The sequence below is a fragment of the Bacillus bruguierae genome (assembly GCF_037104725.1).
Lineage (GTDB): Bacteria > Bacillota > Bacilli > Bacillales > Bacillaceae_G > Bacillus_A > Bacillus_A bruguierae.
The window spans coordinates 672,193-729,863 of sequence record NZ_JBAWSX010000001.1 but is presented as its reverse complement, the minus strand read 5'-3'; the positions used below and the strand labels follow the sequence as shown (position 1 = coordinate 729,863).

Sequence of the window (57,671 nt, the reverse complement as noted above, 5' to 3'; positions counted from 1 at the left end):
ATCTACATGTGTATTTAAATTATGATTGTAACGATGTACACCAGCTTCTGCAAGGCGCTGCGCTTGATCTTCATTTAAAAATCCTAAACAGCAACAAATCTTCAAATCAGTCGTTTCGCGGATTTCTTTTACAGCTCCAATAACATGCTCTACTTCTTTATTAGTTGGGCGACGACCAGAAGCAACGATACAATATGTACCTGCCTTACGCCTGATTGCTTCATGCGCACCTTCTACAATCTTCTCTTGTGTTAACCAAGCATATTTATCAATCGGAGCTTCTGATACGATTGATTGGGAACAATACCCACAATCTTCTGGACATAAGCCTGACTTCGTATTAATAATCATATTTAGTTTTACTTTTTTCCCGAAATAATGATGACGAATCACATACGCCGCATTCATAATTTCTAAAATTTCTTCATCATTTGCTTGCAAAATACTTAGTGCCTCTTCTTTCGTTACCTCTCTGCCCTCTAATACTTCAAATGCGATTTGCTTCCAATCTGTTTTCGTTTGTACATGTTTCATTTCTTCTCTTCCCCTCTTTTTTCATATAAGAAAATAAAGCATGATATGTTGCTGCAATTCGTTCACCTTCTGTAAAATCTTGTTCATATATGCGAAGCATACTGCGAAAGATAGAAGGACTTTGACAATAAGATCCTTCATTACTATTCGTTGCTCCAACTTTACGAATAGATTGTAAAAATTCACGAACTGTAGCAAATGTTTCTATGTAACATGTTTCAGCCACATGTATATCCCCTGTTATTCTTTTACATAATTCTTGTAGTTGTAATCTTGTAAAAAAAGTTTGTCCAACAGTTGTTGTATCTTCTATTGCATACGCTGTTTTCGCACGCTGAAATGATGTATGAAGCTCATGAAACGTTTCATTTCCAAATGTCGAAAACAATAGCACACCATCTTCACGTAAATTTTTATATAGATTCACTAATGTAGCTGATAAATCATTTAACCATTGAAATGTTGCATTAGAGATAATTACATCATATTGTTCATGAAGTATAATTCGTTCAATGTCCTCACATTGAAATGTAACAGACTCTACATCACACCTTGTTTTTGCTTTCGTAATCATGCTTTCTGCAAAATCAACAGCTGTAATCGCTGCCTTGGGAAAAGATGCCGCTAGTTGCTCTGTTACATAACCTGTGCCGCAGCCAAGCTCTAAAATATGAATTTGTGCCGCTTCATCGTAATGTTCTTTCATATGAGTAAGCAGCCGATCTGCCATCTTTTTTTGAATATTTGCATATTGATCATAGGATACAGCAGCTTGATTAAATCGTTTTTGTAACAACGTCTTGTTAATCATTTCGCTCTATCCCCTTTACAAACTGTATCATTTCTTGTGCACATCGCTTTGCTTGTGTGAAACAAAGTGCATGTCCAGCTTCTTCTATAATTATGAGTGATGCGTTTATTTTTTCTTGTATATACTCCGCTGCAGACAGAGGACAAATAGCATCATCTTTTCCATGAAGAAGCAATACTGGCACATCTATTTGCAATAGATGCTCTCTAACATCTGTTTCCATTAAATATTGAAGCCCACATTGCAAAGAATGAATTGAATCACCTTGAAATTGTTCCGCTATGTTCAAAAATGCAACGTCCTGTGCATCTTCCTGTTCCGCCTTGGAAAACATACTCCTATAAAATCGTTTCAACGTATCATCTTTTTGTTTCAAAAGATTTCGATTCATTCGGTCGACAAAGACGTGTTTCCATCCATATATGTAATCAGAATCTGTTGTAAATTTCGCTGTTCCTCCTAGTAACACAATCCCTTTCGTTCGCAATGAACGATGCGCTTGAAGAGCGGCCAGTGCCCCAAGTGACCAACCAACTAAAATTACTTCTTTCCCTTGCGCTCCCTCTATAATTCGACGTTGAAACTCCTGTTTGTCTTCAATATGGCGCCAATGAACAACATGTACAGGAAAATCATGCAAATGCGGAAGGAATGCTTCCCAAACCTGTTCTTCCATGCCCCATCCGGGTATAAGAATAAGAGTAGGCTGCGTCATGAAATCACTCCTTCTTCTTTTCCAATTTGTACAATCCGCTGCGTTGCCCACTGCAAATCATTATTCGTATGCTGCGCTGTTACGGCAAACCGGATGCGGGAACTATGCTGCGGTACAGTAGGCGGCCGAATCGCAATTGCCGCTATCCCTGCTTCTTGCAATTTCATACTAAAACGGAGCGCTGCTTCATTAGAACCTACGATAACAGGAACAATATGGGTCGTGCTGTCTCCAATATGAAATCCAGCTTCTTGCAGAGCTGTTCGAAAATATCGGCCATTTTCTATTAATCTATAACGATCTGTTTCATCTTTTCTCACAATGTCAATTGCTTTCCCAATTGCGCCAAGCGTTCCTGGAGGTAACGCGGTTGTAAAAATAAAACTGCGCATCGTATTGATCAAATACTCGATACAAACAGCGCTTCCAGTAATATACGCACCATAACAGCCCATTGCTTTACTAAATGTGCCCATGTGAATATCGATTGACTTAGCCAGTTGGGGACACTCATGAGCAAGACCCGCGCCATTTCTCCCATATATTCCGCCTGCATGTGCCTCATCAACCATAAGAAGCGCTCCGTACTTTTCTTTCAGCATCACTAAATCTTCTAAGTGAGCCTTATCTCCATCCATGCTAAAAATAGTATCCGTAACAATTAGTTTTCGTTTTTCTATCTTTGCAGATTTCAACAATTTCTCTAAATGTTCTAAATCATTATGACGATAGCGCTTATGCTCGGCACCGCTTAATACGATGCCATCTACAATACTGGCATGATTCAGCTTATCGCTAAACACAATATCATGCCGATTTACAAGTGCAGAAATTGCTCCGACATTTGCTGTGTAACCGCTATTGACAATTAGCGCTTTTTCAGTTTCTTTCCAAGCGCATATACGCTGTTCAATTTCTTCGTGTAACGGATAGTTCCCAACAACAAGACGAGACGCCACCCCTCCGGTCCCATATTTTTTTGTCGCTTCTATTGCAGCTTCTTTTAACTGTTCATCACCAGCTAATCCTAAGTAATTGTTTGAAGCTAAATTTAATAACTTCTTTCCATTTCGAACGAGCCACGCTTGTTCGGCGTGCTCCGTTTCCATCAATTTTCGATGCTGCGACGTTTCTATCAGACTCGATAACTTAGACTGAAAATACGTTTCCCACACTAGATTCATTGCGTAAAAACTCCTCTAACCTTGAGATAGCAATACTCTCTTCTGCCGCTTGTAATAGTTCATTTCTTGTAAAGTCTTCACGCAGCGCTGGCAGCAATCCAATAACCGGTACGCCGCTTAATTCTTCTATCATTTCTTTATTTTCTAGTACTCTTTCTTTTTCATGTTCTCGGCATCCAGATAAAATGATACCTGCGACTGATAGATCGTGTGCTTTTGCATAAGAAACTGTTAAAATCGTATGATTCACTGTCCCAAGTGTTGGCCTTGCTACAATAAGCAACGGTAATTGCAATTGTTTCGCAAAATCAACAACGAGGGCATCGTCTGTGTAAGGGACTACAAGTCCGCCAGCGCCTTCTACAAGAAAAGAGTCGAATTGTTTCGACAATTTTTCATAATGACTTATAATATCTGATAATAATACTTTCCTTCCCGCCCGCTTCATTGCTAGACGAGGCGCGAGCGGTTCTTGAACTGAGTATGGACAAATCTCTTCGCAAGATATTGTTACACCTGCAGCTCCTTTCAACCGAGCAGCATCTCCTTCTGGATGGGAGGAAAGATGACCACTTTGCAATGGTTTATACACACCGATATTATATCCACGCTCGCGAAGCACACCTGCTAATGCACCTGTTACAACCGTTTTTCCTACTTCCGTATCGGTTGCTGTTACAAAGAAACCACTCATCATTCTCCCTCCGTTACCTCTTGAATGGCTTGCTGTAAAATCGCAATCATATCATCAAGTTCTTCTATCGTAGAAGCAAGCGGCGGCATAAAGACAATGACATTCCCAAGCGGACGAAGAATCATTCCTAAATCACGTGCTCTTTTGCAAACCTTCACACCGACTCGTTCCTGCCAAGAATATGCCTCCTTCGTTTCTTTATTTTGCACAAGCTCAATGCCAATCATAAAGCCTCGCTGACGAATATCTCCCACATGCTTAAACTCACGCAAAACTTCTAAGCGTTTTGCGATATATTCTGCTTTATGACTAACAGCTTCTATAAGATTAGTAGTTTCAAATAATTTTAAATTTGCAAGTGCTACTGCACATCCTAGTGGATTTCCTGTATAACTATGACCATGGAAAAACGTTTTTTGTTCCTCATAATCACCTAAAAAAGCACGATAAATTTCTTCTGTGGTTACGGTAATTGCAACCGGTAAATACCCTCCTGTTAATCCTTTTCCAGCAGTTAAAATATCTGGTGTGATTCCCTCATGCTCGCATGCAAACATTTTTCCTGTTCTGCCAAATCCAGTTGCTACTTCATCTGTAATAAGAAGAACATCGTATGCTGTGCAAAGCTCTCTTAATCCTTTTAAATAACCATCTGGCATTGTAATAATCCCGCTCGCTCCTTGGACAATTGGTTCGACAATAACAGCTGCTACTTCTTCGTGATTGCTTTGCAATAAATCTTCCATTTCTTCTAAATGCTTTTTCACAATCATTTGCCCATCTTCCCCATAAGGAGAACGATATGTATACGGATATGGTACTTTTAACGTATCAAATAAAAGCGTACTATACGCTTGGTGAAACATATCAATGGCCCCGACAGATACAGCTCCTATTGTGTCACCATGATACGCTTCTTTCATCGTAATAAATTTTTTCTTTTTAGACTTTCCTTTATGCTGCCAATATTGAAAGGCCATTTTAATTGCAATTTCAACTGATGTTGCACCGGAATCAGAGTAAAAAACTTTCTTCAGTCCATTGGGTACAATTTCAATAATTTTTTCGGCTAATAAAATACTTGGTACATTCGCAATACCTAGCAATGTAGAATGCGCAATTTTATTTAATTGCTCACGAATCGCATCATCTAGCTCTTGAACATGGTGACCATGAACATTGAGCCAAATAGAAGACACACCGTCCCAATAGCCTTTCCCATTCACATCATATAATTTTCTTCCTTCTCCTCGTTCAATAATGACAGGATCATCCTCCAAATAATCTTTCATTTGAGTAAATGGATGCCACACATAATTTTTATTTTTTTGAGCTAGTTCCTCATATGTAAAAGTTTGATCCATGCTCCTTACAGTCATAACTACCACCTCTAATGTTAACTCAATTTAAATTAAAGTTAACATTACAAAACAAATACTGTCAATTCTTTTTCATGGAATCATATTCTCAAAAAAAAGAACGACCTATCCTATGATAAGTCGCCTTATTTACCGTGCTGAATTTTCCCAATCTCTTGAATTAATTGTTCATCCGTTTTACCTTCTATTTCAATTCCGAGCTCTTTTGCATGCTCCCGAAGAAGCTCTTGGCGCTTTTCATAACGCACTGCACCTATTTCTTTTTGGATTTGTTCTTTTGTTTTTCCTTCTGTAGAAACCCCGAATTTATCTGCTGTTTTTTGCATGTTTTCTTCTTCATTTTGCCTTACTGTTTCTTTTGGCTTTTCAACACTTTTCTTTATTGAATTAGGAGATGACGCAAATGCTGTATAAATTCCAGCACCACCAATGACTGTGAACAACATTGAAATAATTATGATTTTTATTTTCATATTTTGTCCTCCTTACATTCATTATAACGAACAAAAATATAATTTGTACTCTTTTTCTCTATCATGCAAATTCAAAAATAACTATTGACATCCTCCTATTTTATATGATAAAAATTTACTAACACGATATGATTCGGCGATGATAGGATTTAGTAGTATTTCGCTTTATGATTTCAGAGAGCTGGTGGTTGGTGCGAATCAGTACAGAACGAAGTATGAATTACTCCCTTGAGCTTCTTTTACGAAACAGTTGGAGTAGTGAAAGACGGTTACAGACCGTTATTTCTGCAAAGTGGTGAAATTTTTTTATTTCACAATTTAGGGTGGTACCGCGATGTTTTCGTCCCTGCATATATTGCAGGGACGTTTTTTATTTTCATCAATCGGTGTATACCTTTAATTGTCATACGTACATTTCACAAGCTAGGGTGGTACCGCGATTATTTTCGTCCCTGCATATATTGCAGGGGCGTTTTTTATTTTCAAAAAAGGAGAGAAGTAATATGCAAGTTTGGGCGGCCGGGGGAATTATTCGATATTGGCGTATTTTTTCAAACCATAGTAAAACATAACATCTAAGGAGAATGTATTATCATGATTACAAAACGAGCATCTATTATACTAACAGCTCTTATTTTTTTCTGTATCGGTTTTAGCGTCATTCGATTACAAGTTATGCCTCATATTCCTATTTTATTTGGGATTGTCATATTACTAGCATTTGGATTCATAAAGAAAATACCATGGTCTGTGATGGAGAATGGGATGAGAAATGGTATTTCAGCAGGATTACCATCTATTTTTATCTTTTTACTTGTCGGTGCATTAATTAGCGTTTGGATCGCTGCTGGTACGATTCCTACATTAATGGTATACGGTTTTCAAATGGTTTCACCTAAAATTTTCTTACCAACAGTCTTTATCGTCTGTTCTATTATCGGTACTAGTATTGGTAGTGCCTTCACAACAGCTGCAACAGTTGGAATTGCTTTCATGGGAATGGGAAGTGCTCTTGGTTACGATGCTGCTTTAGTTGCTGGTGCTGTTATTTCTGGATCTTTCTTTGGAGACAAAATGTCACCTCTTTCTGATACAACAAATTTAGCACCCGCTGTCTCTAAAGTAGATATGTTTGATCATATTCGAAATATGTTATGGACAACTGTACCCGCGTTTATTATTTCACTTGTTATTTTCTATATTCTTGGGAAAGGTACTTCTGGACAACTTCAGTTTGCTTCTTTCACAGAAACATTACAAGAACATGCAACAATTTCTATTATTACTTTACTACCGGTCCTTGTTTTATTTGTATTAGCAGTTAAAAAAGTTCCAGCAGTTCCTACATTACTTGCTGGTATTATCTCAGGTATTATCATTCTATTTATTTTTACTCCAAATACATCTCTTACAAACTTAATTAACATTATGCAAAACGGATATGTATCGCATACAGGTGTAAAAGATATTGATAGTTTATTAACACGCGGCGGGTTACAAAGTATGTTAATGTCTGTTGCTCTTATTTTCCTTTCACTCGGTATGGGAGGATTACTACAAGAAATGGGGATTATCAAACAGCTTATGGCCGCAATCTCAAGCTTCGTCACGACGAGCGGACGTTTAATCTTCTCGACAGCAGCTACTGCAATCGGCGTTAACTTTTTGCTCGGTGAACAATACTTATCAATCATCTTACCAGGTCAAGCATTCGCCGAAAAATACGATGAGCTCGGCTTAAAGCGCCGCAATCTATCACGTGTATTAGAAGATGCCGGCACGGTGATTAATCCGCTCGTACCATGGGGGGTTAGTGGTGTGTTTCTCGCAAGTGTCCTAAACGTACCAACAATGAGTTACCTGCCATATACCGTTTTCTGTTTACTTTGTCCAATCATTACTTTATTTGTTGGATTCACAGGCTTTGGCCTTTCATGGGAGAAAGAACATAAAGAAAAGTCCGCTGCCTAGCAGTGGACTTTTTCTTTATTATTTATTTAATTTCTTTCTTCTAAATAACGCTATCGCACCTGCACCAATAAACGCAAGACCTGCAGCCAATGTCGTAAACACATTTGCTCCTGTATTTGGCAAATCGTTGTCTGATTTTGTTTGCTCTTTACCTGAATCTGTTGCTACCGGCTTCTCTTCGCTGTTTTTATTATCTTCTGTTGTTTTCGGCTGATCTCCGCCATTGTTATTATCTGTTGGCGTTTTCGGTTGATCCGTTCCATTATCGCCGCCATTTGGCTTGTCTCCACCATTTGGTTCATCTTTTTTTGTTAAATCAATTGCATATTTGGCAAATTCGTTTTCTGATGGACCAACATAAGAAATATTTCCGTCTTTCGTTATATATTTTTGGGCATTTGGAGAAGAATCAAACGTAACATTTAGTTTATCGCCAGTGATTGGTTTAAATGTCCAGTTTTTATCTGCTTCCGGGTTAATCGTTTTCTTTTCTTTCATATATTCCACAATAATTTGACGAGTTTCATCAGGAGATTGTAAAAGTACTTCTCCTTTGCTTACGCCTGGGAATGTTTTACTGCTACCACGGTAGTTATTCGTTGCTACAACAAACTCTTGACTATCCGTTACCGGCTTTCCGTCATACGTTAAGTTTACAATACGATTTGCAGTTTCATTTACAACTTTTCCATCTTTGTCATATTTAGCAGGCTGCGTTACATCAATTTCATATTTCACGCCATCTAATACATCAAAATTGTACGTTGGATAGTCAATATTCACTAATTTTTGCTCATCTTTGTTCTTTGGATCAATTTGATTAAATTGACCAGCCGACATTTCTAACCAATCTTTCAACTGAGCGCCATTTACTTTCACTGCATGTAATGTGTTTGGATATACGTATAAGTCCGCAACGTTTTTAATTGCAAGCGTCCCCACTGGAATATCTGTATAATATGTAGCGCCGTTACGTCCACCTGCTTTAAACGGTGCACCTGCTGATAAAATTGGCAGCCCTTCAAATTCCGTACCCTTCATCTTCTTCTCTGTATACCACTTCTGTGCATTCGTTACAATTTGAACAGATGGATCGTCTTGTACAAGCGCAAAGTAACTATTAATTGGCGCTGTCGTTTCGCCAACTGGTGTATTTACATATTTAATTGTTCCTTCATGATCAGCCTTTATCTCGTCTACTAATTTTTGGTCTGATTCTACTAAAGCATTGCCTTTACTATCTGCAATTGGACGAACAGCAGGGTTCGATTTATCTTTTTGTACTTCCCATTTTCCGTTCACTTGCTTTAATTCCATATCAATCATTCCTAAATTATTTCCGAAAACACCTGGCATGACAACGGGAACACCATTATTATACTTTTTCGTTACTACTTTATGAGAGTGCCCCATTAGCACCGCGTCAACATCAGGAACTTCTGTTGCTAAATAATACGATGCATTCTCCATCCCAGGAATGTAGCCGCTTTCATCAACACCCGAATGAGCTAACGCAACGATGATATCTGCGCCTTCCGCTTTCATTTTCGGCACCATTTCTTTCGCTGTTTCTACAATATCCTTCGCTATTACTTTTCCTTCTAAATTCGCTTTATCCCATCCCATAATTTGCGGTGGTACAAAGCCCATGACTCCAATTTTTATTTTCTGCGTTTGTCCAGCTTCATCTTTTACTTCTTTTTCTAAAATATGATAGGGATTCTTGAAATAATTTTTACCAGTTTTTGCATCATATACATTCGAGTTAATTACAGGAAACTGTGCTTTACTAATCACTTGATTTAAGTAATCTAATCCATAGTTAAATTCATGATTTCCAAGAGAGATGACGTCATACTTCATTAAATTCATCATACGATATAACGGATGCACATAGCTTGGATCTAAATTATCTTCTTTTTTTATTTTATTTGCTACATAATCACCAAGCGGCGTTCCTTGCAAAGCATCTCCATCATCAAATAAAACAGAGTTTTTTGCCTCTTTACGTGCTTCATTAACAAGAGTCGCTGTTTGAACTAATCCTACTTTATTATCTGTTTTTGTTTGATAGTAATCATAGTTCATTAAGTTCACGTGAATATCAGATGTTTCTAATATTCTTAGTTTTACAGTACTGTCCTCTCCTTCTGCATATGCAGGTGTAGGCCATACTTGCGGAGCAATAACACCTATTGCAAGTGCAGCACCAGCCAACGTTTTTGTTGATTTTTTCACAAAAAATTCCCCCTATAACATAATCCCTAGTAACAAAATAAACGATGGAATCTGTGTCCCTACTTCTTAATCATCCAGGTTACAAAGAAGTTAGTTGTCCTACTTCCTTTGCGAGTTGGATAAATTTACCCCATCTAAAATTCATCATAACGAACAGTCGTTTATATCGTCAACAAATTTTGACGTGCTTCTACAAATTTTTTGTAAAAACAATGTAAATTTTTCATAAAAACGTAATGTATATTCCATTGCTTCTCATCATGAATATGATACAATAACCATTTATAAGGAGGATAAAACGATGAAAAAACTTCTTTTGTCTACACTTTGTCTCCTCCTTCTTATCATTACATTTTTGTATTATGAAAAGGATCATGAGACAAATATTCAAAAAGAATCTCCAGCAGTAACCGTTTCGCACTGGATTGATACACAAACAGATGCGACGCTTCATCATCTTGTCCTAGGTGATTCTCTTGCAAAAGGTTACGGTTCTACACAAGGTGGATATGTGCAATTTGCTTCTCATACATTAGAAAAACAATTACAAAAACAAATTATAGTCGATAACCTTGCAATAAACGGCTTAACAACAGACCGGTTACTGCAAATGATGCAAACTGAAGAAATGAAGCAAAAAATAAAAGAAGCTCATATGATTACAATTAGTATTGGCGGGAATAACGTTTTACACATAAACCGAAATGTCGGTGTTATAGAAGGAATGAAATTATTAAATGAAGAAAAAGATCATTTTGAACAAGATTTACAAAACATTGTAAAAACGATTCGTGCCTCTAATCCGAATGCACTCATCATTTTATCTGAGCTCCATAACCCATTAAAACTAGAGGATTCTATTGCTTCTTACGCAAATGTTTTCTTAGATAATTGGAACAAAATCATATATTCGATTTCAAAAGAAAATCAACCTTCACTCGTCTTACCGATTCGTAAATTATTACCAAATGATCAAAAAGATTTACTGTATGATCAAGTTCATCCAAATGATAAAGGATATGAAAAAATCGCAGAATCATTTGCACAACAAGTGTTGTCATATAAAGTGAAACTTCCATAAGTAGGCGGAGTTCCTACTTATGGTTAGTTGAACCAATCGGGCCCTTACAGGCGGTTTTTTACCTTAGATTCACAAAAAAATCATTCTATTTTTATAACGTTATGTTTTTTTGTTACAATAAGAACAGAAGGGGGGCCTATTATATGGATTCACGTGAGTGGGAACGCATCATTGATCATCTCCTTTCGCTAGTGCCTCTTTTTTATCGCAAGTTTATGCTTCCTGGAGAGTTCTCTTCTCAGCGACATATGCCGCCATCACATACACAGGTGTTATTGTTATTGCATGAGCGAGATACATTAGCAGTTTCAGAAATCGGCAAACGGTTAGCTATTTCAAGACCGAATATGACACCATTGCTAAATAAACTCATTCAAGAAGAACTTGTAGAGCGCCATTATAGCGAAAAAGATCGGCGTGTTATTTTAATGTCTCTTACAGCTGAAGGAAAATCATTAGTTAATCAATACAAACAATTCCTTTTAGGAAAGCTAAAAGAAAATTTACAAACGTTATCTGCAAGCGACCGGGAACAATTGACCCATTCATTGCAAACAATCCAAAATTTAATTATGAAAGCAAATATATAAAGCTGCTTCTAACTCGAAGCAGCTTTATGTTTCGTAATAATTTCCGTAATATACATTTGAATACGGCCAAGTAGTTAAATACGGTTTACTTTCTTGCGATGGTTGCACAGTCTGCCTTATATACGGGACATGATAATACAAAACACGCGGATAGTATCTTGGATCATAATAAGAAAAAAACATCAGCTTTCCTCCTTTTTAGAAGCATATTCAAAAAGGAAATTTGATGTGCATTCATTACAGTTGTGCAATGGGTCTTTTTATTTGTTTCTTTCTTTTCGTCAATCGTAATTTGCGGTTTTTCTCGTATAAATAGTGCATAACAAAGTAAGCAATTATGCCGAGTCCAATCCCTAAAATCGTCATACCTATTATTACATATACTTCACTTTGTAACAGGCTTCTTAAGATTGTTAACCCATTACTTGAAAAAAAGTCTCTTATTGTATAATGGTGAAGTGGGATTTTTTTTACCTCAAAAGGATAAATGAGTTTTCCTAATGCATGCGCAAAAGGAATTAACAGAACAGGTAAAAATGTTAATTTCCCAATAATATTACCGATAACAGCTGCAGGAAACGAACCTTTCAGTAATCGAACAAGTGGATAAAAAATAAGATATACGAGCGAAGCCGTATGAATAACTAGCATCTCCATTCCAAAACCAACAGCAAATCCTCGTGATACATTTTTCGCGCCTTCTGGTGCCCGTAATAATTTATAATAATTTAACTTCATTCCTCGCCAAATACGTTGAAAGAATGAATATGTTTTCTTATTTACTCGCATCTACATCATCTCTCTTATATTTTTCTGTTCTTACTATTATAAAGTATGTAAAGAGAAAATGCGAAATCTAGATAAGACATTTGGAACAAAAAACAACCTCCTATTATGAAGAAGGTTGTTTTTCTTGTAATAAGCTGGATAATAATGCCTTTTGTACATGCAGGCGATTTCCCGCCTGCTGAAACACAATTGATTGTGGGCCATCAATGATTTCTGAGGTTACTTCTTCTTCGCGATGAGCTGGTAAGCAGTGTAAGAAACGATACGTTGATTTTGCTTCTTGAACCAGTTTCTCGTTTACTTGATATGGCTGAAACAATTTATATTTCTCTTTATTATCTTCTTGCCCCATACTCATCCAAACATCTGTATAAATAAAATCCGCTTCTTTGACAGCCTCTTTTGCATTATATGTAATGTCAATTTTAGCTCCTGTTTTCTGTGCAATTTCGATTGCACGTTTCACAATTTCTTCATTCACTTCATACCCTTGAGGCGTTGCAACTGTAATGTTCATCCCTACTTTCGCACTCGCAATGAGCAGTGAATGACAAACATTATTTCCATCACCAACGTAAGTAAGCTTAATATTTTGAAATGTATTTACTTCTTCATAAATCGTCATTAAATCTGCCAGCGCTTGACACGGATGATGGTCATCTGTTAATCCATTAATAATAGGAATTTTTGCTTCTTTTGCTAATTCTTCTACTTCCTTATGTGAAAATGTTCGTATCATAATTCCATCTATATATTGTGATAGCACTTTTGCAGTATCCGCAATACTTTCCCCTCTTCCAAGTTGAAGTTCCTTACCGTTTAAAAACATACCATGTCCTCCAAGCTGAATCATTCCAGCTTCAAAGGATACACGTGTACGAGTAGAATGTTTGTCAAAGATTAATCCTAAGATTTTACCATTTAAAAGTGGTAATGTTTTTTCTTTTTTTACGTACATCGCAAACTCAATAATTGCAATGATTTCTTCTTGTGTTAATTCTTCTAATGTTAAAATATCCTTTGTTTGCAGTTTTGGTACAGACACTGTTTGCATACAAATTCCTCCTCTATTTTAGTAGTGCTTGTTTGCATACACGACTCATCATATGCACCGCTTCATCTATTTCTGCTTTCGTTACAATAAGCGGCGGTAATATACGCAGTATATTGGGTCCAGCTTGTAAAACGAGAAGGCCTTCTTTCTCTAACGCTCCTACCAGTGCACTAACTTCTCCTTTGCAAACAACTCCAATCATGAGCCCTTTCCCGCGAATATCAATGATCCACTCCATATCCCGAAACGCTTCTTGTAATTTCCGTAAAAAATACGCTCCTTTTTCTTGTACTTCTTGCAAAAAAGAAGGCTGTGAAACAATTTGTAATACTTCTTTTGCAGCTGCCATTGCAATAAAATTCCCGCCAAACGTCGAGCCATGTGTTCCTGGAGAGAAAACGGATCCTAGCTCTTTTTTACCAAGCATCGCTCCAACCGGAATACCATTTCCAAGCGCTTTTGCGACTGTAACAATATCAGGTGAAATTCCCATTTGTTCATATGCAAATAACGTCCCTGTTCTCCCCATTCCGGTCTGCACTTCATCGACGATGAAAAGTGCACCGTATCTATGACATAATTTCTCAATCTCACGTAAAAATGGAACATCTGCTGGAAGAACACCGCCTTCTCCCTGTACAATTTCCACCATAACGGCTGCAATTTCTTCATTCATCGCTTCTTGAAACGCAGTAATATTATTAAAAGGAAGGTGTAGAAAACTTGGAAGAAGTGGTCCAAATCCATCATGAATTTTAGATTGTCCTGTTGCACTCATTGTTGCAAAAGTTCGTCCATGAAATGATTGTCTGCACGTAATCACAACTGATTTCTCTGTATACTTACGTGCTAACTTCAACGCTGCCTCATTCGCTTCCGCTCCGCTATTACAAAAAAATGCATAGCATAACTCTCGTCCCTTTGTTAATAACTTAGCAACTTCTTCTTGTACTGTATGAGGAAATAAATTTGAAATGTGCCATATTGTTTGTAATTGCTCTTCAACAGCATTTACTACCGCTGGATGACAATGCCCTAAATTGCATACCGCAATTCCAGAAGTAAAATCTAAATATTGCTTTCCTTGTTTATCTGTAACCTTTGTGCCGCTTCCGTTCACAATTTCAATATTCCGTCTACTGTATGTTGGAAAAACATGCTGCTCCACCACCTCTCCCCCCTTTTGTTACTGTTGTGCCAATCCACTCTCCTTTATTTGTCAAAAAACATTGTGTACCGTTCACAATTACAACATCCTTTACACCTAGTTCCAATGATGTCAATGCAGCTTTCACTTTCGGAATCATTCCACCGGTAATCGTTTCCTTATCTATAAGCTCGAGAAGCTGCTGTTCATCTACTTTCTCAAGAAGCTGATCCTTGTACATAACGCCATCTACATTTGTAATAAAAATTAATTTTTCCGCATTGATTGCTGTCGCAATTGCCGCTGCTGCTGCATCTGCATTCACGTTATATAACTGTCCATCCATTACTCCAACAGGTGCAACAACAGGAATAAACTGATTTGCTAACAAACATTGTAATAGCGCCTTTCGAACAAATTTCACTTCACCGACAAAACCAAATTCTGCTTCTAGCGGAGCAACTTGCAATAACATTCCATCACAGCCAGATAATCCAATCGCTTCAAGTTTTTGTTCATTTAATTTTGAAACAAATGTCTTATTCGCACTGCCGCATAATACCATTTGTACAATTTTCATTACCTCTGCTGTTGTCACACGTAATCCATCTTTCTTTTCAATCGGAATACTTAATTTGTTTAGCATCCCATCAATTTCAGGCCCACCACCATGAACAACAATCACATCATACATTTGCGCAATTTGTTTCATACATTGAAAAAATGTTTCACCTAAACGAGCCAACATACTGCCGCCGCATTTTATTACAATACGTTCTCTCATCTCTTCTCTCCTTATGTGCGATAACAAGCGTTAATTTTTATATATTCATAACTTAAATCGCATCCCCATGCTCTTCCGCTTGCCTTACCTATATGAAGGTATACATCGATAACAAGCTCTTCTTGTTGCAGCATTTGTTTCATCTCCTCTTCTGAAAAACATTGAGGTTCACTATTCTTTAACACTGCAATTGACTGAATAGAAATATCAACCGCATGTGGTTCAATCACAATGCCGCTTTGTCCAATTGCACTAATAATCCGCCCCCAGTTTGCATCCTCACCGTATACAGCAGCTTTCACAAGATTGGAGCCGACAATTTGCTTCGCAATCCTATTTGCTTCTTCTACAGTTCGCAAGCCATGCACATTTACTTCAATTAACTTTGTTGCCCCTTCTCCATCTTTCGCAATTTGCTTTGCTAAATCTTCACATACCTTTCCAAATGCGAGTAAAAACTTCTCCCATTCTGGATGTTCTTCGCATATTTCGGTTGTATTGGATAACCCACTTGCCATAACAAGTACCATGTCATTTGTAGACGTATCTCCATCGACTGTAATTTGATTAAATGTATGATTTATAACTTGAGATAAAGCTCTTTGTAATGTTTCACTTTCTATATTCACATCAGTCGTAATAAACCCGAGCATCGTTGCCATATTTGGATGAATCATTCCTGATCCTTTTGCAGCTCCGGCAATCACAACCTCTTTCCCTTCAATTGAAAACTTGTAACATGATTGTTTCGCAACTAAATCTGTCGTCAAAATTGCTTCATAAAATGATGTCGCAATCTCTACTTCTGTTGATGGTTGTAACGAAGAAATACCACTTCGTACTTTCTCCATTGGTAGAGGCTCTCCGATGACGCCTGTAGACGCTACCGCAACGTAATTCTCATCTATATGAAACTGCTTAGCTGCTAATGCACGCATTTCATATGCATCCTGCAGTCCTTTTACACCTGTACAAGAATTCGCATTTGCACTATTCACAACAATAGCCTGTAATTTTTGCTTAGCAGCAATACCTTCTTTCGTCACGATAATAGGAGCTGCTTGGAATTGATTTTGCGTATAAACAGCCCCGCAACTCGCCGGTATTTCACATACGATGGCTCCCATATCTTTTTTCTCTTTTCTTAATCCCGCATGAATTCCAATTGCTGCAAATCCTTTTGGTGTTACAATTGAACCGTTTTCTATCTTCGTACATAATACTGTTTCAATCATGCTTTATCCCCCTTACGGATACAACGGCATAAAGTGTAAATTCTCCGTCTCTTCTACCCCTGCTAATATATTTGCATTTTGCATTGCCTGCCCCGCCGCCCCCTTCATTACATTATCAATGACTGCAACAATCGTAATTCGTCCGGTTCGTTTATCATAAGCCGTTCCGATGTCACAAAAGTTAGATCCCCTTACTTCTTTCGGACTTGGAAAAACTCCCTTTTCTCGTATTCTTACAAACGGTGAATGACAATAGCTTTCCTCATAAACCTGCTGAAGCACATCATCTGTTATCTCTTGCTTCGCCTTTGCATAGAGCGTAACCATAATCCCTCTCGTAATCGGAATCAGATGTGTACTAAACGTAATTGGTTTCATGTTCTCATCCCATTCCCCCAACATTTGCTCAATTTCTGGGATATGCTGATGTTCATTTACTTTATAAATGTATAAATTATCGTGAATTTCTGGGAAGTGTGTCATATTTGTCGGCGTCTTTCCTGCTCCAGAAACTCCTGATTTCGCATCAATAATAAGGGAATCCACTTCAATAATTTCGTTTTTTACTAATGGAGCTGCCGCAAGCAAAGTAGCAGTTGCATAACATCCTGGATTCGCAATTAAGTTTGCTGTTGCGATTTCGCTTTTTTTCCACTCCGTTAATCCGTACACCGCTTGTTGCAATACTTCTTCTTTTGCAGCTGTTTTTTTATACCACTCTTCATATATAAAAGGCTTTTGAATTCGAAAATCTCCTGATAAATCAATAACTCTTACACCAGCCTCTAGTAAACTCGGGGTCAAATTCGCTGACACTCCAGCAGGCGTTGCTAAAAATACAATATCTGTTTCTTTCGCAATCTCTTCAACATCTACCTCTGCTAATGTATGAGAAACAAAAGTAGATAAATGAGGATATGGTGTTGTCATGAATTCTCCAATTTGCGAAAAAGAATGTACCGATGTCACTGTAAAGCTTGGATGATGTGTTAATAACCGCAAAAGCTCAAGTCCTCCATATCCGGTTGCTCCAATAATCGCCGTTTTCATAATTCCTCCTCATTACCTTTTTGATTTAAATATGATTATAATGTTGTATATTTATAGAGTCAATTAAATATTTATAAATTTATGAACAATAAAAATCAGCGTTAAAAAGTCATTTTACTAATAAAACTTTTACAACGAGTGAATTTTTATACACAAATAAAGATATAGAGATTTTCTTTTGAAATTCAAGTACAATAAAGTGAAACTTCCATCAGTGGAGAGTTTTTTCATCTCCCACTGATGGAAAGCCCGTCCAATCGGGCACATGCCAGCAGTTATCCCCCACCTATCTTCTTTAGAAAAGCGGAAGCGGCTCGCTCAGAAGCGCAGGACGCCCACGCCCCTGACAAAGAGGCGCTTTTTGCCTCGTCGGAGGGGGCGAAACGACCGGAGGTTCTAGCCGCTAGAGCTGGACAATGAAGAAAAGTGGAAGTGGCTCGTCCAGAATGTGAGGGGGATGGAGCTTCTGATGTAGAGGTGTATTTTACCTCGTAGGAAGAAGCGAAGCCACCGAACATTCTAGCCACTGGAACTGGACAATACTCTCTCTGAATCTTGAGGTAGGGGTCTTACTGCCCACAAATAGCGGGATAAAAACAATACATATATACATGTAGGTGGGAAAAATCATGAATGAAAAATTAATAAAAAAAATGGTTACTAAAAGTTTTCAACAATATCAATGTACGCCAACTTCACAAGAAGACTATGAAACGCTCATAGTACGTATTCAAAATATTATTTCTAACAATACGGAAATTGATTTATATGAGGCTGTAGAAGATGCCGTGTATGAGTATATTACGTTATCGTAAAAAAACGAGAAACTTATAACATGTTAAAGGATTATGAAGCATGAAAAGGAGGTTATAAAAAATGAAAAGAATTTTTATTCTTCTCGGATTACTTACGTTCTTTTTAGCAGCTTGCCAAAATAATACCATGAACTTCACAGACATTTATCCTCATATTCATGTAACAAAAATAGAAATAACGAAAGGAAATGGAGAAAATACGATTATTACAAATCAAACACATATCGACGAATGGATCAATCACATGCAGTCTATTACATTCGCACTTGAAAAAAACCAAGAAAAAAAAGTCGGATATTTATATTCCGTAAAGATGTATAACAAAGACGAAGAAGTAGGCAGTTTCACGACTTCTAAAATTAACGAATATTATTACAAAGAAAATACTGAATTAGTATCAGCCATAGAAGATTTAATCAATAAAAAATAGGAGATTCTCAAATAGAGAATCTCCTATTTTTTACTTAATGATTTTCCAGCAACACGTTCGAATAAACCAGGAAACAAGGAAAAGACAATTGGTCCTAAACTCATCCATTTCGGTAAATTCACTTCACGTTTTTTTGTTTCAATCGCTTTTACAATTTGCTGTGCTACATAGTTTGGTTTTAATATGTAACGTTCGACACTTTTTACGTATGTACCAGATTCATCAGCTATCGTATGAAAGTCTGTATCAATTGGACCTGGATTAATTGCTGTTACAGTAACGTTTGTATTTGCAAGTTCCATGCGCAAGCTATTTGTAAACCCTAACACCGCATGTTTCGTTGCTGCATATGCACTTGATTTCGGCGTTGCAATTTTCCCTGCTAGTGAAGCGATATTCACAATATGTCCGCTATTTCGTTCAATCATATAAGGTAAAACTGCTTTCGTACACGCTACTAAACCGAATACATTTACATCAAACATATCCTTTACTTCTTGCACAGATGCATCGACAAACGTTTTAAACACACCAAAACCAGCATTATTGACTAATATATCAATACTCCCTATATCTTGAAGCACTTGTGTAAAAACAAGTTCCACTTCTTCTTCATTACTTATATCCAAAACATAATAATGACAAGAAATATGATATGTTGTTTCGATTTTTTGTTTGAGCGCTCGTAATTTTTCTTCTGTACGAGCGATTAGTACAGGAATTGCACCGCGCTCCGCTGCTTGCATTGCTAACTCTTCCCCAATTCCACTTGAAGCTCCTGTTATGACGATTACTTTATCTTGTAAGCGCCTATTCATGGCTGTCACCTACTTTGCATAGTAAATCCATTGCTCTGATGACTTATCAATCATCACCTGTTGATTATATGCTAAAAAGTCTAATTGTCCAACTGTTTCAGAGATTGTAAGCGGCAACTGCTTTTCATATAGCACAGGAAATAGTTTAACGCACACTTCAAATGCTGTCATCGGTTGTTTCTTTAATAAATTTAACACTTTAAATGCACGCGCCTCTTGTTTTTGTAGACGCTCATTTACCAATCTTTTCACATCAATAATATCATCCCCATGCCCAGGTAAAACACGTGAAATATTCATACGAGCTAAGCGTTTTAATGTTTCATTGTACTGCAGCATCGGCTTTGCTCGCTCTGTTTCTCCTTCATATGGCGGTTCTAAAATCGGATTAGAGGAAATATGTCCAATCAAGGCATCACCACCAATTAGCAATCCATCCCTTTCACGATATAAAGAAATATGGGTAGAAGCATGCCCTGGTGTTTCAATCACTGTAAATTCCGGCACCGAAGCAATGCGATCCCCTTCTCTTACAGTATGTGTAAGAGAACGTTTACAGGAGTATATCATTGTTTTCGTTAGCGATGCACTTTGTTTTAAAAATGTTTCTGGAACTCCAAATTGTCTAGATGATTCTAAAAAGAATTGCTGATATCGCTTTAGAAATTGCGGATCTTGCGTAATCCACGGTTCATTCCATGGATGGCCCACAATATTTGTTTGATTAGAGAATATATCCAATAATCCGCAATGATCTGCATGGTGGTGCGTCAGTACAACTGTTTCAATATCTTCTACCTTATATCCTAGTGCATTTAGTTGCTTCTCTAATGCTAATCTCGCTTCTTCTGTATTCGTTCCTGTATCAATTAATGTAAGTGTTTCTCCCTCTACTAAAAAAACGTTAACTATTTCTACCGCAAATGGAACAGGAATTTCCATTCTATGAATAACTGTCATACCTTTATGCCTCCCCTATTTCACCGTTTCAAAAAAATGAATCTTCCTTCAGTTTACATCTAACATAAAAATTTGTCATTATTTTCAGATAAAAAGAAGGGATTTTCTACGAAGAGCCGAATGTATGTAAATTTAACAAGTTATTCTTATATACATAAAGGGGGACACATCATGTCATTACAAAGAATTGCTTTTGTCGGTGCAGGCTCAATTGCCGAAGCGATGATTGCTGGATTATTACAAGCCCAAGTTGTAAAAGGAGAACAGATTACTGTTAGTAATCACTCTAATAAAAGAAGACTACAAGAGTTGCATCACCGTTACGGTGTACATGGTACACATAATAAAAAAGAGCTGATCGCTAACGCTGATATTATATTTTTAGCAATGAAACCAAAAGATGTTGCGGAAGCTCTTACTCCATTACGAGATTACATTACGAAGAATAAATTAATTATTTCATTGCTAGCAGGCGTATCCACGGCCTCTATTGTCAATTTACTGAAAAAAAATGTTCCTATTATTAGGGCAATGCCAAATACATCATCAGCAATTTTAAAATCAGCTACTGCCATTTCTCCTTCTGTTCATGCAAAAGAAGAGCATATATTGCTTGCAAAAACGCTTTTTGAAACAATTGGTCTTGTGTCTGTTGTAGAAGAAAAGCATATGCATGCTGTCACCGCTTTATCAGGAAGTGGCCCAGCTTATATTTATTACGTTATAGAAGCAATGGAAAATGCAGCAAAGCAAATTGGCTTAGAGGAAACTGTAGCAAAATCACTTATTCTCCAAACAATGATTGGTGCCGCAGAGATGTTAAAAACAAATGAAAAGCACCCTTCTATATTAAGAAAAGAAATTACATCGCCAGGAGGAACGACAGAAGCTGGCATTGAAGTGTTGAAAAGCTTTCAATTTCAAGAAGCACTTATTCAATGTATTACAGAAGCAACAAAACGTTCTCACGAGCTTGGTGAAACATTAGAGAAGTTTGTAAATGAATAATAAAAAACCCTTGCTGAGTAAGCAAGGGTTTTTTATTATTCACTTTTCTTCCCAAAAATTTCTTCCTGTAAACGACGTCCTGTCGGCGTTGCTGCAAGACCGCCTTCTGCTGTTTCACGAAGCGCACTTGGCATCGTTTGTCCGATGCGATACATTGCTTCAATTACTTCATCACACGGAATGATACTCGTTACACCAGCTAATGATAAATCAGCTGCAATCATGGCATTTGATGCACCAGCTGCGTTACGTTTTACACACGGTACTTCTACAAGTCCTGCAACAGGATCACATACTAATCCAAGCATATTTTTAAGTGCAATACTCATTGCTGTTGCTGCCTGTTCCGGTGTACCTCCAGCCATTTCAACAGCAGCTGCAGCCGCCATTCCACTTGCTGAACCAACTTCCGCCTGACACCCACCAGCTGCCCCGGCAATGCAAGCGTTGTTCGCTACAACCATACCAAATGCACCAGCTGTAAATAGAAATTCAATCATCTCTTCACGCGTTGGGTTTAATTTTTCTTTTAATGCAAATAGCACACCTGGTACCGTTCCCGCTGAACCAGCTGTTGGCGTTGCACAAATAATCCCCATTGCAGCATTTACTTCATTCGTTGCAACAGCTTTACTTACTGCATCTAAAATTGTATCCCCAGACAAACCTTTTCCACTTTTCATATACGCCTGTACTTTCACTGCATCTCCACCAGTAAGTCCAGTCGGAGATTTCACACCTTGAATTCCGCGTTCAACTGCTTTTTCCATTACAACTAAATTTTTTTCCATACCAGCGATTACTACTTCACGAGAAAGGTTTCTTGTTTCCATTTCACATTGAATCATAATCTCTGCAATTTTTACATTTTGCTCTTCTGCTTGTGCAACTAGTTCCGCTACATTCCGAAACATGTTGTGTCCCCCCTGCTATTAATCCATAATTGTTACTTGACAAACATTTTTCTGCGCTTTAATTTCATCAATGATTTCATCTGCTAACAACTCATCTGTTTCAATAACCATTAGCGCTTTTCTTCCTTTTTCCTTACGTGAAACACTCATCATACTAATATTAATTTCATGCTTTGCAAGAATAGATGTAACAGAAGCAATTGTTCCGAAACGATCATTATTTACAATTAGAAGTGCTGGACTTGTACCTGTTAATTGCAAGTCAAATCCATTGAGCTCTACAACTTCAATTTTCCCGCCGCCGATTGAACAAGCAACAACTTCAATTTCATCTTCACCTTTATACAAACGAATTTTCGCTGTATTTGGATGGATTGCTTGTGCTTCCTCTTCAATAAATGTGACGTCAATTCCGCGTTCCTGTGCAATTTCAAGTGCTTGAGGAATCCGAGGATCATCCGTTTCAAATCCTAATATTCCCCCCACAAGTGCTACATCAGTACCATGACCTCGATATGTTTTTGCGAACGAACCGTATAACGAAATGATAATTTTCTCAGGTTCATAGCGAAACAACTGACTAGCAACTTGCCCCATTCTTGCTGCACCTGCTGTATGCGAACTAGATGGTCCAATCATAACTGGGCCAATAATATCAAAAACTGAACGATACTTCATAACAGTACCCCCTAAATCTTCATTATGAAAAAGTTACTTACTAATAATCTATTAAGTTGCTGCTTTCTTTGCTTTTTTATATAAATACAAATTAAAAAATCGACATAAAAGTCCTCTTTCTTTTTAGACGGGCAAGAGCATCTTGGCCATGCATAGAAACGGTCAGGGCTTTTTTCTGCCACATGCAAGATTGAAAACAAAAGGAGAAAGCAAGTAGCGGTCATGTTGTATTCTACATAGCAGCAACTTATATGCTGGAAATTTAAAATGGATATGTATATTTGTACTAATAAATTTATAGAATCCATTTAATAAACTGATACACACCATCAGCTATCATAATATATAAGAGCTCTCTTGTCACTTTTTGATTTACTACATTTTTTTACAAAAACAAATAAAATATAAACTTATACTGCACAGATATAATGAACACGCTTTCATTATATCTCTTTTTTGGCAGAATTGAAGTTTTTTAATATTTCAAATTAAGGACGTACTTTTTCACATATGCTACTGTTAAAGTTTTTCTCCGTTTTGCGAGAATAACAAAAAACAATGACAGATGTAGTGGATACCTCTGTCATTGTTTTTTCATTATCTTGATATGAGAAAATGTTTCAAATCCGCTGCAATTTCCGTATTTGGAAATACTCGCTTCGCTTCTTCAAGAAGTATTTTACATGCTTCCCCTTGATAGCGAGAACTAATATGAGTTAAAATCATTTGTTTTACATTTGCTTGCAGCGCAATATTTGCCGCTTGTTCTGTTGTAGAATGATAATAATCGTGAGCCTGCTGTGAATCTTCTGCGCCGAACGTTGCTTCATGTACAAGTACATCAGCATCTTGTGCTAATTGAATACTCGCTTCGCAATAACGTGTATCTCCTAAAATTGTAATAATTCGGCCTTTTTGTGGTGGTCCGATGAAATTCTGCCCGCAAAGTACACGTCCATCCTCAAGTTCTACTGTTTCTCCATCTTTTAAACGCTTAAAGATTGGCCCTGGTTTAATTCCTTCTTCTAATAATTTATCTACAAGAAGATGCCCTGGAATATCTTTTTCGACAATGCGATAGCCAAAACATTCAATACCGTGTGATAATCGCTTCGTTTCCACAAGAAATTGTTTATCTTCATATACAATACCTTCTTCGGTAATTTCGATAATCTCTAGTGGATATTTCACATGTGTTGTACTTACTGCCAATGCGACTTCAACAAACTGTTTAATTCCTTTTGGACCATATACAGTTAACGGCGTTGTCCCTCCTTGAAAAGAACGGCTTCCTAACAAACCTGGCAGTCCAAAAATATGATCCCCATGTAAATGAGTAATAAATATTTTCTCAATGCGACGCGGGCGCACTGATGTATGTAAAATTTGATGCTGCGTTGCCTCACCGCAGTCAAATAGCCACGTTTCACCTCTCTCTTCCAATAATTGCAAAGCTATTGCTGATACGTTTCTTCCTTTTGCAGGAACGCCAGCTCCTGTTCCTAAAAACACAAATTCCACGTTGCATCCTCCAAGCATTTCATAATCTCTATCATTATCTTACGGAATATATACAAAAATGGCAAATCAACTTTGTACGAATCGCTCATATAGACAACTATATAAAACGAACGTTAACAACAAAAAAATCACATTCATTCGTGTTTTGTAGTAAAATAATATCATCATTTATAGAAGGTGGCTAAAACAATGAAAGAAGCATTTCGTTTACAAACTGACTTTTCTTCTTCTTTTGATCGTTGGGTAAGTTTATTTATTTCTGAAACACCAGCAGAATTACAATGGTCTACGTTAAAAGAGTTAATTCATGAATATATAGCATTGCATACAGTTCAAACCGTACCAGAATACATCCCTTCTTCCATCACATATTATGCACAACGAATTTCTACTCCAACCAATACAGACATTGTAATTTACGAAATCCCTTCTATATAAAACATAAAAAGGTATCGGCTTCCGATACCTTTTTATGTTGGGATAAACAAAACGCTTTGTTTAAACAAAAAGTGAAGTACCTAAACAGGCACCATTTTTGAATTATAATGCATACAAATCACAGATCTATCATTTTGAAAAATCCTTAAAAGTTAACCTAACATAAACGTTATAATTATATATCCCGTTAATATATTAAAAAATATAGAAGGTAAGGAGCATATGAGTGATACATACAAAATGCCTATCAATTGTCATGTATTGTTGCAAATTGCTTAATCATTTCATTTAAATCCTTCGCTGCTTTTGTAGGAATTTGATGCTTTACATTATCAATGAAATTTAATTTATTACATGGCAATTTTTCATACAATAGCTTCGCATAACCGTAAAATGGTTTATCTTCCTTACCATAAACTAACAAAACAGGAAGCTTAATCTTTCTAAGTTGATTTGTACAATTATAATACAGACTATAACGGTAATATTGTTCGATATTTTTCGCATTTCCTTTTCGCGCTTCTGTAAACATCTTTATGAATAATTTCTGTGTATTCGAATTGCTCCATGCAATGGACAACGCTAAAACATGAATAGCTCGTGCTTTTGCAAGTGTCATACCTAAAGAAATTTTATTCTTTAGATAGTTATCCTTTACCTCTGACATCCCTCCGATTAGAATACCCCCTAAGGCCCTTTCGGCATAATTCAACAAAAATTCCAATGCAATCGAACTTCCAGTTGAATACCCGCATATGAATGCTCTCTTGATGTTCAAATGATCCAATAAACACCTAATATCTTCAACAATCAATGGATAAGTTAGCGATTGTTTTGAATACTGACTTCTTCCGTGACCTCTAATATCAAAAGTAATAACTTGAAACTTTTGAGCTAACTCTTCTACTTGGTACTCAAAATTTACAGAAGTGAGAACAGGAGGATGAATAAAAACAATAGGAATCCCGTTTCCCTTTACAGTATAGTATAGACTGCTACCGTCCACACCCAACATTGGCATATATGTAATCACCTCATTGCCTTTTGTTTTTTAGACATTAGCTAAAAGTATAATGCCGTTTTTAACGTTATCCTTTCATTAGCAATTCTTTTATAATTTGTGAAAGCTCTTACGGGATGAAAATTTTACTGTCGATTAATGTGTGATGAATATATTTTGCATATTTCAATAAAAAATATTTAAAAAAGAAGAAGAAAATATATTAACATAAGTTTCCATCATAAATCCCCATAAATATCGCAATATAAATTATGCGGAATGGGGCTAATTATCTATTCCTAAATTTTTCTACAAGGAGTCGAACATGAATATTCTAAATTGGTTTATATCATTATTCACTTTTGGAAGAGGAACACAGCGAGTGTTTCAATTATTTAGAAATAGACGAAATAATAGAAATTGGATTTGGATTTCTTTACTAAGTATAGGAACAATTTTTGGTTTAGCAGCAAGCCGAAACACCAATATGATGCGACCGTTTCAGCGGTTCTTTCGAGGCCTGCAAAATAGAACAGTTATGCCGATGAATTTAAATTTAACAAATATGGAAATTGCTAATGAAATAACTCCCGATAAGCCAAAAAACTACTAGTATAACTGATATTAACCAAACACGGTTAATAAATTTATTACGTTTCTTAAGAAGAACAATTATACTAAAAACCTCGCAGGAGATACCACCTGCGAGGTTTTGCCTTATATAAATACATTTTAATTTTTCGACAGATAAGTCACGGTTATGCAAAATACAACATGACCTTCACTTGCTTCCTCCATTTGTTTTAAACCTCGCATGTGGCAGAAAAAGGACCTGACCGCTTCTACGCACGGCCAGATGCTCTTGTCCTCCCCTAAAAGGAAAGGGGGCTTTCATGTGAATTTATTCTCTAATTTTTGTTGAAATGTTCTCTCTTGCTGCCGAAACAATTGACTACCGTGCTGAATAACCTTCGCTCCATATTTATTATTTAATTGCTCTATCACTGTCAAAAGCGGTTCTGCCTTCGCATCTTCTTCAAATGAAAATAAATCAAGCTGCTTAATCGCTTCTGTTTTCCATTCTAATTCACAAGCAGTAATTCCAAGTAATCGAACAGGATCACCATCCCAATGTTTTTTCCATAGCCGTATTGTCGCCTGAAAAATATCCGACCATTCCCAAATTGCATTTTCTAACATTTTACTGCGGGTAATCGTTCGGCGATTATAGGATTTAATCGTGATTTGAATATTATATGTAACAAGAGTACGTTTTTGTAATCTTCGGCTGACAGATTGAGACAAGCGCTCTAACGTACTTAACAACTCCTTCTCTTCATCTACATCTTTTGGCAGCGTTATAGAATTTCCGATCGTTTTATATTGCCCCATTTGACTTGGATCAACATCTCTATTATCGATACCGTTTGCACGTTTTTGTAAATCCAATCCATGATTTCCAATGACAGAACGAATAATAGGGGCTTTTCCAGTAGCTAAATCTCCAATCGTATGTATATGTACATCTTTTAATTTTTCTGCTGTTTTCTTTCCGATTCCATGCATTTTTTCAACTGGAAGCGGCCAAAGCTTCTTTTGTATATCACGTTTACGCAATACTGTAATACCTAGCGGCTTTTTCATATCAGAGGCTGTTTTGGCTAGAAATAAGTTCGGAGCAATCCCAATGCTGCACGGAAGCTGTAATTCCGTTAGTAATGTTTGTTGAATCATTTGAGCAATTTCTAACGGCGCCCCAAGCCCGTAGCAATCTGTAATATCTAAATACCCTTCATCAATTGAGACCGGTTGAATTTTTTCTGTAAACCGTGCCAAAATTTGAAATAACGCAAAAGAAGCCTCCCGATATAACTCAAAGTTTGGATGTTTTATAATGAGTTCCGGGCATAGCCGCTTTGCTTCCCAAACAGGCATCGTTGCACGAACTCCCTTCGCTCTTGCCTCATAACTACACGTTACAATAATGCCTTTTCGTTCTTTCGCATTACCAGCTATCGCTAATGGTTTTCCTTGTAACGATACATCGCGAGCAATTTCAACAGATGCATAAAAACAATTCATATCAACATGCAAAATGACACGACCATTTTTCGGATACATTTCACGCATCTTTCTCACCACCAAAGGAACGTTTGTTCTCATTTTATCAAAAGACTTGTAAAAAAATCAATATTTGAAAGGATGGAATCGTTACTATGCGGACATTCACTTTGCGATGCTATGCTGTATATTCCAGAAGATAAAGTGATATTCATGGGTGACTTGTTATTTGTTGATTGCCATCCTACATTTTTCGAAGAATCAAATCCACAAAAATGGATTCATATTTTAAAAGAGGTTGAAAGGATGGATATTGATATAGCTATACCAGGTCATGGCTCGGTAGGTACAAAGATTAATTTCTTACAAGTAATCGATTATATACATAACTTAACTACAATTGCACAAAAAAACAACGAGATTGAAACGATTCCATTACCTAACGACTACAAAAATTGGCCTTCCCCGCAAATCTATCATCAAAATGTAAAAACACTAAAAGAACTATTGCATTGTTAAGCTATACGAATCCATTTTAATTTTTCGACGTAAAAGTCGCTGCTATGGAGAAAAAATTGACCTGTACCCGTTTTCTCTCTTTATTTTAGCTCTTTCCCGTGACAGGAAAAGGCCCTGACCGCTACTATGCATGTTCAGATGCTCTTGCTCAGCTAAAAAGAAAAGGGTTTTTATATATCGTTTTTTCAATTTATGTTTATATAGTTGAAAAACATTTACGTAAAGTAATAAGAAAACGCATGGGTCATTTACCCATGCGTTTCAACTTGACCAATTTTTTGATTACTTCGCTACTTCCTCAATAATCGCAACAACCATCTCTGCTGTTTTCACTAATTCTTCAACAGGAATTTTTTCGTTTGTTGTATGAATTTCTTCATAACCAACTGCTAAGTTTACTGTTGGAATACCGTGACCCGCAATTACGTTTGCATCGCTACCGCCACCGCTTTGGTGAAGAGATGGTGTACGACCGATTTTTTCAGCAGCACGTTTCGCAACTTCTACAACGTGATCGCCATCAGCAAATTTAAATCCTGGGTACATTACTTTTACTTCTACTTCTGCTTCTCCGCCCATTTCTTTAGCTGTTGATTCAAATGCTTCTTTCATTTTACGAACTTGCTCTTGCATTTTTTCGTCTACTAAAGAACGTGCTTCAGCAAAGATTTCTACATAGTCACAAACGATATTTGTTTGTGTACCACCTTCAAAACGACCGATATTCGCAGTTGTTTCAGAATCAATGCGGCCAAGTGGCATTTTTGCAATGGATTTTGCTGCAATTGTAATTGCAGATACACCTTTTTCTGGTGCTACACCAGCGTGAGCTGTTTTACCGCGAATAATTGCATTTACTTTCGCTTGCGTTGGTGCTGCAACAACGATTTCCCCAACTTTTCCATCGCTGTCTAATGCATAACCATATTTTGCTGTAATGCGTTCACGATCTAATGCTTTTGCACCAACAAGACCAGATTCTTCACCAACTGTAATGATGAATTCTATTTTTCCGTGCGCAATGTTTTTCTCTTTTAACACTCGAATTGCTTCAAACATAGATGCAAGCCCAGCTTTATCATCAGCACCTAAAATTGTTGTACCGTCAGATACGATATAACCATCTTGAATAGAAGGCTTAATTCCTTTACCAGGAACAACTGTATCCATATGAGAAGTAAAGTAGATTGTATCTACTCCTTCTTTTGTTGCTGGTAATGTACAAACTAAGTTACCAGCACCGTGACCAGTCTCACCCATTGTATCATCTTCAAATACTTCAACGCCTAAAGAAGAGAATTTTTCTTTTAACACTTTGCAAATCTCAGCTTCGTATTTTGTTTCAGAGTCTACTTGCACAAGTTCCATAAATTCATTCACTAAACGTTCTTGATTAATCATGAGAATGCGCCTCCTGTTATGTATGTAACAATGACTATTATAACAGAATTCTGGAAAAGTTTCGAAGGAGAAATAGTGAAACTTTAATCAGTGGAAGCTTTCTTTATCTGCCACATGCAAAAATTAAAACAAAAGGAGAAAGCGAATGCAGCTCATGTTTTATTGTTACATAGCAACAAATTAAAATGGATTTATGCAGAAAATGTCTCTTAATAGACCCTTGTACCAAATTTCGTTTGTATATACAATAGGATTGAGGAGATTCGCAAGGAGGATCGATCATGATGAGTAAAAAAATGCAAAAAATTATGGTTTATGTCATGTTAATTTCCATGCTTGTCACAACATTACTTACTGGCATAAGTATGTTTTGGTAAAAAAAAGGGGGGATATTCTCCCCTTTTTATGTTGCCATAATAATAAGTCCTGTAATACTAAACGCAATTCCCATTCCAAGCGAAAGAACAAAGTTTGCATATTGCTGCTCATAAAAAGCACTTAATGCAAAAGTAAAATTAAGAAGGGAAATAGAAAAAACAGATAATGAAAATGGACATATATTAAAAGTTGCCAATATGAAAGTAATAATTGCAAGAGCACCAATTAAGAACTGAATGTATGGTAGTCTATTATTCGTATACATAACAGCAACTCCTTTTCACATAACCTTTATTTATACTGTATCCACGAGCAGTACTAGTTCTCCTGATGGAAGTTTAACTTTATGTTATCATCATTAACGCATGTTATATGTAAACATGTCAAGACAAGATATAATATGACAAAAAGCCAACATATACTGTTGGCTTTCTTCGTAAGCAATTGCACCCTTTTCTTTCGCAAGTTGCTCAAATGATTTTTTTGATTTCACAATCCATACTTTTGTTCCAATGGGAATACGATCGTACAAATACTCTACATCTTTTTTGTGCATTCGAATGCACCCTTGCGAAACGTATTTGCCAATGGAGCTTGGCTGATTTGTTCCGTGTATCCCATATTTACTACCATCTGTACCTCGGGCATTAAAACCTATCCATCTTGAACCGAGCGGATTTTCCGGTGAACCACCGGGAATATTCTTCGCAATATAATACGGATTTTTCGCCTTCATCACAACATCAAATGTACCTTCCGGCGTTAAATCATTCGTTTTACCTGTTGCAACTGGAAATGTATTTTGTATCTTTCCATCTTGAATATATGCAAGTCGGTTCGTTTGTTTATTAACGATAATAAGCGGATCGCCAACACGCGGATTATCACCGAGCGGCCAAAGAGGCGATAGGGAAATAAATAATATGAATGAAAGAAGATATGGCATACCTCATTCCGTCCTTCTTATATTAATTCTTTAATGTTATATTTCCCTATAAATCGACTTTTAATGAGTAAAAATTGCTCTATTTCATAGACGAGCTGAACGAGCTTAGCACGTGTTTCAAATTCTTCTCGTGTTTCTGGAAGCGGCATTTCTCGAAAGATTTCTCGCATCTCTTGAAGCTGTCTTAATGATATAACCCCTGTACTTTTGGGGCGAATTGCATTCCCGACATTTTCAATTACATCCGCCACCATACCCGCTTGTTCATATGACCAAGATAACGAAGCAACTAGCGGCATAACTCTTTCTAAAATTTCATACTGTTGCTGGCGCATTTGAAAATAACGATAGTAATAATCATCTTCACGCATAAACCTATTTTCCAGCTTTATAAAGGATACTTCTTTTGCCCTCTCAAGTAATGTTTCCGTTTCAATTAGCTCTTTTCCATTCCACACACTATCACGGTTTCTTAAATAGGCAGCCATTTCAAATAGAATCGTCTTAAAATTAGATTCTACTTTTTGTTGATACTCTTTTAACTCACTTTCAACGCTCGGCATGTACAAATTAATTAGCAAAGCAACACTAATTCCAACCGTTAAAATCGCAATCTCATTTCCAACAATGGGCCATGTAATTTTTTGCAGTGAATATAAATGAAAAACAATAACAGAGCTTGTAACAATCCCCTCTTGAATCTTAAGCATAACCGCACTAGGAATAAACAGAAGTAATAAAACCCCAATTGCTAACGGTGTATATCCTATTGATTCAAAAATAAAAAATGCAAATACCATAGAAAGTAAACAAGCTAAAAAGCGATGAATAGATACTTCTAATGATTTTCTTTTTGTATTTTGTACACATAAAATGACAAGAATGCCGGCTGAGCTATAAAACTCCAAATGAAGTAATTGAGCAATCCACACAGCCAAGGCAGTTCCAGCTGCTGTTTTCACTGTTCGATATCCAATTTTAAACATGTTAACGCTCCTATTATGTACGATCTACTTTCAACTTAAGTATAAAGAAAAGGATGATACAATGTCATCCTTTTTCCCTTATTATTCACGTAACGTTTACATGTTACAACATTTTTTGCAAAAACTCTTGAGCACGTTTGCTTTCCGGCACTGTAAAAAATTGCTCTGGCTTCGCGTCTTCTACAAGTTTTCCACCATCTAAAAAGAGAACACGATCTGCTACTTCCTTTGCAAACCCCATTTCGTGCGTAACGATTGCCATCGTCATTCCTGTCGTTGCAAGAGATTTCATAACTTCTAATACTTCTTTCACCATCTCCGGATCCAGCGCTGAAGTCGGCTCATCAAATAGCATAACATCCGGTTCCATTGCTAATGCCCTTGCAATTGCAACACGCTGTTTTTGTCCACCAGAAAGACGATTTGGATAGGCATCCTTTTTCTCAAGTAATCCCACTTTTTCTAATAATTCTTCAGCCTTTTTCACCGCCTCTTCCTTTGCAGTACCTTTTACCGTAAGAGGAGCATACGTAATATTTTCTAACACTGTCATATGAGGGAATAAATGAAAATGTTGAAATACCATTCCAACATGCTGACGAACTTCCATAATCTTTGTGTTCGGATTTGTTACCTCCTGATCACCAATCCAAATTTGCCCGCTCGATGGTGCTTCTAATAGGTTCATGCAACGTAAAAATGTTGATTTCCCTGAACCAGATGGTCCAATAATTGCTACGACTTCGCCTTGTCCAATTGTTGTTGTAATACCTTTTAATACTTCGTTATTTCCAAATGATTTGTGAAGGTCTTTAATTTTAATCACTTTTCTTCATTCTCCCTTCAACTGCTTTCCCAACGAATGTAAGAATCATAACAAGAATGTAATAAATCATCCCGACAAATAAAAGCGGTTCAAAATAAGACAATGTCTCGCCGCCAACAATATACGCACGGCGCATTAAATCTGTTGCACCTATAACAGTAACGACCGCGGACTCTTTCGTTAATGTAACAAATTCGTTTACTAATGCAGGTAATATATTTTTTAATGCTTGCGGTAAAATAATATTTCGCATCATTTTTCCATATGGAATACCAAGTGCCATTGCCGCTTCTGTTTGTCCTTTATCAACTGCTTGAATTCCAGCACGAATCACTTCTGACATGTATGCGCCTGAATTTAAGCTAAATGCTAACACAGCTGCTAAAAATGCTGAAATATCATATCCTGTAATTTGCGGAAGACCGTAATAAATAAGCATTAATTGTAGTACAAGCGGTGTACCGCGGAAAAGAGATGTATAAAAATCAGCAATTATACTTAAAACTTTTATTCTAGCAATTTTACAAAGCGCTAATAACGTCCCTAGCGCAAAGCCAAGCAAAGAAGCGACAGCTACAATCTTTAATGTTACTTCTAAACCTTTTAATATATATGGTATTGAAGGCGTTATTTGCGAAAAATCCAAGTTCATCCTAAGTCAGTCCTCCCTAGAAGATGGAAAGGCGGCTTATTTCTCGCCGCCAAACCATTTCTTCACTAATTTATCCATTTCTCCATTTTCTTTCATTTTCTTAATTACTTTATTAAACTCCGCTGTCTTATCACTATTTTTCGGAAGCGCAATTGCTGAACCAGCTTCATCTGCAGCTTCTGGAATTTCCACACTCCTTAACTCTTTATTTTTTTCTAAATATCCTTTTGCTACTGTATCTTCTAAAATAATTGCATCAAAACGCCCTGCTTGAATTTCTTGAATTAGTTCTGGTACACGATCACGTCCTTCAGATTGGAACGATACTTGTTTTTGTAAATCTTTCGCCTTTTCTTCTTGGATAGATCCTGTTTGTACTCCTACTTTTTTTCCTTGTAGATCTTGCAATGTTGTAATATTTGAACCTTCTTTAGAAATGATTACATTTTTAGCGACAAAATAAATATCTGTAAAATCTGCATTTTTCTTACGCTCTGCTGTCGGTGTCATTCCAGCCATGATAAAGTCAACTTTCCCAGCCTCTAATGAGGCTAACAATCCACCAAAATCCATATCTTTAATTTTAACTTTGTAACCTAATTCTTTACTAATATAGTTCATAACATCGATATCAAAACCGATAATGTCTTCACTCTTCTTTGCATCTACATATTCATACGGTTTGTAATCTGCAGACGTTCCCATAACTAACACTTTCTTTTTATTATCACTTCCTGCATTTCCACCCTTACTACAAGCAGTGAATATACTCATGATTAAAATAAGTGCAACTGAAATTGATAAAAACTTCTTCATTACTTTCCCTCCTAGTTAATGTATATTTATATGTTTTATAGAATTTTTATTCGATGAATGTATTGTAACAACAAATTTATTTTTATGCAATAAATAAAATAAAAATAAATTAATTTTCTTTTTATAGCGTAAATAAACCGGCATATACTGTATAATTCAATGCATAAACAACTTGAATTATGTATAAAAAAGAACCGTTAAGATCACATTCTTAACGGTTCTAAAAACGTATATTACATTTCATCACAATGTTCTTCAAAGTACGATTGTAATTTAGCAATAACTTGCATTGGCTCATGGCCTTCAATCTCATGACGCTCAACCATCGTTACAATCTTTCCATCTTTCAATAGTGCAAACGATGGCGAAGATGGTGGATATCCTTCAAAATATTCACGAGCACGTGCTGTTGCCTCTTTATCTTGACCTGCAAACACAGTAACAAGATGATCTGGACGTTTATCATAATGAATAGAATGAGCTGCTGCTGGACGAGCAATTCCCCCTGCACAGCCGCATACAGAGTTTACCATTACAAGTGTTGTACCTTTCTTTTGCAATGCTTCATCTACAGCTTCTGGCGTTGTTAATTCTGCATAACCAGCTGCTACGATTTCTTCTCGCGCTTGACGAACAACGTCATTCATAAAAAAGTTGAAGTTAATCAAAGCTTTCCCTCCTCACATATCTCTATCTGTATCTTACCAATAACCATTTCGAAAATACAAGTAAACTTACTTTCTTTGTAGCCATGATTCACTAAAAAACGTCTTCAAGACCTTGCTCGAAGACGTTTTTCTTAATGACCACGATGCTTCTGTTTCGCTTTTTGCACTTTTAAGGCACGTTTTTTCCGCTTTTCTATTTCTCGTATTTCTTTCGATTGCACTTGCTTCTCTCTTTTATGCACTTCATACGATAATTGAATAGCTTCTTGTGCTTTCGTAAATTTTGAAGTTTTTAATTCCCTTGCTGCTTGCCGAATCATGCGTTTTACATTTTTCGGACGCTTTTGCTGTTTCATCTCTACTCCGCATTTAGCAAAGCGATTAAAATACGGTAACAACGTATCATTTACAAACAAAAGCACTTCTTCATCAGACGGTTCAGTACCAAAAATATGCCGTACTGCATACAACTTCCCATTTTCTTCTCGTTCAATCATTCCTACAAAATACTGACCGTCATGATATACTGTCAATTTCACTGACAGCCCCTCCTTTACAAACTTATTCAGAAATGCTGGACATCCCGGAGGGGAAGGTTACTGACATAAAAAAATTATGCGTCTGGACTACCAACCAGAACTGTGTTTTTGTATCTCTATCACCATTATATTACAATTTTCACTTATTTTGTATCATTTCTGTATATACTTCAATCATTCTTTTATGTGATCCTACAATATACTCTGGCAATTCTGTAACCGGAAAAAACTTTAATTGTATTGCCTCCTCTTTATTTACAGTAGGTTCTCCTTCATAGTCATGCGTATAATATGCAGTCGTTACTGCTTGAAACTCGTCACCGTTTGCTAGTTTCACAAAATGTTTTGCACCTGAGAACACATTAATGAGCTGCAAATTCTTCACATGAATACCGGTCTCTTCATACACTTCACGGTATGCAGTTTCTTCTGGTGATTCTCGCAGCTCCATTAATCCACCAGGAAGTCCCCATTTTCCATGCGGTTCTTGTCTTTGTTGTAATAACACTTCCTCATTTTTATTCAATACAAGAACAACTGAACCGACTAAAATTAACGGACGATGACCAACTACTTTTCGTAATTCCTCCACATATCCCATTTTCACAAACCTTTCTTTTTATTTCCTTGTCCACACCATTGTATCATATGTATAAAATGGAAAAATGATCATTATTTTACTTTTTAAGCAAAATATTTATTTGCCCCTTTTCATCTACTGTTGCTAATTGAATGGATTGAATCGGTACTTTCTGCTTTAACTCGTTTTTTACCCACTCTTCTGTTTTTTCTAATAAAGAGAGAACATCCTTTTGGATATTCCCGTTCTTTATTAAGATAAATGTAATAGGTGATTGTTCTGCGTATATTTTCATATCTTTTCGAGAAACTTTTTCATATGCTGCGTACTGAAATACAGAAACGACTCCACTCGCTTCCCATAAGGCTAGTTTGACTGTTTGAATATCTGTAATCCCTTGCAATCTTAGCTCCGAAAATACATACTCTACTGTAATCCGCGCTTTCTTTAAATTATTAAACTGAACGGAACCATTATGTATAAGAATAATGGGTGCAGGCTCTAAAAATCGTCTCCACCGATCCCACTTTAATGTCAAAATAGAACTTACTATATGAAGTACGACAAGAATAAACGATGTAATCATAGAACCAAAAAGACCTATTTTTTCATCAGACAATGCATTCGATAGATTTCCCTCTAATAATAGCACGAGAATAAGATCTAAAAAACGAAGCTGAGCAATAGAGCGTTGTCCCATCGCTTTTGCCACAATAATTAAAAACAGATATGCCAATATAGCACGGAGCATCCACTCGAAACTCGAAAGATGCTTTGCTCCTTCAAATATGTGCATATGCATAATAGATGGCACCCCTTACTAAAAGTCATCCTTTTAGTTTGCGTTTATCTATATTGTCTATGTAAAAAAACATTATAAAGTTTCAACTGCGCCTCAGTATATATAAGTAGAAAAAACGACATATAAACTTCTTTTTTTAGAGGGGCAAGCGCATCTAGCTATGCATAGACGCGGTCAGGGCCTTTTTCTGTCACGTCCAAAGTAGAAAATAAAGGGAGAATACGATTGCAGGGTATATTGTATTCTGTATGCAGCGACTTATATGGCGAAAAATTAAAGTAAATTTGTATACGCAAAAAAAGCCCGCCAATTGGCGAGCTTTTTTTATTAATATACAGAAGTATTATCTGCAGATGTATTTTCAAGAATTTCTTTTACGCGTCCTAAGAACTTACCGCAAATGAATCCGTCTAATACGCGGTGGTCAAGAGATAGGCATAGGTTAACCATATCACGTGCACCGAACATACCGTTATCCATAATTACTGGACGTTTCACAATAGATTCTACTTGTAAAATTGCTGCTTGTGGATAGTTAATAATACCCATAGATTGAACCGAACCAAATGATCCTGTGTTATTAATCGTAAATGTTCCACCTTGCATTTCGTCAGCTTTTAATGATTTCGTACGTACTTTCGTTGCAAGCTCAGTAATTTCACGAGCGATACCTTTAATTGTTTTTTCATCAGCATGTTTAATAACTGGAACGAATAATTCATCGTCAGTTGCAACTGCGATAGAAAGGTTAATATCTTTCTTCTGAACAATTTTATCGCCAGCCCACATAGAATTAATTTGTGGGTATTCTTTTAAAGCCTGTGCAACAGCTTTTACGAAGAATGCAAAGAATGTTAAATTAAAGCCTTCACGCTTTTTAAATTCACCTTTAATTGAATTGCGGTATGAAACAAGATCTGTTACATCCACTTCAATCATCATCCAAGCATGTGGTGCTTCATGTTTACTGCGCAGCATGTTTGCAGCAATTGCTTTACGTACGCCAGTCACTGGGATTTCAATATCTCCAGGCATTGTTGGTACAGATACCGGTTTTGCCGCTTCTGCTTTAGGAGCTGTTGGTGTTGGCGCAACTGTTGGTGCAGCTGGAGCTTCTTGTGCAATTGGTGCAGCTTCTTTCTTCGCACCTGCTTGTGGAATATTTCCAGATTCAACTAATTTCAAAATATCTTTGCGTGTAATACGACCATTTGCTCCCGTGCCTACTACTGCATCTAGGTCAATATTATGTTCACCTGCAAGTTTTAATACAGCTGGTGAAAAACGCGGTTTACCATCAGTTGGTTGCTTTACTTTCGGTGCCGGTGCGGATAGCGGTGCAACTGCCTCTGCTTTTGGCGCCTCTTCAGTTTTCTCTTCTACAGCTGTTGCGGCTACTTCATCTGCACCCTCAACTTGAATCATACAAATCACTTCACCGACAGCTAATGTATCACCTTCGCCAGCGATTAATTCTGTAACAACCCCGCTAAAAGAGGAAGGTACTTCTGCGTTTACTTTATCTGTCATTACTTCTGCAAGCGGATCATATTTATTTACGTGATCACCAACAGAAACAAGCCATTTACTAATTGTACCTTCTGTTACACTCTCCCCAAGCTGAGGCATTGTAATTTTTTCTACAGCCATGTATAGTCCCCCCGATTAAAATTCCGCAAGTTCGCGCATTGCTTTTTCAACTTTATCTGGATTCACCATAAAGAATTTTTCCATTGTTGGTGCATATGGCATTGCTGGAACGTCTGGACCTGCAAGACGAGCAATTGGTGCATCAAGATCAAATAAGCAATTTTCAGCGATAATTGCCGCTACTTCACTCATAATGCTTCCTTCTTTATTATCTTCCGTTACAAGAAGAACTTTACCTGTTTTTGAAGCCGCTTCAATAATTGCTTCCTTATCTAATGGATATACAGTACGTAAATCAAGAACGTGAGCAGAAATGCCATCTTGTGCTAATTTTTCAGCAGCTTGAAGAGCAAAGTGAACACATAATCCATATGTGATAACAGTAATGTCATCACCTTCACGTTTTACGTCTGCTTTTCCAATTGGTAATACATAATCATCTTCCGGCACTTCACCTTTAATTAAGCGATATGCACGTTTATGTTCAAAGAACAATACTGGATCTTCATCACGAATTGCTGCTTTTAATAAACCTTTTGCATCATATGGTGTAGAAGGAATTACAATTTTTAAACCAGGTTGGTTTGCAAAAAGTGCTTCTACAGATTGAGAATGATACAATGCACCGTGAACACCGCCGCCAAATGGTGCACGGATTGTTACCGGGCAAGTCCAATCATTGTTAGAGCGGTAACGAATTTTTGCTGCTTCGGAAACAATTTGGTTAACCGCTGGCATAATGAAGTCAGCAAATTGCATTTCTGCAATTGGGCGCATTCCATACATTGCTGCACCGATTGCTACCCCAGCAATTGCAGATTCTGCAAGTGGTGTATCAAGCGCGCGCATTTCACCAAATTGATCATATAATCCATTTGTTGCTTTAAATACGCCGCCTTTTTTACCAACGTCTTCTCCTAATACAAATACTTTTTCATCGCGTTCCATTTCCTCGCGCATTGCTAATGTAATCGCGTCAATATAAGACATTACAGCCATGAAACGTTCCCCCTTATTCCGCGTATACGTGCTTTAATGCAGACTCTGCATCTGCATACGGAGCATTTTCTGCATATTCTGTTGCTTCGTTTACGATATGCATTACATCATCTAACATTTGTTTTTCAGATTCCTCTGTTAAAATGCCTACTTCTTGTAAGTAATTTGCAAATGTATAGATTGGATCTTTTTTCTTTGCTTCTTCTACTTCTTCTCGGTCACGGTAAACACGATCATCGTCATCACTAGAGTGTGCTGTTAAACGATAAGATACCGTTTCAATTAATGTTGGACCTTCACCACGGCGTCCGCGATCTGCTGCTTCTTTTACAGCTTTATATACTTCAAGCGGGTCATTTCCGTCTACTGTATATCCTGGCATACCATAACCAATTGCACGGTCAGATACATTTTTACATGCTAATTGTTTTTCAACAGGGATAGAGATTGCATATTTATTATTTTCACACATGAAAATAACAGGTAATTTGTGTACCCCAGCAAAGTTTGCACCCTCATGGAAATCACCTTGGTTGGAAGAACCTTCACCAAATGTAACAAATGTTACTAAGTCTTTTCCTTCCATCTTTCCTGCTAACGCAATACCTACTGCATGTGGTACTTGTGTTGTAACTGGTGAAGAACCTGTTACGATGCGATTTTTCTTTTGTCCAAAGTGCCCAGGCATTTGACGTCCGCCAGAGTTTGGATCTTCTGCTTTTGCAAATCCGGATAACATAAGCTCTCTCGCTGTCATACCAAATGCTAACACGACACCCATATCACGATAATACGGCAGTGCGTAGTCTTTTTCACGATCAAGTGCAAACGCTGCTCCTACCTGTGCAGCTTCTTGTCCTTGACAAGAAATTACAAACGGAATTTTCCCTGCACGGTTTAATAACCACATACGCTCGTCAATTTTACGTGCGAGTAACATCGTGCGATACATTTCTAATACTTGCTCGTCGCTTAACCCAAGCTCTTCATGGCGTTTTGCTTTTACTTCAGCCATTTTAACACCCTCCTAAATCCTTTTTACCCCGCTCTATTATAAAGCAAGAACGATACACTATCCATTTCTAATGGTTCACTTTTACCCGTGTAACGCTTTTCCATCAACTGCTAACGCAGCTTCACCAATCGCTTCTGATAATGATGGATGTGGATGAATTGTATGTGCAACTTCCCAAGGCGTTGCATCCAATACTCTTGCAAGACCTGCTTCTGAGATCATATCTGTTACGTGTGGTCCAATCATATGAACACCAAGAATATCATTTGTTTCTTCATCAACAACAAGTTTTACAAAACCATCAGATTCTCCATATACAAGCGCTTTACCGATTGCACGGAATGAGAATTTACCTACTTTTAATTTATAACCTTTTTCTTTCGCTTCTTGCTCTGTTAAACCGACAGAAGCAACTTCTGGGCTGCTATATACACATTTAGACACCATAGAGTAATCAATTGGCATTGGTTCTTTTCTAGCAATGTGTTCAACCGCTACAATTCCTTCGTGAGAAGCAACATGCGCAAGCTGCAGGCCACCAATTACATCTCCAATCGCATAAATGTGCGATTCTTTCGTTTGATAATATTCATTGGTTTGAATATAACCTTTTTCAACAACGATATCTGTATTTTCTAAGCCGATATTTTGTGTGTTTGCTTGTCTTCCAACAGATACAAGCATTTTTTCAGCTTTAAACTCTTTATTTTCACCATTCAATTCAGCTTGAATCGTTACACCGTTATCTTTTACTAAAGTTTCTGGTAACACTTTTGCACCAGTTACAACTTTAATGCCTTTTTTCTTAAGTAAACGTTGCATTTCCTTAGAAACATCTTGATCTTCAAGCGGTAAAACGTGTTTTGCATATTCAAGTACAGTTACTTCCACGCCAAAATCAGCAAGCATAGATGCCCACTCAATACCAATTACGCCGCCACCAACAATAATGATAGATTCAGGAAGCGTTTCCATTTTTAGGGCGTGATCAGATGACATGACATATTCACCATCAAGTTCAAGTCCTGGTAAAGAATTTGGACGTGATCCTGTTGCGACGATTACATTTTTCGGAATAAGCATTTCATTCTCTTCTCCGCTCGTCAATTCAACAGAAATCGTACCTGGCATCGGCGAGAAAATAGATGGGCCAAGAATACGACCAATTCCTTCGTATACATCGATTTTTCCTTGCTTCATTAAATGCTGAACACCTTTATGAAGTTGGCTAACGATTTTTTCTTTACGTTCTTGTACTTTTGCAAAATTTAATTCTACATTGCTCGTTACAACGCCGAATTCTTCACCTTTTTTCGCAGTTGCAAAAACTTCAGCACTGCGAAGTAACGCTTTACTAGGAATACATCCTTTGTGTAAGCAAGTACCACCTAGGTTCTCTTTTTCAACAAGCGCTGTTCTTAATCCTAATTGTGATGCACGAATAGCAGCGACATATCCGCCTGTACCACCGCCAACGATGACTAAATCGTATTCTTTTGCCATATTACTCAACCCCTAGCTACTGTTTCTTTTTCCCTTACAGCATACTCTTTTGCAGTTTCTTCATCACGAAGTACACGAAGTGCACCTTCTGCTAATGCTTGTAATTCATCTTCACCTGGATGCACAATAACATCTGCAATCCAATGAACACGTTCTTTAATTTCATCAACGAGAATTTTACTATATGCAAGACCGCCCGTTAAAACAATGGCATCTACTTTACCATGAAGAACTGCACTTGCTCCGCCGATCTCTTTTGCAACTTGATATGCCATCGCTGTATAAACAAGCGTTGCTTCCGGATCGCCTTGTTCTACCATTTTTTCTACTTTAATTGCATCATTTGTACCAAGTAAGCTTACTAAGCCTCCTTGTCCAACGATTTTTTTCATCATTTCATCACGGTAATAGTCACCAGAGAAACACATTTCTACAAGCTGGCCTACCGGAACCGTTCCTGCACGCTCTGGGCTGAATGGTCCTTCTCCATTTAAACCGTTATTTACATCAATAACTTTTCCTTTTTTATGAGCACCAACTGAAATACCGCCGCCCATATGTGCAATTAATAAATTTAAATCTTCATATTTACGATCAAGTTCTTTTGCAACTTTACGAGCTACTGCTTTTTGGTTTAGCGCATGAAAAATACTTCTTCGCTCCATGCCAGCTATCCCGCTAATACGAGCAATATCTTCCATTTCATCTACAACTACTGGATCAACAATAAACGCTGGAATGTTAAGTCCAGAAGCAATTTCATATGCTAAAATTCCACCTAGATTAGAAGCATGATGACCACTATAACCATTCTTCAAATCTTCTAGCATTGCTTCGTTTACCGTATACGTACCGCCTTCAATCGGACGAAGTAGTCCGCCGCGACCACATACAGCATTTAACTTAGAAATATTAATGCCATGAGAATGAAGCACCTCTAAAATAGTTTGTTTACGAAATTCATATTGATCAATAATACGCTTATATTTCCCAATCTGTTCTTCGTCATGACGAATTGTTTCTTCTAAAACAGGTCTTTCATTATCAAAAACACCAATCTTCGTAGATGTGCTACCAGGATTAATGACAAGAATTCGATTCACGGACAAGACTGCTCCCTCCACCATTTATTTAGAAAGACAGTAGCAACGGCTTAATGAAGTTGCTACTGCTTTCGCATTTATTTTTTCTATGAATTAGCGACGGCTTAAAATGTTATGGCCGTTACTTAAAAATGTGCTACGTGTATTTTTTAAGCTTGCGATGCGCTCTTCAGCAAGACGATCTGCTGCTACATATGTTGGCACACCATCACGTTTTGAAATTGCGATTACTTTTTCAATTGTGTCATAAATTGCTTCTACACGTTTTAATGCACGCTCTCTATTGTATCCGTATAACTCGTCCGCTACGTTAATTACGCCGCCTGCATTAATAACATAGTCTGGTGCATATACGATACCCATTTCATCAACGATATCACCGTGACGATCTTCTTTTAGTTGGTTATTTGCAGAACCAGCAATTACTTTTGCTTTTAATTGTGGAATTGTTTCGTCGTTTACTGTTGCTCCTAGTGCACATGGTGCATAAATGTCACATTCTACACCGTAAATTTCATTTGGCTCAACAGCAGTTGCACCAAACTCTTCTACAGCACGTTGTACCGCTTCTTTATTAATATCTGTAACGATTAATTTTGCACCTTCTGCATGTAGGTGTTTGCATAGGTGATAAGCTACATTCCCTACACCTTGAACAGCAATTACTTTACCTTCTAAGCTATCTGTACCGAACGCTTCTTTTGCAGCTGCTTTCATACCAACGTATACGCCGTAAGCAGTTACTGGAGATGGGTTACCAGAAGAACCGAATGAAGGTGAAATACCTGTTACGAAATCTGTTTCTTCATGAATAATATCCATATCATCTACAGTTGTACCAACATCTTCAGCTGTGATGTAACGACCATTTAATCCTTGAATGTAACGTCCTAACGCGCGGAACATTGCTTCGCTCTTATCTTTGCGTGGATCGCCGATAATAACTGTTTTTGCACCACCTAAGTTTAAACCAGCTGCTGCGTTTTTATATGTCATACCTTTTGCAAGACGAAGAGCATCTTCAATTGCAGCTTCTTCAGAATCGTATGTCCACATTCTTGTTCCGCCAAGAGCTGGTCCAAGAGTTGTGTCATGAATTGCAATGATTGCTTTTAATCCTGATTCTTTATCTTGACAGAACACCACTTGCTCGTAATCGTAAGTTTCTAAGTATTTGAAGATTTCTAATGTCATTGTAATTTCCCCCTTGATATGTTTACCATTTTCAATTTTAGTCCGTTATATCGGACGCATTTCCTTAATCATGAATGAAAATAAAACATGCATTGCAAGAAAGTTTATTTAGAAGCAGTCGCAACTGCCAATGCTAATGAATACACTTTTGTTTCTGCTGAATCAGCACGAGATGTTAACACAATCGGTGCTTTCGCTCCAGCGATAATCGCTCCTACTTTTGCATCCGCAAAATATACAAGCGATTTATATAATACATTTCCAGCTTCAATTGTTGGGACGAGTAAAATATCTGCTTTACCAGCGACATCGCTTTGAATTCCTTTATGCTCTGCTGCAATTTGTGAAACAGCATTATCTAAAGCAAGTGGTCCGTCAATGATACAATTTTTAATTTGACCCCGGCGATTCATTTGCGTTAACATTGCTGCATCAATCGTTGCTTGCATTGCAGGATTTACAACTTCCACAGCAGCAATCGGAGCTACTTTCGGTACTTCTATTCCTATTGCCCGGGCAACTTCAACTGCATTTTGTGCAATCGCTGCTTTTTGCTGTACGTCTGGAGCGATATTCATCGCTGCATCTGTTACGATGATAAAGCGATCGTAATTCGGTACTTCAAAAGCTGCAACGTGTGATAACACACCGCCTTTACGAAGACCCCACTCTTTATTTAATACTGCTTTTAAAATGTTAGCTGTTGGAATATTGCCCTTCATAAGTACATCCGCTTCTCCGCCTCTTACAGCTTTTACTGCCAATTCAGCAGCTTCTGCACTAGATGTAGTAGAAATTACTTCAATATGTTCTGAAGGCGTTAATCCATGCTCTTGTAACATACTCACAATTGTTTCTTGATTTCCATATAGACGAAATTGAGCTAACTGTAATTGTACAGCCTTTGTTACGGCCTCAATTACTTCATGATCTTCAGCTACTGCGACAGCAACTGTTTTTTTCGGTTGCTTTGCTGCTTGATCAATTAAAGTTTGTAACTTCATATTTTGTAATCAACCCTTCCTCGTCGTCCCTCGCTTATATATTAAAGCAAATACCGTGCCAACTTTTTAATTTTGTTCAAATATTTTTGAAAACGCATTCAAATCATAGAAAAATCAACATTTTGTAACTAAATAAAAAATTCTGTCTAATTTTGTCAGATTATATATACCGTGCAAATTATTGCACGGTATGAAAATTATTGCATGCTATTTTTTGCACACTCATATTTCTCTAGCTTATAATATAAATTCCGAACCGAAATCCCTAACGCTTGTGCTGTTTTTGTTTTGTTTCCATTAAATCTAGACAAATACTCATGAATAATATTCCCCTCAAATTCAGCCACTAAATCCTCAAGAGGTCTTTCTTCTAATTCAGGAAGTAAATTACTCCCTATAAGTTCATGGTGGTCCTCATGATGTAACGGCGGTAAATGCTGTACATCAATATACATCTCGTTATAATTCATAAAAATAATCGCTCGGCCTAAAATATTTTCAAGCTCACGAACATTTCCCGGCCAATCATATGATTGTAAATACTTCACCGCGGATTCCGTTAACCCCTCAACATTACGCCCATAATCTTGATTAATTTTTTGAATTAATCGATCAGCAATTTCACCAATATCTTCTTTACGCTGACCAAGTGATGGAATATGGATCGGAATTTTATTTAACCGATAATATAAGTCTTCCCGAAAATCACCATCTAAAATTGCCTTTTCTAAATTCACATGCGTTGCAGCAATGACTCGAACATTAATCGGAATCGGCTTCGTACCCCCGACTCTCACGATTTCCTTCTCTTGCAAAACACGAAGTAACTTCGCTTGTGTATTCGCAGACAATTCTCCTATTTCATCTAAGAAAATACTTCCATTGTTCGCTTCTTCAAAAAAACCACGTTTCCCCCCGCGACGCGCTCCCGAAAAAGCGCCTTCTTCATAACCAAACAGTTCACTTTCTAATAACGATTCAGAAATTGCCGCACAATTTACCCGAACAAACTTATTGTACTTCCGATTGCTACCATTATGGATGGCGTGCGCAAACAATTCCTTTCCAGTTCCTGACTCCCCTCGGAGCAGTACCGTCGCCGGTGTATTCGCTCCTAGTTTCGCCTGCTCAATCGCCGCCACAATCCCTTCTGACGTTCCAACAATATCGTCGAATGAATACTTCGCTTCTAACGTACGAATAATTTGTCTTGCCCTATTTAATTCATTTGTTAATTTTTGAATCTCGGATACATCGCGAATTACACCGACACTCCCCTTTAAAATCCCATCAACAATAACCGGAGCTACGTTTACAATAACATCTCTCTTTTTTTGCCCAATTTTCATATGAATACCACGCACTGCCCTGCGTGTCCGCAGCACCTTCATATGCATACTTTCTCCTTCTACAATATCCGTTGTCGCTGGCTTACCAATAATATCTTCTTCAGATAGACCAGTTAATTTTGTATAAGCCGGGTTAATAACAAGTCCTCGCCCTTGTTCATCGACAACAGAAATTGCTTCTTCGGAAGAATAGATAATCGCTTCTAGCAATGTTTGAATTTCTTTTAAATCCGTTACTTCTTCAGCCAAATTTACAATTTCAGTAATATCTTTAAAAACCGCAAACGCCCCTTGCACGTCTCCAATTTCATTTAAAATCGGAATGCGCGTTGAAATAATTTTCTTTCCATTATCTAATGTTAATTCTTGATTAATCTCAATTTGTTTCGTACGGATAATACGAAGCAACTTACTCGTTGGAATGACTTCTAAAATATACTTATCAACAACTTCTTCCCTTTTATATCCCGTCATCCGTTCCGCACTTTTATTGAATAATAGTACATGCCCTTCTTTATCAACCACAATCATACCGTCGTGTGTGGAATTTAAAATAAGATCCCGCTGCTGCGTTTGATCTTTTAATTTCCCGATCAACATTTCTTTTTCATGCGCAAGCTTCACAACAATATTCGCAACATCCCCTGGGACCAGAAGTACATCTTCTTTTTTCTGCACTAAAACCTTTTCATACACACTGTAATCACCTGTCATATCAAAAATGACATCAATGTCCTCACGTATAAAAACTTCCCAGTCACTCCCTGTAGAAATATAAAGATTCTTTGCAAGTCGAATCCCCTTTGCTCTTTCATCAATATCCACAATTGCAACCACTTCAAATATATTCGATTTTTGCAATAGTCCTAGAATCGCACTGCCCCCAGCACCCGCTCCAATAATTAATACCTTTTGTTTCATATGCTACCAATCCTCCCGCAGCATCTCTGCAAAATTTTTCATACCTCCATCTTACTTCTTCCAAAACCCCTTGACAAACGAACGTCAATTGTTACATGATTTTGTATATACTAAATTGTCTGAAAAGAGGTCTTCCTTATGCAACGTTATCTCGCTCTCCTATTAGCAGTTATTCCTATTTCACTTGCTGTAGTAGGCATTAAACTGATGAGAGATACGGTCTTCGGTATTCTCTTCTCTCCAATCCCTGTATTATGGTTACAATTTGTAATTGGAGCACTCTGTTTTGCTATTGGCTTTTATATCTTTGGTGGCTTCATTCTATACCGCGACCGAAAACGAAATAAAGTACAAGCTCGATTTCGAAGATAAAGTGAAACTTCCATTCGAAGGTGCTTTTTCTTCGAATGGTTAGTTGAATCAATCGGGCTTTTACGGACAGTTAGCCCACACCTATCTTTTTTAGAAAAGCGGAAGCGGCTCGCTCAGAAGCGCAGGACGCCCACGTCCCTGACAAAGAGGTGCTTTTTGCCTCGTCGGAGGGGGCGAAACGACCGAAGATTCTAGCCGCTAGAGCTGGACAACACTTCTCTCTCCACCTTGAGGTGAGGTCTTACTGCCCGTTAATGTGGGATAAAGTGAAATTTTCATCAGTGGGGGTTTTCATCCCCCTATATTCTTTACACCACTTTAAATCTCAGTCTTGCTGCCCGTAAATGGCGGAATTAAAAAACGAGACCCTTCATAAAGAAAGACCTCATTTTACACCTTGCATTATCCTTTTCACACGCTCTGGATAGTCTGTAATAATAGCCGTCACATTCATCTTTAAAAACTTCCTCATCACTTCTTCATCATTGATTGTATACGGACGTACAGCTACGCCATTTTCCATCGTTAATTCTGCAATTCCATCCGAAATATATCGGTAGTTCGGATGAATAGCACTCGCCCCCATCTTTTTGGCATAAGCCCACGGGCTATGCAATCCTTCCTTATACAAAATCGCCGTCTCAATATCAGGAGCCATCATATGACACTTCTTCATACTATAATGATTAAAAGAAGATAGAATCGTACGCTCCTCCATACTATATTTTCGAATAAGAGTAATTACCTCTTCTTCTAAACCTCTATACGGTACCTTATTATTCTTAAATTCAATATTAAGAAAAAGGTTGTTTGTTTTCAGCCACTCCAACACTTCTTCTAATAAAGGAATAGGCTGCACACCGACCTTATCATAAAATGTATAACTCGCATCTAGCGCGCGCAAATCTTCATATAAATAATTTCGAACAGCCCCTTTTCCATTCGTCGTTCGATTTACCGTCTCATCATGAATGACAACAATTTGGTGATCTTTTGTGAACTGAACATCCAATTCAATTCCATCAGCTCCAAACTTCTCTGCTGCCTGAAAAGAAACCATCGTATTTTCTGGATACGTCCCTGCAGCTCCGCGGTGTCCAAAAATATGCGTCATCTTCTCACCTCAAATTCTATTTCATTAAAAGTTAGCAAAAGATCATTACAAGTTGTAAATCCAACTATATATTTTTCAACATATAAGTCGCTGCTATGTAGAATACAAAATGACTTGCACTCCCTTTATTTTATGGCAAGAAAAGATCCTGACCACTTCTATCCATAGCCAGATGCTCTTGCCTACCAAAATCATTTATGTTGATTTTTCAACTTGTATTTATATAATCTTATAAACCATTATCACCGATGCATCTACACTGATGCTAATTTCTCTTTATGTTATACTATACAAAAAGGAGGTACTTTTATGAAACCATTACAACTTTCACCAGAGACAGCTATTAAGTTATCTAAAGCTCTCGGTGTTCCCCTTGAACAGCTTATGCATATGCCTCAGCATATTTTAATTCAAAAACTCGTTGAATTAGAAAAACAAAATCAAGAGAAAGAATAAAGCGAAACTTCCATCAGTGGGAGTTTTTTTCATTCCCCACTGATGGAAAGCCCGCCCAACCTCGCACATGCCAGCAGTTATCCCCCACCTATCTTCTTTAGAAATACGGAAGCGGCTCGCTCAATCTTAAGGTGGGGGTCTTACTGCCCACGAATAGCGCTATAAGAAAATATGAACATTACTTTCATGATAGTTATTTAAAACTACCAAAAAGAATGTTCATCGGTTTGTATATCAATAATTTATTGGTTAAGCAAGCGTTTGTTGTAGCGCTTATGGGAGAGATTGACTTTCACAGATTTGTCACTAACTGCGACTGTATACTTACCACGTTCTCTTAAATATTTAATATAATGGCGTATATGAGGCGATTTAACTTTATCGAATTTATTTTGCATATACGCCGAAAATAATTTTAACGTCTTAATCTACACTCTGAATCTTGAGGTGGGGGTCTTACTGCCCACAAATAGCGGGATAAAAAACACCGCCTCTCAATAGTTTATAAAAACTATCAAAAGACGGCGTTTATCGCTTTTTGATCGACTTATTTATTGGTCAGAAAAGATACTATCTTTAACGTTAAAACAAACTCAAATCATTACTATATCAACGATTAACTCGCCTTATGTTCAAGCCTTAACTTATCCGCAACCATCGCGATGAATTCTGAATTCGTCGGCTTTGCTTTTGACATGGATACCGTGTAGCCAAAAGCTTTAAACGTTGATATATAGCGGTTTCTAATATTTTCTTTTCATTCAATAAATACGTTAGGTTTTACGTCCTTTATTGGTTTATCTTGTCTTAATTCATTGGTAACCTTACGCCGCTAATGCGTATAGGAATATATTACATAATAACTACAATATACGTCAATAGAATTAAATATCATCCGTATACTATTTCTTGTTACCCTCTATTCAATTTCATCATCTTCTTTATATGGCTTATGTATATATTGAAAACCGTAACCAGCTTCTACAAGAATTTCGTTAGCTTTTTCTAAAAACTCTTTTCCCCATTCGGTACAACGGTACTTTCCGTATATCTTAATGACAAAATTGTAACCTTGTGCTTCAGGACATCTTTCGTACACTTCGCCGCCTTCAATAAAGCCTAAATATAAATTAATTTTTTCTTGTAACAATGTAATGTGTTCTTCTTCGTCTTTCCAGTCTTCTTCATCAGCAATAACTAGATATGCAATTTTTTCTTCGTTGTCATAGCCCACAAAATCGACTTGTTCGAAATCTCTTAATCCCAATTTAAATAGCCCCTTTAGTAACAAGTACATTATAAAAGCTTATGCACGTTTATACATAAGCTTATTGTTACTCATAATTAACTATTCTTCATCGTCATAATCGCGTAAGCTATCAAGTAATTCTGTAAAAGAAGAACAAACAGGATAAACTGCTTTTTCCATCTCTTCTTCCTCATGTTCCCAGAATACGACTGTTGGCGATTGTAGGTCATTTCGGTAATCGAAGCATAAGAAGTTTCCAAATGAATCTCTGCCAAAAGGATATACCTTATCTACTAGTCTATCTTTTATATTTTCATATCTCTGAATAATTGAGTACTGACTTTCTAAATCAAAAGTTAAAAGGTTACTGAATGCACTTCCATCTTGTCCTTGTATATCAAATGCTTTTGGACGGGGGTGTCCGCCGTCATGTAGTTTTACACACTCAACAAAATCATTAGGAAATTTAACACCAAAATATTGTTCTACTTGTTGAATATGTTCATCCGTTATTGTTTTCTTACTTGTTCCAATCCATGTTATATTGTTCATATGTAATCCTCCTTATTTATCGGAATCTTTTCCCCAAATTCTATAGCCGCCCGTATGACCAGTTTTCTCATGTAAATATGAATCTACAAGTTGCATTCTACCTGTATCTTGATGATGATGCCATGTGAATCTATCAGGTACTTCACCGTATTTAAATAGTTCTATCTCTCCTTCAGTAAATTTAGAAGCCAGTTTAGGGTTTTTCATTATTTGTTCATATAATGCCTTGCTACATATTTTATCATGCGTCTGTCTAGACTTTTTGAAATCTGCTTCTTTTAATGTTACTTCGGCTTCAGCTTCAAAAATAGGAAAACCATCCATATCGTACGGTATACCTGTAACTGGATGTTTATCCCCTGCTAACCTACCCATTCTTAATCTAATCGTTTTCGGACCATTCTCACCTTCATAGGTGTAAGTTACGGCTTTTTGTAAATAGTGTTGTGTACCGCCAATCCCTGCAAGTGAAAATTGATTTCCAAAATTAAAATTAAAGTTATTTAGTGCATTCAATGCATTTCTATATGCAACGGAATTAGTTATGACCGATTTTCCTTTTGTAAAACCTGTAACGACTGCTACTTTCCCTACTTGTCCTGCTTTACTAAGACCTTTATCGCCTAAAAGTCCCAGCCCTAATGATGTTATACCATAGGTAGCGTAATGCATTCTACTCTCCATATCTCCATTCCAAAATTTATTTACAAATGAATCAGAGAATGTATTCCACATTGCAGGAAAGGTTTCCTTGTAGTTTACAATTGCATCACGCATATTCAACCAGGTTTCTTTATCGCCTAAAGCTACGAATCCTTCCCATGCATCTTCAACACCATCTAAAAAACCAGTAGAAATGCCAGTCCATGCGGCATTCAAATCCTTTTTTTCTTTATCCCAAGCTTTTTCGAGGTCAGATTTTGGAAGAAGCTTGCCACACATTGCCCCCTCTTCAATTGAATTATCCGCTTTACGTGCCCTCTCTTCTTCTATTGCTTGAATAGACGTTGCCCATTCCATATTCAACCCTTGTGTACTAAATGTACCACTTGCAGGACTAAAACCTTTCCCACTTTGGACTTCTGCAAGACCTGTAGCAATACTAGCGGCTAGTTGGAGTGCAGTATCATAATTACTACTAGAAGTATAATTAAATTCATGTAGATGTTCCAACTTTTCTTGCAGTTTCCGTTTCATCATATCAAAAATACCCATCATAGCGTCCATACCGGGAAGAGGTGCAGCTTGACTAATCCCTTCAATACCTGCTTTTGTTTGGTCAATCCCTTGGATTTGTTCTCGTATTTCTTGTTCGATTACATCTGTTGTAGCTACTTGTGATTGAAAATCGTTTGGAAAGGCATCGTTTTGACGAATCAACTCTTCACACAAGTAAATGATTCCTTGTGCTAAAGGACGAAAGGTTTGTGCAAAGAATGTTTTTGCACTGTCGTAAGTTTGTCCTTGCAAAACTGCATCGAATACAAAAGCATCAATCGAATTGATGACTTGTTCCATTCCTTGAATCGTTAAAGTGCACATAGCATTCATACTTTGTGTTTGAGATTGCACTTCTCCTAAATACATGTTTAAACTCATGAATTCCCCTCCTGTACTAAACGTTCAGGCGTTACATTTACTTAAACCATAACATTCCTTTTTTCCTATTATTAAACAAGTAAAATTATACCATATAGGATTATTTCAATGTGCAAAATACTTGAACTTGCTAATTACGTTAAATTAATAAAATTCCTTTATTTCAAATTCAGCATCTAAGCTACAACCTTCCCTAGCTTTCCTTTGGCTGAATCAAGAATTCGTTTCACTTTTTCAGGATGATTTATACCATGTAAACGACCTATTTTCCGATATGATAAATAAGGATTTTCTAAATAGGTAATTAACAGCTGTTCTTCAAGTTCATCACAATACTGTTTAATTAATAGTTTCGTTATTACGTCACCCTCAATACAAAACGATGAATCAAATTTTTCTAAACTAGCAACTAAGTCAATACTTTGGTGATTAGCCTTTCTTTTATCGGTTCTTAACTTTGACTTGATAAGATTATAGGCGGCACACTCTAAGGCTTTTTTAATCTTTTCATACAAATAATACTCATCATTCCATGAATGTTCTTGGCAGACACACCATAACTTCTCCCAAAACACACTTTCGAAATCGTCTCTAAAAATCCGTTTATTCTTCCACGCATTTTCAAATTTGTTAAGAGTAACACGTACTATATAACTTACTAAAAAATTATCGTATATAATACGAAATGCGTTCTCTCCTTCTTCTAACCGCTGCCTAGCATATTTTTCCCACGATTTTTCTAAAGTAAGAATTTGCTTCACCTTACCCTCATCATAAATTCGTTGTATACGTTCTAGCTTTGTTTCCTGTTGCAATTCAATGGATGTTTTCTTATCTCTCATATATAAACTCATGCTTTCGTCCCTCACAAAATTTTTTGAGTATTTTGAAATCCCTTGTGACAAATCCTCTTATTTTGTTGTATTTAAGAATGTATAAGACAGGAAAGGAACCTTTACTCACTGTTACTTAGTAACGAAATAGAATAACGTGACATGAGATAATAAATTAAAATAAATATTAAAATAAATTGATAACCTATATCAAAGATGACATATAAATAAAAGAGACGAAGGTATTCCCCTCGTCTCTTTACTCATTTTTTATAATTTAAATATGTTCTTTTGTCCTACAATTCCTATGTATAATAAAGTTCCTTTCTTTAAAAAACAATTAATTTTATGTTATGTTTTTTCATAATTTCATCTATAAATGACTCACCAAATCCCTTCAAAAAATACAAATATTTCTCCATTTCTTCCCTATTCAAATTGACTACAAGTTCTGCTTCATGTATTAATTGATGTCTTTGAGTAATCAATTCATTTAATACATCTGAAATAACAATTTCCTCTCCATTATATGGAAACCGCTTGTTTAACACTGTTTTCTTCAAATTAATATCTAAATAAGAAATGTAGGCACTATTTACTGACTGAAGTCGCTGGAACGAAAATTTATTTATTTCCATATCAACAATTGATTTTTCACCTGACATTAGCTTTTTTATCTCCGAATAAGGTAAAGTTTCTTTTTGGTTATATATCCTATCCCTAGCTTCTTTATTTGTTTCCAGATATTTTTTCAAGAAGGTCTTTAGAAAGTTTTCTAAAACAGATACACAAAATGGTATTAATACATTATTTCTTAATAGATTGTCATCCAAGAGTAAATCAAATGGTTCGCTTTTATTTCTTGCCAATATATTTATTGCAATTTCATCAACTTCTTCTATAAGTTTTCTTACTCTGTTTACATTAATCACAAATTTTGAATATTCAAGACCACAAGCTATTTCTGTTTTTGTAAATTTCGGTAAGTCGTTTTTTATAAAGTCCGTTTGATATTCTTCGATATCAAATAAGGTACCACCAAACTTGTCTTGTATCAATTTAAGAACTTTATTTTGCATTTCCAAATCAGCAAAACTACATCCCGAAAAAGTTTCGGTTCTACACACTGTTTTAAAATTTTTATGTTCCCAAGGTTCATCATTAACACAAATTTCTATATCCCTTTGAATTTCAATTTCACACCCCAATATAGATTCATGTTGTTTGAACCAATAATAGCTAGCTTCATATCTTTTAACAAATTCTAATTTATACAGTATTTCTTCAATATCCTCGATTTCAACATACTCTTCTATCATTAGAGATAAATAATTATCCACTTTCCTTCTCCTTTTTATTTTTTGTATTATATTTAATTTCGATAATACTCTTTTATTAAATCCCCATAACTAAAACACGACACTTAATTTTTAAATAAATTACAGATATAACTATAATATCAAGTTAATATTTCTTTATAAATCCCGAAATTATTCTTCTTAATTAATTCTTTTTAATTAAATCAATTCTTTTTAAAAGATATCAATTCTTTTTAGTGTCACCCTGGGGGGTTACCTATTATTAAAAGCATAAGTAACCCGTATGGTGACCTATTATACAAACAACAAGTAACCGTATGGGTTACCTATACAAAAAAGAAAGGTCACCGATAAGGTAACCTTTTGTTAAATACATACTGAAGAGTTCCAGTCAACTAGCCCTTTCGCTTGTTGACGTTCTTTGAAGGCTAATAAATCAGCGGAAGCCAAAGACACAAACTTTATGACACAGATTTTAAAGAAACTTATTTCTCATAGCCTAAACCAAGAAATACAACATATGTTTATTCAAAAGTTTCTTTATTATATTGGCATTTATTTTTCTAAATAAAATACACGGTTCTCCCTTTTTCATGTCTTAATATCAAAAGTTATACAATACCTACCTTTGTACTACCTTGTATTGCTATATGAATCCTCATATAGCCTCCAATCAAGATAAACGTATTACTTTGTATAGCTTTTACACAATTTTGTACAGCCTTGTCTATGTAATTACGACTGAAACATCTATAACTTCCCCAGTCAGCGGAAAAAATTTTGTTATGTAATTTTTTAACGATTTTCAGAATTTGAGAAGGATGATTCCTGTTCCTGACTTCAAAATATTTTCTGTATTTTAAACAGCCTTACTTTACAGCAAAAGGGTCGGCCTTCCCCCTTGGGTGGGGTTTCAACATGTTTGTAATTATTTTTGTGGGTAAAATTTCTTGTCATGATTCAATTATCGAAAGAGTTATTGTTATAAATATATTTATTCGTTAAATGAAGGTTTAAATGAAAGAAAAAACAAGAAAGGTTTTGATACATTGTTTTGGTACATCTGAAACCATTGATAAATCAACAACTAACAAACGAATAAACTAATGTTCCAAAAACATTTGTTTATGGTACAGATTAATAGATACAAACAATAGGATAATTAGAGAATAAGAAGATAGATAGAAAGGATAAGAGATTAAGGAGATAAGAGGATACTACTCTAATAGATAATAAGAGGATACATTGTAGGTAATAACAATATAATTATTGAATATTAATTTACAAAATAAAGGAGGGCATAAAAAGAGAGGGGGCTTTAAATAACCCCCATTAAAAGAATACCCCCACTTAAAACAACCCACACAATATTAAAGCGACCACACATGAAATGAGATAGGTGGGTACAAAGACACCCCCGCTTTAAATTTATAAAACGTCCATTAGGGCAGGAGAATTTGGACACTGGTCGATTTGTTGATTTCATGGGGGTTATAATGTCCGTTTGACATGTCCGTTTTCTATTGCTAGAATAAGGACATAAATTGATGAGACGGAAGGACGAAACAGAATGATTATTGGATATGCACGCGTAAGCACAGTAGAACAGAATTTGGACGCACAAATTAAAGCATTAGAAGAAGCTGGGACGAAATACATATACCAAGATAAGAAGTCAGGAAAAGATTTAAACCGTGAAGGACTACAAGAAATGCTTTCAAAATTAAATGCTGGAGACACTTTAGTGATTACAAAGATTGATAGAATAGCAAGAACGATAAAAGGCGGAATTGAATTAATAGAGGAACTAACATCGAAAGGAATCAAATTAAACATACTTAATATGGGTGTATTCGATGGTTCTCCAACGTCCAAACTCATTATGAATGTTTTACTATCCGTTGCAGAATTCGAACGTGAGATAATGCTGGAACGTCAACGGGAAGGTATCGCA

General features: G+C 36.7%; 60 protein-coding genes, 1 pseudogene and 1 other annotated feature (2 of these 62 only partly in view). Of the genes and pseudogenes, 13 read left to right on the top strand and 48 right to left on the bottom strand.

The genetic code is table 11. From position 1 onward, the window contains the following. The 7 genes from bioB to WAZ07_RS03680 form a co-directional block, all read right to left on the bottom strand. Positions 1-534, bottom strand: partial view of a biotin synthase BioB gene (bioB, locus tag WAZ07_RS03710; RefSeq protein WP_090914019.1) — the 5' portion only. It extends 465 nt beyond the left edge of the window; only the first 534 of its 999 coding nucleotides appear in the window; it begins with the start codon at positions 532-534; its stop codon lies beyond the left edge, outside the window. Continuing rightward, positions 488-1,345 (bottom strand): malonyl-ACP O-methyltransferase BioC, encoded by an 858-nt coding sequence (gene bioC, locus WAZ07_RS03705; RefSeq protein WP_336471346.1) that lies wholly within the window; start codon positions 1,343-1,345, stop codon positions 488-490. The genes bioB and bioC overlap by 47 nt, the downstream gene beginning before the upstream one ends. Continuing rightward, a complete protein-coding gene (locus WAZ07_RS03700; protein WP_336471345.1) occupies positions 1,338-2,060 on the bottom strand; it encodes an alpha/beta fold hydrolase in 723 nt (240 codons plus the stop codon). The genes bioC and WAZ07_RS03700 overlap by 8 nt, the downstream gene beginning before the upstream one ends. Beyond that, positions 2,057-3,244: an 8-amino-7-oxononanoate synthase gene (bioF, locus tag WAZ07_RS03695; RefSeq protein WP_336471344.1), complete on the bottom strand. Its 1,188-nt coding sequence runs from the start codon at positions 3,242-3,244 to the stop codon at positions 2,057-2,059. The genes WAZ07_RS03700 and bioF overlap by 4 nt, the downstream gene beginning before the upstream one ends. Continuing rightward, positions 3,210-3,938 carry a dethiobiotin synthase gene (gene bioD, locus WAZ07_RS03690; RefSeq protein WP_336471426.1) on the bottom strand — a complete coding sequence of 243 codons (729 nt, stop codon included), beginning with the start codon at positions 3,936-3,938 and terminating at the stop codon, positions 3,210-3,212. The genes bioF and bioD overlap by 35 nt, the downstream gene beginning before the upstream one ends. Next, a complete protein-coding gene (bioA, locus tag WAZ07_RS03685; protein WP_336471343.1) occupies positions 3,938-5,317 on the bottom strand; it encodes an adenosylmethionine--8-amino-7-oxononanoate transaminase in 1,380 nt (459 codons plus the stop codon). Before bioA ends, bioD begins: the two co-directional genes overlap by 1 nt. Positions 5,318-5,442: 125 nt before the next feature. Next, positions 5,443-5,790 (bottom strand): hypothetical protein, encoded by a 348-nt coding sequence (locus tag WAZ07_RS03680; protein ID WP_090914007.1) that lies wholly within the window; start codon positions 5,788-5,790, stop codon positions 5,443-5,445. Between the two features lie 130 nt (positions 5,791-5,920). After that, positions 5,921-6,141 (top strand) — a binding site (T-box leader). Between the two features lie 243 nt (positions 6,142-6,384). Between WAZ07_RS03680 and nhaC the strand changes: the two genes are divergently transcribed. Continuing rightward, positions 6,385-7,761: a Na+/H+ antiporter NhaC gene (gene nhaC, locus WAZ07_RS03675; protein WP_090914005.1), complete on the top strand. Its 1,377-nt coding sequence runs from the start codon at positions 6,385-6,387 to the stop codon at positions 7,759-7,761. Between the two features lie 18 nt (positions 7,762-7,779). Here the strand turns inward: nhaC and WAZ07_RS03670 are convergent, their stop codons facing one another. Beyond that, positions 7,780-9,999 carry a bifunctional 2',3'-cyclic-nucleotide 2'-phosphodiesterase/3'-nucleotidase gene (locus WAZ07_RS03670; RefSeq protein ID WP_336471342.1) on the bottom strand — a complete coding sequence of 740 codons (2,220 nt, stop codon included), beginning with the start codon at positions 9,997-9,999 and terminating at the stop codon, positions 7,780-7,782. Positions 10,000-10,300: 301 nt separating this feature from the next. Here WAZ07_RS03670 and WAZ07_RS03665 point away from each other — a divergent pair, with 301 nt between their 5' ends. Continuing rightward, positions 10,301-11,080 (top strand): GDSL-type esterase/lipase family protein, encoded by a 780-nt coding sequence (locus tag WAZ07_RS03665; protein WP_336471341.1) that lies wholly within the window; start codon positions 10,301-10,303, stop codon positions 11,078-11,080. 143 nt (positions 11,081-11,223) lie between these two features. After that, on the top strand, positions 11,224-11,670 hold the full coding sequence (locus tag WAZ07_RS03660) for a MarR family winged helix-turn-helix transcriptional regulator (RefSeq protein ID WP_090913999.1): 447 nt from the start codon (positions 11,224-11,226) through the stop codon (positions 11,668-11,670). A gap of 24 nt (positions 11,671-11,694) precedes the next feature. On the opposite strand, the gene WAZ07_RS03655 is transcribed toward WAZ07_RS03660, so the two are convergent. The 7 genes from WAZ07_RS03655 to argC form a co-directional block, all read right to left on the bottom strand. Next, positions 11,695-11,853, bottom strand: a complete 159-nt coding sequence (locus WAZ07_RS03655; RefSeq protein ID WP_336471340.1) for a hypothetical protein — start codon at positions 11,851-11,853, stop codon at positions 11,695-11,697. A 54-nt stretch (positions 11,854-11,907) separates the two neighbouring features. Then, positions 11,908-12,459 carry a DUF2062 domain-containing protein gene (locus WAZ07_RS03650; protein ID WP_090913997.1) on the bottom strand — a complete coding sequence of 184 codons (552 nt, stop codon included), beginning with the start codon at positions 12,457-12,459 and terminating at the stop codon, positions 11,908-11,910. A gap of 103 nt (positions 12,460-12,562) precedes the next feature. Beyond that, on the bottom strand, positions 12,563-13,513 hold the full coding sequence (gene argF / locus WAZ07_RS03645) for an ornithine carbamoyltransferase (protein WP_336471339.1): 951 nt from the start codon (positions 13,511-13,513) through the stop codon (positions 12,563-12,565). Positions 13,514-13,526: 13 nt separating this feature from the next. Continuing rightward, positions 13,527-14,681, bottom strand: coding sequence for an acetylornithine transaminase (locus tag WAZ07_RS03640; protein ID WP_336471338.1), 1,155 nt, complete (start codon positions 14,679-14,681; stop codon positions 13,527-13,529). Beyond that, a complete protein-coding gene (gene argB, locus WAZ07_RS03635; protein WP_336471337.1) occupies positions 14,650-15,444 on the bottom strand; it encodes an acetylglutamate kinase in 795 nt (264 codons plus the stop codon). The genes WAZ07_RS03640 and argB overlap by 32 nt, the downstream gene beginning before the upstream one ends. Before the next feature lie 11 nt (positions 15,445-15,455). Next, positions 15,456-16,679 (bottom strand): bifunctional glutamate N-acetyltransferase/amino-acid acetyltransferase ArgJ, encoded by a 1,224-nt coding sequence (gene argJ, locus WAZ07_RS03630; RefSeq protein ID WP_336471336.1) that lies wholly within the window; start codon positions 16,677-16,679, stop codon positions 15,456-15,458. A 12-nt stretch (positions 16,680-16,691) separates the two neighbouring features. After that, positions 16,692-17,729, bottom strand: a complete 1,038-nt coding sequence (gene argC / locus WAZ07_RS03625; RefSeq protein ID WP_336471335.1) for an N-acetyl-gamma-glutamyl-phosphate reductase — start codon at positions 17,727-17,729, stop codon at positions 16,692-16,694. 629 nt (positions 17,730-18,358) lie between these two features. Between argC and WAZ07_RS03620 the strand changes: the two genes are divergently transcribed. Continuing rightward, a complete protein-coding gene (locus WAZ07_RS03620; RefSeq protein ID WP_336471334.1) occupies positions 18,359-18,544 on the top strand; it encodes a YqzH family protein in 186 nt (61 codons plus the stop codon). Between the two features lie 61 nt (positions 18,545-18,605). Then, positions 18,606-18,974, top strand: coding sequence for a hypothetical protein (locus WAZ07_RS03615; RefSeq protein ID WP_336471333.1), 369 nt, complete (start codon positions 18,606-18,608; stop codon positions 18,972-18,974). A 23-nt stretch (positions 18,975-18,997) separates the two neighbouring features. On the opposite strand, the gene WAZ07_RS03610 is transcribed toward WAZ07_RS03615, so the two are convergent. Both WAZ07_RS03610 and WAZ07_RS03605 read right to left on the bottom strand, forming a co-directional pair. Beyond that, a complete protein-coding gene (locus WAZ07_RS03610; protein ID WP_336471332.1) occupies positions 18,998-19,792 on the bottom strand; it encodes an SDR family oxidoreductase in 795 nt (264 codons plus the stop codon). Between the two features lie 9 nt (positions 19,793-19,801). After that, positions 19,802-20,752: an MBL fold metallo-hydrolase gene (locus WAZ07_RS03605; RefSeq protein WP_336471331.1), complete on the bottom strand. Its 951-nt coding sequence runs from the start codon at positions 20,750-20,752 to the stop codon at positions 19,802-19,804. A 171-nt stretch (positions 20,753-20,923) separates the two neighbouring features. Between WAZ07_RS03605 and proI the strand changes: the two genes are divergently transcribed. Then, on the top strand, positions 20,924-21,760 hold the full coding sequence (gene proI, locus WAZ07_RS03600) for a pyrroline-5-carboxylate reductase ProI (RefSeq protein WP_336471330.1): 837 nt from the start codon (positions 20,924-20,926) through the stop codon (positions 21,758-21,760). A gap of 35 nt (positions 21,761-21,795) precedes the next feature. Here the strand turns inward: proI and sdaAA are convergent, their stop codons facing one another. The 3 genes from sdaAA to rnz form a co-directional block, all read right to left on the bottom strand. Next, positions 21,796-22,674, bottom strand: a complete 879-nt coding sequence (gene sdaAA / locus WAZ07_RS03595) for an L-serine ammonia-lyase, iron-sulfur-dependent, subunit alpha (protein WP_090913979.1) — start codon at positions 22,672-22,674, stop codon at positions 21,796-21,798. An 18-nt stretch (positions 22,675-22,692) separates the two neighbouring features. Beyond that, positions 22,693-23,352 carry an L-serine ammonia-lyase, iron-sulfur-dependent subunit beta gene (sdaAB, locus tag WAZ07_RS03590; protein ID WP_336471329.1) on the bottom strand — a complete coding sequence of 220 codons (660 nt, stop codon included), beginning with the start codon at positions 23,350-23,352 and terminating at the stop codon, positions 22,693-22,695. Between the two features lie 597 nt (positions 23,353-23,949). After that, the gene (gene rnz / locus WAZ07_RS03585; RefSeq protein ID WP_336471328.1) at positions 23,950-24,873 is read right to left on the bottom strand and encodes a ribonuclease Z; all 924 of its coding nucleotides are present in this window, start codon (positions 24,871-24,873) and stop codon (positions 23,950-23,952) included. 189 nt (positions 24,874-25,062) lie between these two features. Between rnz and WAZ07_RS03580 the strand changes: the two genes are divergently transcribed. Beyond that, positions 25,063-25,311 (top strand): DUF3932 family protein, encoded by a 249-nt coding sequence (locus tag WAZ07_RS03580; protein WP_336471327.1) that lies wholly within the window; start codon positions 25,063-25,065, stop codon positions 25,309-25,311. Between the two features lie 247 nt (positions 25,312-25,558). Here WAZ07_RS03580 and WAZ07_RS03575 read toward each other — a convergent pair whose 3' ends face one another. Beyond that, positions 25,559-26,332 carry an alpha/beta fold hydrolase gene (locus WAZ07_RS03575; protein ID WP_336471326.1) on the bottom strand — a complete coding sequence of 258 codons (774 nt, stop codon included), beginning with the start codon at positions 26,330-26,332 and terminating at the stop codon, positions 25,559-25,561. A gap of 304 nt (positions 26,333-26,636) precedes the next feature. Here WAZ07_RS03575 and WAZ07_RS03570 point away from each other — a divergent pair, with 304 nt between their 5' ends. After that, complete coding sequence (locus WAZ07_RS03570; RefSeq protein ID WP_336471325.1) at positions 26,637-26,924, top strand: hypothetical protein; 288 nt, start codon at positions 26,637-26,639, stop codon at positions 26,922-26,924. A gap of 278 nt (positions 26,925-27,202) precedes the next feature. On the opposite strand, the gene WAZ07_RS03565 is transcribed toward WAZ07_RS03570, so the two are convergent. Beyond that, entirely contained in the window at positions 27,203-28,441 is a 1,239-nt protein-coding gene (locus WAZ07_RS03565) for a DNA polymerase IV (protein ID WP_336471324.1), read from the bottom strand. A gap of 72 nt (positions 28,442-28,513) precedes the next feature. Here WAZ07_RS03565 and WAZ07_RS03560 point away from each other — a divergent pair, with 72 nt between their 5' ends. After that, positions 28,514-28,891, top strand: a complete 378-nt coding sequence (locus WAZ07_RS03560) for an MBL fold metallo-hydrolase (RefSeq protein WP_336471323.1) — start codon at positions 28,514-28,516, stop codon at positions 28,889-28,891. A gap of 282 nt (positions 28,892-29,173) precedes the next feature. Here WAZ07_RS03560 and WAZ07_RS03555 read toward each other — a convergent pair whose 3' ends face one another. After that, positions 29,174-30,292 carry a tripeptidase T gene (locus tag WAZ07_RS03555; RefSeq protein ID WP_090913962.1) on the bottom strand — a complete coding sequence of 373 codons (1,119 nt, stop codon included), beginning with the start codon at positions 30,290-30,292 and terminating at the stop codon, positions 29,174-29,176. A gap of 284 nt (positions 30,293-30,576) precedes the next feature. Between WAZ07_RS03555 and prli42 the strand changes: the two genes are divergently transcribed. After that, the gene (gene prli42 / locus WAZ07_RS03550; protein ID WP_090914459.1) at positions 30,577-30,669 is read left to right on the top strand and encodes a stressosome-associated protein Prli42; all 93 of its coding nucleotides are present in this window, start codon (positions 30,577-30,579) and stop codon (positions 30,667-30,669) included. A 26-nt stretch (positions 30,670-30,695) separates the two neighbouring features. Here the strand turns inward: prli42 and WAZ07_RS03545 are convergent, their stop codons facing one another. From WAZ07_RS03545 to WAZ07_RS03460, 18 genes are all read right to left on the bottom strand, one after another. Next, positions 30,696-30,935 carry a DUF3894 domain-containing protein gene (locus WAZ07_RS03545; protein WP_090913961.1) on the bottom strand — a complete coding sequence of 80 codons (240 nt, stop codon included), beginning with the start codon at positions 30,933-30,935 and terminating at the stop codon, positions 30,696-30,698. 93 nt (positions 30,936-31,028) lie between these two features. Continuing rightward, positions 31,029-31,616 (bottom strand): L,D-transpeptidase, encoded by a 588-nt coding sequence (locus WAZ07_RS03540; protein WP_336471322.1) that lies wholly within the window; start codon positions 31,614-31,616, stop codon positions 31,029-31,031. A 17-nt stretch (positions 31,617-31,633) separates the two neighbouring features. Then, a complete protein-coding gene (locus tag WAZ07_RS03535; RefSeq protein WP_336471321.1) occupies positions 31,634-32,602 on the bottom strand; it encodes an aromatic acid exporter family protein in 969 nt (322 codons plus the stop codon). Between the two features lie 103 nt (positions 32,603-32,705). Further along, on the bottom strand, positions 32,706-33,428 hold the full coding sequence (locus tag WAZ07_RS03530) for an amino acid ABC transporter ATP-binding protein (RefSeq protein ID WP_336471320.1): 723 nt from the start codon (positions 33,426-33,428) through the stop codon (positions 32,706-32,708). After that, positions 33,421-34,080: an amino acid ABC transporter permease gene (locus tag WAZ07_RS03525; protein WP_090913953.1), complete on the bottom strand. Its 660-nt coding sequence runs from the start codon at positions 34,078-34,080 to the stop codon at positions 33,421-33,423. The genes WAZ07_RS03530 and WAZ07_RS03525 overlap by 8 nt, the downstream gene beginning before the upstream one ends. A 36-nt stretch (positions 34,081-34,116) precedes the next feature. Beyond that, a complete protein-coding gene (locus WAZ07_RS03520; protein ID WP_336471319.1) occupies positions 34,117-34,896 on the bottom strand; it encodes a transporter substrate-binding domain-containing protein in 780 nt (259 codons plus the stop codon). Between the two features lie 233 nt (positions 34,897-35,129). Continuing rightward, on the bottom strand, positions 35,130-35,543 hold the full coding sequence (locus tag WAZ07_RS03515; RefSeq protein WP_336471425.1) for a BrxA/BrxB family bacilliredoxin: 414 nt from the start codon (positions 35,541-35,543) through the stop codon (positions 35,130-35,132). Positions 35,544-35,695: 152 nt separating this feature from the next. Continuing rightward, entirely contained in the window at positions 35,696-36,103 is a 408-nt protein-coding gene (locus tag WAZ07_RS03510) for a YjdF family protein (protein ID WP_090913947.1), read from the bottom strand. A 139-nt stretch (positions 36,104-36,242) separates the two neighbouring features. Continuing rightward, a complete protein-coding gene (locus tag WAZ07_RS03505) occupies positions 36,243-36,704 on the bottom strand; it encodes an NUDIX hydrolase (RefSeq protein ID WP_336471318.1) in 462 nt (153 codons plus the stop codon). A gap of 76 nt (positions 36,705-36,780) precedes the next feature. Beyond that, positions 36,781-37,485 (bottom strand): DUF421 domain-containing protein, encoded by a 705-nt coding sequence (locus WAZ07_RS03500; RefSeq protein ID WP_336471317.1) that lies wholly within the window; start codon positions 37,483-37,485, stop codon positions 36,781-36,783. A 327-nt stretch (positions 37,486-37,812) separates the two neighbouring features. Beyond that, positions 37,813-39,135 (bottom strand): dihydrolipoamide acetyltransferase family protein, encoded by a 1,323-nt coding sequence (locus WAZ07_RS03495; RefSeq protein WP_336471316.1) that lies wholly within the window; start codon positions 39,133-39,135, stop codon positions 37,813-37,815. Between the two features lie 15 nt (positions 39,136-39,150). Continuing rightward, on the bottom strand, positions 39,151-40,134 hold the full coding sequence (bfmBAB, locus tag WAZ07_RS03490) for a 3-methyl-2-oxobutanoate dehydrogenase subunit beta (RefSeq protein WP_035429503.1): 984 nt from the start codon (positions 40,132-40,134) through the stop codon (positions 39,151-39,153). Between the two features lie 13 nt (positions 40,135-40,147). After that, complete coding sequence (gene bfmBAA / locus WAZ07_RS03485) at positions 40,148-41,149, bottom strand: 3-methyl-2-oxobutanoate dehydrogenase subunit alpha (RefSeq protein ID WP_336471315.1); 1,002 nt, start codon at positions 41,147-41,149, stop codon at positions 40,148-40,150. Positions 41,150-41,230: 81 nt separating this feature from the next. Further along, complete coding sequence (gene lpdA / locus WAZ07_RS03480) at positions 41,231-42,652, bottom strand: dihydrolipoyl dehydrogenase (RefSeq protein ID WP_336471314.1); 1,422 nt, start codon at positions 42,650-42,652, stop codon at positions 41,231-41,233. A 5-nt stretch (positions 42,653-42,657) separates the two neighbouring features. Then, the gene (buk, locus tag WAZ07_RS03475) at positions 42,658-43,761 is read right to left on the bottom strand and encodes a butyrate kinase (protein ID WP_090913937.1); all 1,104 of its coding nucleotides are present in this window, start codon (positions 43,759-43,761) and stop codon (positions 42,658-42,660) included. An 87-nt stretch (positions 43,762-43,848) separates the two neighbouring features. Next, the gene (locus WAZ07_RS03470) at positions 43,849-44,949 is read right to left on the bottom strand and encodes a leucine dehydrogenase (protein WP_098914738.1); all 1,101 of its coding nucleotides are present in this window, start codon (positions 44,947-44,949) and stop codon (positions 43,849-43,851) included. Positions 44,950-45,053: 104 nt separating this feature from the next. Further along, positions 45,054-45,953 carry a phosphate butyryltransferase gene (gene yqiS, locus WAZ07_RS03465; RefSeq protein ID WP_336471313.1) on the bottom strand — a complete coding sequence of 300 codons (900 nt, stop codon included), beginning with the start codon at positions 45,951-45,953 and terminating at the stop codon, positions 45,054-45,056. A gap of 197 nt (positions 45,954-46,150) precedes the next feature. After that, positions 46,151-48,223, bottom strand: coding sequence for a sigma 54-interacting transcriptional regulator (locus WAZ07_RS03460; RefSeq protein ID WP_336471312.1), 2,073 nt, complete (start codon positions 48,221-48,223; stop codon positions 46,151-46,153). Positions 48,224-48,361: 138 nt separating this feature from the next. Between WAZ07_RS03460 and WAZ07_RS03455 the strand changes: the two genes are divergently transcribed. Further along, positions 48,362-48,595, top strand: coding sequence for a DUF2627 domain-containing protein (locus WAZ07_RS03455; RefSeq protein ID WP_090913929.1), 234 nt, complete (start codon positions 48,362-48,364; stop codon positions 48,593-48,595). Between the two features lie 385 nt (positions 48,596-48,980). On the opposite strand, the gene WAZ07_RS03450 is transcribed toward WAZ07_RS03455, so the two are convergent. After that, on the bottom strand, positions 48,981-49,709 hold the full coding sequence (locus WAZ07_RS03450; protein ID WP_336471311.1) for a glycerophosphodiester phosphodiesterase: 729 nt from the start codon (positions 49,707-49,709) through the stop codon (positions 48,981-48,983). 309 nt (positions 49,710-50,018) lie between these two features. Here WAZ07_RS03450 and WAZ07_RS03445 point away from each other — a divergent pair, with 309 nt between their 5' ends. Beyond that, positions 50,019-50,165 (top strand): YycC family protein, encoded by a 147-nt coding sequence (locus tag WAZ07_RS03445; RefSeq protein ID WP_020061562.1) that lies wholly within the window; start codon positions 50,019-50,021, stop codon positions 50,163-50,165. Positions 50,166-50,781: 616 nt separating this feature from the next. Here WAZ07_RS03445 and WAZ07_RS03440 read toward each other — a convergent pair. From WAZ07_RS03440 to WAZ07_RS03415, 6 genes and pseudogenes are all read right to left on the bottom strand, one after another. Further along, positions 50,782-50,886 (bottom strand): annotated as a pseudogene (locus tag WAZ07_RS03440) (sporulation initiation factor Spo0A C-terminal domain-containing protein); the annotation flags it as partial. A gap of 198 nt (positions 50,887-51,084) precedes the next feature. Continuing rightward, complete coding sequence (locus tag WAZ07_RS03435; RefSeq protein WP_336471310.1) at positions 51,085-51,432, bottom strand: DUF6572 domain-containing protein; 348 nt, start codon at positions 51,430-51,432, stop codon at positions 51,085-51,087. Between the two features lie 81 nt (positions 51,433-51,513). Next, positions 51,514-51,966, bottom strand: a complete 453-nt coding sequence (locus WAZ07_RS03430; RefSeq protein WP_336471309.1) for an SMI1/KNR4 family protein — start codon at positions 51,964-51,966, stop codon at positions 51,514-51,516. Positions 51,967-51,978: 12 nt separating this feature from the next. Next, the gene (locus WAZ07_RS03425; protein ID WP_336471308.1) at positions 51,979-53,565 is read right to left on the bottom strand and encodes an HNH endonuclease; all 1,587 of its coding nucleotides are present in this window, start codon (positions 53,563-53,565) and stop codon (positions 51,979-51,981) included. Positions 53,566-53,741: 176 nt separating this feature from the next. Next, positions 53,742-54,419: a sigma-70 family RNA polymerase sigma factor gene (locus WAZ07_RS03420; protein WP_336471307.1), complete on the bottom strand. Its 678-nt coding sequence runs from the start codon at positions 54,417-54,419 to the stop codon at positions 53,742-53,744. Positions 54,420-54,727: 308 nt separating this feature from the next. Next, positions 54,728-55,738, bottom strand: a complete 1,011-nt coding sequence (locus tag WAZ07_RS03415) for a HEPN domain-containing protein (RefSeq protein WP_336471306.1) — start codon at positions 55,736-55,738, stop codon at positions 54,728-54,730. A gap of 1,549 nt (positions 55,739-57,287) precedes the next feature. Here WAZ07_RS03415 and WAZ07_RS03410 point away from each other — a divergent pair. Beyond that, positions 57,288-57,671 carry the 5' portion of a recombinase family protein gene (locus WAZ07_RS03410; RefSeq protein ID WP_336471305.1) on the top strand. The gene runs 192 nt beyond the window's last position, so only the first 384 of its 576 coding nucleotides appear in the window; it begins with the start codon at positions 57,288-57,290; the stop codon falls past the right edge of the window.

Coding starts and splice junctions, on each gene's coding strand:
- prli42 (WP_090914459.1), top strand. CDS start 30,577: ATGAGTAAAAAAATGCAAAAAATTATGGTTTATGTCATGTTAATTTCC.
- WAZ07_RS03525 (WP_090913953.1), bottom strand. CDS start 34,080: ATGAACTTGGATTTTTCGCAAATAACGCCTTCAATACCATATATATTA.
- WAZ07_RS03665 (WP_336471341.1), top strand. CDS start 10,301: ATGAAAAAACTTCTTTTGTCTACACTTTGTCTCCTCCTTCTTATCATT.
- sdaAA (WP_090913979.1), bottom strand. CDS start 22,674: ATGTTTCGGAATGTAGCGGAACTAGTTGCACAAGCAGAAGAGCAAAAT.
- WAZ07_RS03520 (WP_336471319.1), bottom strand. CDS start 34,896: ATGAAGAAGTTTTTATCAATTTCAGTTGCACTTATTTTAATCATGAGT.
- WAZ07_RS03660 (WP_090913999.1), top strand. CDS start 11,224: ATGGATTCACGTGAGTGGGAACGCATCATTGATCATCTCCTTTCGCTA.
- WAZ07_RS03505 (WP_336471318.1), bottom strand. CDS start 36,704: ATGGGATATGTGGAGGAATTACGAAAAGTAGTTGGTCATCGTCCGTTA.
- WAZ07_RS03420 (WP_336471307.1), bottom strand. CDS start 54,419: ATGAGTTTATATATGAGAGATAAGAAAACATCCATTGAATTGCAACAG.
- bfmBAA (WP_336471315.1), bottom strand. CDS start 41,149: ATGGCTGAAGTAAAAGCAAAACGCCATGAAGAGCTTGGGTTAAGCGAC.
- WAZ07_RS03650 (WP_090913997.1), bottom strand. CDS start 12,459: ATGCGAGTAAATAAGAAAACATATTCATTCTTTCAACGTATTTGGCGA.
- WAZ07_RS03430 (WP_336471309.1), bottom strand. CDS start 51,966: ATGAACAATATAACATGGATTGGAACAAGTAAGAAAACAATAACGGAT.
- WAZ07_RS03575 (WP_336471326.1), bottom strand. CDS start 26,332: ATGCCAATGTTGGGTGTGGACGGTAGCAGTCTATACTATACTGTAAAG.
- WAZ07_RS03700 (WP_336471345.1), bottom strand. CDS start 2,060: ATGACGCAGCCTACTCTTATTCTTATACCCGGATGGGGCATGGAAGAA.
- WAZ07_RS03620 (WP_336471334.1), top strand. CDS start 18,359: ATGAATGAAAAATTAATAAAAAAAATGGTTACTAAAAGTTTTCAACAA.
- WAZ07_RS03570 (WP_336471325.1), top strand. CDS start 26,637: ATGAATATTCTAAATTGGTTTATATCATTATTCACTTTTGGAAGAGGA.
- proI (WP_336471330.1), top strand. CDS start 20,924: ATGTCATTACAAAGAATTGCTTTTGTCGGTGCAGGCTCAATTGCCGAA.
- WAZ07_RS03500 (WP_336471317.1), bottom strand. CDS start 37,485: ATGCATATGCACATATTTGAAGGAGCAAAGCATCTTTCGAGTTTCGAG.
- WAZ07_RS03455 (WP_090913929.1), top strand. CDS start 48,362: ATGCAACGTTATCTCGCTCTCCTATTAGCAGTTATTCCTATTTCACTT.
- WAZ07_RS03560 (WP_336471323.1), top strand. CDS start 28,514: ATGGAATCGTTACTATGCGGACATTCACTTTGCGATGCTATGCTGTAT.
- sdaAB (WP_336471329.1), bottom strand. CDS start 23,352: ATGAAGTATCGTTCAGTTTTTGATATTATTGGCCCAGTTATGATTGGA.
- WAZ07_RS03580 (WP_336471327.1), top strand. CDS start 25,063: ATGAAAGAAGCATTTCGTTTACAAACTGACTTTTCTTCTTCTTTTGAT.
- WAZ07_RS03605 (WP_336471331.1), bottom strand. CDS start 20,752: ATGACAGTTATTCATAGAATGGAAATTCCTGTTCCATTTGCGGTAGAA.
- nhaC (WP_090914005.1), top strand. CDS start 6,385: ATGATTACAAAACGAGCATCTATTATACTAACAGCTCTTATTTTTTTC.
- argC (WP_336471335.1), bottom strand. CDS start 17,729: ATGAAAACGGCGATTATTGGAGCAACCGGATATGGAGGACTTGAGCTT.
- WAZ07_RS03540 (WP_336471322.1), bottom strand. CDS start 31,616: ATGCCATATCTTCTTTCATTCATATTATTTATTTCCCTATCGCCTCTT.
- WAZ07_RS03425 (WP_336471308.1), bottom strand. CDS start 53,565: ATGAGTTTAAACATGTATTTAGGAGAAGTGCAATCTCAAACACAAAGT.
- WAZ07_RS03610 (WP_336471332.1), bottom strand. CDS start 19,792: ATGAATAGGCGCTTACAAGATAAAGTAATCGTCATAACAGGAGCTTCA.
- WAZ07_RS03445 (WP_020061562.1), top strand. CDS start 50,019: ATGAAACCATTACAACTTTCACCAGAGACAGCTATTAAGTTATCTAAA.
- WAZ07_RS03460 (WP_336471312.1), bottom strand. CDS start 48,223: ATGAAACAAAAGGTATTAATTATTGGAGCGGGTGCTGGGGGCAGTGCG.
- WAZ07_RS03470 (WP_098914738.1), bottom strand. CDS start 44,949: ATGACATTAGAAATCTTCAAATACTTAGAAACTTACGATTACGAGCAA.
- argF (WP_336471339.1), bottom strand. CDS start 13,513: ATGCAAACAGTGTCTGTACCAAAACTGCAAACAAAGGATATTTTAACA.
- WAZ07_RS03555 (WP_090913962.1), bottom strand. CDS start 30,292: ATGATTAATCAAGAACGTTTAGTGAATGAATTTATGGAACTTGTGCAA.
- WAZ07_RS03495 (WP_336471316.1), bottom strand. CDS start 39,135: ATGGCTGTAGAAAAAATTACAATGCCTCAGCTTGGGGAGAGTGTAACA.
- WAZ07_RS03615 (WP_336471333.1), top strand. CDS start 18,606: ATGAAAAGAATTTTTATTCTTCTCGGATTACTTACGTTCTTTTTAGCA.
- lpdA (WP_336471314.1), bottom strand. CDS start 42,652: ATGGCAAAAGAATACGATTTAGTCATCGTTGGCGGTGGTACAGGCGGA.
- argB (WP_336471337.1), bottom strand. CDS start 15,444: ATGAGAGAACGTATTGTAATAAAATGCGGCGGCAGTATGTTGGCTCGT.
- yqiS (WP_336471313.1), bottom strand. CDS start 45,953: ATGAAGTTACAAACTTTAATTGATCAAGCAGCAAAGCAACCGAAAAAA.
- WAZ07_RS03450 (WP_336471311.1), bottom strand. CDS start 49,709: ATGACGCATATTTTTGGACACCGCGGAGCTGCAGGGACGTATCCAGAA.
- WAZ07_RS03515 (WP_336471425.1), bottom strand. CDS start 35,543: ATGAATGACGTTGTTCGTCAAGCGCGAGAAGAAATCGTAGCAGCTGGT.
- bioA (WP_336471343.1), bottom strand. CDS start 5,317: ATGACTGTAAGGAGCATGGATCAAACTTTTACATATGAGGAACTAGCT.
- bioC (WP_336471346.1), bottom strand. CDS start 1,345: ATGATTAACAAGACGTTGTTACAAAAACGATTTAATCAAGCTGCTGTA.
- WAZ07_RS03545 (WP_090913961.1), bottom strand. CDS start 30,935: ATGTATACGAATAATAGACTACCATACATTCAGTTCTTAATTGGTGCT.
- argJ (WP_336471336.1), bottom strand. CDS start 16,679: ATGATTGAAACAGTATTATGTACGAAGATAGAAAACGGTTCAATTGTA.
- WAZ07_RS03565 (WP_336471324.1), bottom strand. CDS start 28,441: ATGCGTGAAATGTATCCGAAAAATGGTCGTGTCATTTTGCATGTTGAT.
- WAZ07_RS03535 (WP_336471321.1), bottom strand. CDS start 32,602: ATGTTTAAAATTGGATATCGAACAGTGAAAACAGCAGCTGGAACTGCC.
- bioD (WP_336471426.1), bottom strand. CDS start 3,938: ATGAGTGGTTTCTTTGTAACAGCAACCGATACGGAAGTAGGAAAAACG.
- WAZ07_RS03680 (WP_090914007.1), bottom strand. CDS start 5,790: ATGAAAATAAAAATCATAATTATTTCAATGTTGTTCACAGTCATTGGT.
- WAZ07_RS03655 (WP_336471340.1), bottom strand. CDS start 11,853: ATGTTTTTTTCTTATTATGATCCAAGATACTATCCGCGTGTTTTGTAT.
- bfmBAB (WP_035429503.1), bottom strand. CDS start 40,134: ATGGCTGTAATGTCTTATATTGACGCGATTACATTAGCAATGCGCGAG.
- bioF (WP_336471344.1), bottom strand. CDS start 3,244: ATGAATCTAGTGTGGGAAACGTATTTTCAGTCTAAGTTATCGAGTCTG.